40 protein-coding genes and 2 pseudogenes are annotated in these 51,615 nt (G+C 63.2%); 27 read left to right on the forward strand and 15 right to left on the reverse strand.

All coding sequences use genetic code 11. From position 1 onward, the window contains the following. Window positions 1-5: 5 nt before the first annotated feature. Window positions 6-386, forward strand: a pseudogene (locus C6W92_RS18195) (transposase); the annotation flags it as partial. A 248-nt stretch (window positions 387-634) separates the two neighbouring features. On the opposite strand, the gene C6W92_RS14335 reads toward C6W92_RS18195, so the two are convergent. Continuing rightward, entirely contained in the window at window positions 635-1,549 is a 915-nt protein-coding gene (locus C6W92_RS14335; protein ID WP_129434378.1) for a LysR family transcriptional regulator, read from the reverse strand. Window positions 1,550-1,650: 101 nt separating this feature from the next. Here C6W92_RS14335 and speB point away from each other — a divergent pair, with 101 nt between their 5' ends. From speB to C6W92_RS14370, 7 genes and pseudogenes are all read left to right on the forward strand, one after another. Continuing rightward, complete coding sequence (gene speB, locus C6W92_RS14340) at window positions 1,651-2,631, forward strand: agmatinase (RefSeq protein ID WP_206735541.1); 981 nt, start codon at window positions 1,651-1,653, stop codon at window positions 2,629-2,631. A gap of 26 nt (window positions 2,632-2,657) precedes the next feature. Further along, window positions 2,658-3,521 (forward strand): transporter substrate-binding domain-containing protein, encoded by an 864-nt coding sequence (locus C6W92_RS14345; protein WP_129434380.1) that lies wholly within the window; start codon window positions 2,658-2,660, stop codon window positions 3,519-3,521. Window positions 3,522-3,608: 87 nt separating this feature from the next. Further along, a complete protein-coding gene (locus C6W92_RS14350) occupies window positions 3,609-4,271 on the forward strand; it encodes an amino acid ABC transporter permease (protein WP_129434382.1) in 663 nt (220 codons plus the stop codon). A gap of 9 nt (window positions 4,272-4,280) precedes the next feature. Beyond that, the gene (locus C6W92_RS14355; RefSeq protein WP_129434383.1) at window positions 4,281-4,961 is read left to right on the forward strand and encodes an amino acid ABC transporter permease; all 681 of its coding nucleotides are present in this window, start codon (window positions 4,281-4,283) and stop codon (window positions 4,959-4,961) included. A gap of 79 nt (window positions 4,962-5,040) precedes the next feature. Beyond that, window positions 5,041-5,769 carry an amino acid ABC transporter ATP-binding protein gene (locus C6W92_RS14360; RefSeq protein ID WP_129434424.1) on the forward strand — a complete coding sequence of 243 codons (729 nt, stop codon included), beginning with the start codon at window positions 5,041-5,043 and terminating at the stop codon, window positions 5,767-5,769. A gap of 209 nt (window positions 5,770-5,978) precedes the next feature. After that, entirely contained in the window at window positions 5,979-6,821 is an 843-nt protein-coding gene (locus C6W92_RS14365) for an IS256 family transposase (RefSeq protein WP_241691173.1), read from the forward strand. Beyond that, window positions 6,724-8,004, forward strand: a pseudogene (locus C6W92_RS14370) (IS1182 family transposase); the annotation flags it as partial. The gene C6W92_RS14365 and the pseudogene C6W92_RS14370, both read left to right, overlap by 98 nt. A gap of 288 nt (window positions 8,005-8,292) precedes the next feature. Here the strand turns inward: C6W92_RS14370 and C6W92_RS14380 are convergent. From C6W92_RS14380 to C6W92_RS14395, 4 genes are all read right to left on the reverse strand, one after another. Next, the gene (locus C6W92_RS14380) at window positions 8,293-9,057 is read right to left on the reverse strand and encodes a GntR family transcriptional regulator (protein ID WP_129434385.1); all 765 of its coding nucleotides are present in this window, start codon (window positions 9,055-9,057) and stop codon (window positions 8,293-8,295) included. Window positions 9,058-9,061: 4 nt separating this feature from the next. Beyond that, complete coding sequence (locus C6W92_RS14385; protein ID WP_129434386.1) at window positions 9,062-10,291, reverse strand: CoA transferase; 1,230 nt, start codon at window positions 10,289-10,291, stop codon at window positions 9,062-9,064. Beyond that, window positions 10,288-11,475: an acyl-CoA dehydrogenase family protein gene (locus C6W92_RS14390; protein WP_129434387.1), complete on the reverse strand. Its 1,188-nt coding sequence runs from the start codon at window positions 11,473-11,475 to the stop codon at window positions 10,288-10,290. The genes C6W92_RS14385 and C6W92_RS14390 overlap by 4 nt, the downstream gene beginning before the upstream one ends. 98 nt (window positions 11,476-11,573) lie before the next feature. Beyond that, window positions 11,574-12,077 carry a MaoC family dehydratase gene (locus C6W92_RS14395; RefSeq protein WP_129434388.1) on the reverse strand — a complete coding sequence of 168 codons (504 nt, stop codon included), beginning with the start codon at window positions 12,075-12,077 and terminating at the stop codon, window positions 11,574-11,576. Window positions 12,078-12,412: 335 nt separating this feature from the next. On the opposite strand from C6W92_RS14395, the gene C6W92_RS14400 reads away from it, so the two are divergent. The 5 genes from C6W92_RS14400 to C6W92_RS14425 all read left to right on the forward strand — a co-directional run bounded on the left by C6W92_RS14400 (window position 12,413) and on the right by C6W92_RS14425 (window position 18,978). Then, window positions 12,413-14,389, forward strand: coding sequence for an FAD-dependent oxidoreductase (locus C6W92_RS14400; protein WP_129434389.1), 1,977 nt, complete (start codon window positions 12,413-12,415; stop codon window positions 14,387-14,389). 42 nt (window positions 14,390-14,431) lie between these two features. Continuing rightward, window positions 14,432-15,415: a tripartite tricarboxylate transporter substrate binding protein gene (locus C6W92_RS14405; protein WP_129434390.1), complete on the forward strand. Its 984-nt coding sequence runs from the start codon at window positions 14,432-14,434 to the stop codon at window positions 15,413-15,415. Between the two features lie 79 nt (window positions 15,416-15,494). Further along, window positions 15,495-15,977 carry a hypothetical protein gene (locus C6W92_RS14410; protein ID WP_129434391.1) on the forward strand — a complete coding sequence of 161 codons (483 nt, stop codon included), beginning with the start codon at window positions 15,495-15,497 and terminating at the stop codon, window positions 15,975-15,977. Window positions 15,978-15,979: 2 nt separating this feature from the next. Beyond that, a complete protein-coding gene (locus C6W92_RS14415; protein WP_129434392.1) occupies window positions 15,980-17,464 on the forward strand; it encodes a tripartite tricarboxylate transporter permease in 1,485 nt (494 codons plus the stop codon). Between the two features lie 623 nt (window positions 17,465-18,087). Continuing rightward, a complete protein-coding gene (locus C6W92_RS14425; RefSeq protein ID WP_129434394.1) occupies window positions 18,088-18,978 on the forward strand; it encodes a polysaccharide deacetylase family protein in 891 nt (296 codons plus the stop codon). Window positions 18,979-18,987: 9 nt separating this feature from the next. Here the strand turns inward: C6W92_RS14425 and C6W92_RS14430 are convergent, their stop codons facing one another. Genes C6W92_RS14430 through C6W92_RS14440 form a run of 3 tightly spaced genes read right to left on the reverse strand, consistent with a single transcriptional unit; the run spans window position 18,988 to window position 22,628 of the window. Beyond that, a complete protein-coding gene (locus tag C6W92_RS14430; RefSeq protein ID WP_129434395.1) occupies window positions 18,988-19,476 on the reverse strand; it encodes a (2Fe-2S)-binding protein in 489 nt (162 codons plus the stop codon). A gap of 10 nt (window positions 19,477-19,486) precedes the next feature. Next, complete coding sequence (locus C6W92_RS14435) at window positions 19,487-21,769, reverse strand: xanthine dehydrogenase family protein molybdopterin-binding subunit (protein WP_129434396.1); 2,283 nt, start codon at window positions 21,767-21,769, stop codon at window positions 19,487-19,489. A gap of 4 nt (window positions 21,770-21,773) precedes the next feature. After that, window positions 21,774-22,628, reverse strand: a complete 855-nt coding sequence (locus C6W92_RS14440; RefSeq protein WP_129434397.1) for a xanthine dehydrogenase family protein subunit M — start codon at window positions 22,626-22,628, stop codon at window positions 21,774-21,776. Window positions 22,629-23,142: 514 nt separating this feature from the next. On the opposite strand from C6W92_RS14440, the gene C6W92_RS14445 reads away from it, so the two are divergent. Next, entirely contained in the window at window positions 23,143-24,513 is a 1,371-nt protein-coding gene (locus C6W92_RS14445; RefSeq protein ID WP_129434398.1) for an aminotransferase, read from the forward strand. A gap of 21 nt (window positions 24,514-24,534) precedes the next feature. Here the strand turns inward: C6W92_RS14445 and C6W92_RS14450 are convergent, their stop codons facing one another. From C6W92_RS14450 to C6W92_RS14460, 3 genes are read right to left on the reverse strand one after another with little or no spacing between them, the layout of a single operon-like run. Then, a complete protein-coding gene (locus C6W92_RS14450) occupies window positions 24,535-25,962 on the reverse strand; it encodes an NAD-dependent succinate-semialdehyde dehydrogenase (protein WP_129434399.1) in 1,428 nt (475 codons plus the stop codon). 28 nt (window positions 25,963-25,990) lie between these two features. Then, complete coding sequence (locus tag C6W92_RS14455) at window positions 25,991-27,721, reverse strand: hydantoinase B/oxoprolinase family protein (RefSeq protein WP_129434400.1); 1,731 nt, start codon at window positions 27,719-27,721, stop codon at window positions 25,991-25,993. Continuing rightward, the gene (locus C6W92_RS14460) at window positions 27,718-29,793 is read right to left on the reverse strand and encodes a hydantoinase/oxoprolinase family protein (RefSeq protein WP_164989246.1); all 2,076 of its coding nucleotides are present in this window, start codon (window positions 29,791-29,793) and stop codon (window positions 27,718-27,720) included. Before C6W92_RS14460 ends, C6W92_RS14455 begins: the two co-directional genes overlap by 4 nt. Window positions 29,794-29,930: 137 nt before the next feature. Between C6W92_RS14460 and C6W92_RS14465 the strand changes: the two genes are divergently transcribed. The 6 genes from C6W92_RS14465 (at window position 29,931) to C6W92_RS14490 (ending at window position 36,494) form a co-directional block, all read left to right on the forward strand. Next, entirely contained in the window at window positions 29,931-30,617 is a 687-nt protein-coding gene (locus C6W92_RS14465) for a TetR/AcrR family transcriptional regulator (RefSeq protein ID WP_164989247.1), read from the forward strand. A gap of 162 nt (window positions 30,618-30,779) precedes the next feature. Next, the gene (gene tcuA / locus C6W92_RS14470) at window positions 30,780-32,267 is read left to right on the forward strand and encodes an FAD-dependent tricarballylate dehydrogenase TcuA (RefSeq protein WP_241691172.1); all 1,488 of its coding nucleotides are present in this window, start codon (window positions 30,780-30,782) and stop codon (window positions 32,265-32,267) included. Window positions 32,268-32,460: 193 nt separating this feature from the next. Then, on the forward strand, window positions 32,461-33,543 hold the full coding sequence (gene dctP, locus C6W92_RS14475; RefSeq protein WP_129434404.1) for a TRAP transporter substrate-binding protein DctP: 1,083 nt from the start codon (window positions 32,461-32,463) through the stop codon (window positions 33,541-33,543). 244 nt (window positions 33,544-33,787) lie between these two features. After that, on the forward strand, window positions 33,788-34,222 hold the full coding sequence (locus tag C6W92_RS14480; RefSeq protein ID WP_129434405.1) for a TRAP transporter small permease: 435 nt from the start codon (window positions 33,788-33,790) through the stop codon (window positions 34,220-34,222). Between the two features lie 71 nt (window positions 34,223-34,293). After that, entirely contained in the window at window positions 34,294-35,595 is a 1,302-nt protein-coding gene (locus C6W92_RS14485; protein WP_129434406.1) for a TRAP transporter large permease, read from the forward strand. A gap of 215 nt (window positions 35,596-35,810) precedes the next feature. Then, window positions 35,811-36,494 (forward strand): GntR family transcriptional regulator, encoded by a 684-nt coding sequence (locus tag C6W92_RS14490; RefSeq protein WP_104018530.1) that lies wholly within the window; start codon window positions 35,811-35,813, stop codon window positions 36,492-36,494. A gap of 17 nt (window positions 36,495-36,511) precedes the next feature. Here C6W92_RS14490 and C6W92_RS14495 read toward each other — a convergent pair whose 3' ends face one another. The 3 genes from C6W92_RS14495 to C6W92_RS14505 are packed head-to-tail and all read right to left on the reverse strand — an operon-like array spanning window position 36,512 to window position 41,954. Then, on the reverse strand, window positions 36,512-38,173 hold the full coding sequence (locus tag C6W92_RS14495) for a class I adenylate-forming enzyme family protein (RefSeq protein WP_129434407.1): 1,662 nt from the start codon (window positions 38,171-38,173) through the stop codon (window positions 36,512-36,514). Then, entirely contained in the window at window positions 38,173-39,849 is a 1,677-nt protein-coding gene (locus C6W92_RS14500; RefSeq protein WP_164989248.1) for a hydantoinase B/oxoprolinase family protein, read from the reverse strand. Before C6W92_RS14500 ends, C6W92_RS14495 begins: the two co-directional genes overlap by 1 nt. Before the next feature lie 2 nt (window positions 39,850-39,851). Then, on the reverse strand, window positions 39,852-41,954 hold the full coding sequence (locus tag C6W92_RS14505; RefSeq protein ID WP_129434409.1) for a hydantoinase/oxoprolinase family protein: 2,103 nt from the start codon (window positions 41,952-41,954) through the stop codon (window positions 39,852-39,854). 247 nt (window positions 41,955-42,201) lie between these two features. Here C6W92_RS14505 and C6W92_RS14510 point away from each other — a divergent pair, with 247 nt between their 5' ends. From C6W92_RS14510 to C6W92_RS14520, 3 genes are read left to right on the forward strand one after another with little or no spacing between them, the layout of a single operon-like run. Next, window positions 42,202-43,434: an NADH:flavin oxidoreductase/NADH oxidase gene (locus C6W92_RS14510; protein WP_206735543.1), complete on the forward strand. Its 1,233-nt coding sequence runs from the start codon at window positions 42,202-42,204 to the stop codon at window positions 43,432-43,434. A 28-nt stretch (window positions 43,435-43,462) separates the two neighbouring features. Continuing rightward, the gene (locus tag C6W92_RS14515; RefSeq protein ID WP_129434410.1) at window positions 43,463-44,887 is read left to right on the forward strand and encodes an aldehyde dehydrogenase family protein; all 1,425 of its coding nucleotides are present in this window, start codon (window positions 43,463-43,465) and stop codon (window positions 44,885-44,887) included. 10 nt (window positions 44,888-44,897) lie between these two features. Further along, complete coding sequence (locus C6W92_RS14520) at window positions 44,898-45,836, forward strand: LysR family transcriptional regulator (protein ID WP_129434412.1); 939 nt, start codon at window positions 44,898-44,900, stop codon at window positions 45,834-45,836. Here the strand turns inward: C6W92_RS14520 and C6W92_RS14525 are convergent. After that, window positions 45,833-46,750 carry a helix-turn-helix transcriptional regulator gene (locus C6W92_RS14525; protein WP_129434414.1) on the reverse strand — a complete coding sequence of 306 codons (918 nt, stop codon included), beginning with the start codon at window positions 46,748-46,750 and terminating at the stop codon, window positions 45,833-45,835. The two genes, C6W92_RS14520 and C6W92_RS14525, sit on opposite strands and share 4 nt — an antisense overlap. A 176-nt stretch (window positions 46,751-46,926) precedes the next feature. On the opposite strand from C6W92_RS14525, the gene C6W92_RS14530 reads away from it, so the two are divergent. The 4 genes from C6W92_RS14530 to C6W92_RS14545 all read left to right on the forward strand — a co-directional run bounded on the left by C6W92_RS14530 (window position 46,927) and on the right by C6W92_RS14545 (window position 51,410). Further along, complete coding sequence (locus tag C6W92_RS14530; RefSeq protein WP_129434416.1) at window positions 46,927-48,213, forward strand: amidase; 1,287 nt, start codon at window positions 46,927-46,929, stop codon at window positions 48,211-48,213. Between the two features lie 96 nt (window positions 48,214-48,309). Further along, window positions 48,310-49,977, forward strand: a complete 1,668-nt coding sequence (locus tag C6W92_RS14535) for a class I adenylate-forming enzyme family protein (RefSeq protein WP_206735544.1) — start codon at window positions 48,310-48,312, stop codon at window positions 49,975-49,977. A gap of 12 nt (window positions 49,978-49,989) precedes the next feature. Then, window positions 49,990-50,427: a PaaI family thioesterase gene (locus tag C6W92_RS14540; protein WP_129434418.1), complete on the forward strand. Its 438-nt coding sequence runs from the start codon at window positions 49,990-49,992 to the stop codon at window positions 50,425-50,427. Continuing rightward, the gene (locus C6W92_RS14545) at window positions 50,424-51,410 is read left to right on the forward strand and encodes an NADPH:quinone oxidoreductase family protein (protein WP_129434420.1); all 987 of its coding nucleotides are present in this window, start codon (window positions 50,424-50,426) and stop codon (window positions 51,408-51,410) included. Before C6W92_RS14540 ends, C6W92_RS14545 begins: the two co-directional genes overlap by 4 nt. The last annotated feature ends 205 nt before the right edge of the window (window positions 51,411-51,615 follow it).

Below are 51,615 nucleotides of genomic sequence, written 5' to 3' on the forward strand. Positions count from 1 at the left end.
CTTGAATGCCGGGCTGTGATTCCGGCGCGGTCGTCTTGTCATGGTCATCTCCTCGCTTGCAGCATCATGCTGCTGTTGCGCGGAAAATCCACTTATCCCAGCTGTTCAGATTTGCGCAGCCACATCTCAACATGACCCGAACAGCCCTGGAGGGGTTTGGCAAACAACTTCTCAAATCAGACGAGGTGGTGATCGAGGCGACCGGCAATTGTATGGCCGTGTCGCGCGTGTTGACGTCATATGTGAAGCGGGTTGTGATCGCCAACCCACTTCAGGTGAAGGCCATCGCCCACGCGCATGTGAAGACCGACAAGGTCGATGCCGCGACGCTGGCGAGCCTGCATGCCGCCGGTTACCTGCCTGCGATCTTGTCGGCATCGCTCCGGTGACGACGACGCGACGCGTCCGTGGCAGAGAGGACTTCAATCTCGGGTCTGAACTTATGGTCGGCCATAAGGTCGGACTTAGCACCGCCACCGAAAGTGCGTCAGACGGCCTCCGCCGGAGGGATACCACCCGCCGCGATACGCCGCCTTTTCAAACTCCGTCACCCATTTCCCGGCATAGCTCTCGGTCGACTCCTCTCAGTACTACCCGATCAGGTCAAATCCGAACGTACTTCAGACTTTCCTTGTCACTCGGAGACTTTGTGTACACTGAGAATAGTGTCATAAACATGCGCAGCGGCGAGCGTGTGTCGTAAGCCTTCATGGCGTGATACACATATTGTGACATCAAAACTGAAGAGATCAGCCCGAATAATGCGCATTTCCTGACGCTCAACCCAGTAACGTGCGTAAACTTCAGGCAAGAAGCCGACGTAATTGCCGCTCAGTATGAAATGCGCAATCCCCTCCATCTGATGCGAGACAGCGAGGGCGGGGCGATTGAAAGAAGAAGAATATGGCGTAAGGGGTGACACAAATCCGCGCCGCACGGAGCCTTGCTCTGCGATCAGTTCCGGCGTCATTTCATCCTCATCCAGATCGAACAGGGGATGACCTCTGCCGCAGATTAGTCGTTGTTTCTCGACGAAGAGCGGCACTTGCGATACGCCTTTGCGAGCTTGGAACTGAGGCGTGATCGCCAAGTGGACTTGCCCGCGCACGAGTTGCTCCTCGATATGGTCGGGTGGGCCGATCCGAAGCACGATTTTCAGGTCTTCTGCTGCCGCGATTGCGATGCGGATCGCATCCCGCAGACGACAGTCGGTGTTGGTGATAAGGTTGTCGACCACCCCGATCGCCACCTCTCCAACGATCCGCTCCTTGAGCTGCCCTATCTGTGCATGACACTCATCGATTGATGAGAGCATGGTTCGCGCCGCATCATATACGGCTAGGCCACGCGCAGTCAGCGCGAACCCGGCACGTCCGCGACTGCACAGTTTGAATCCGAGCCGCGTTTCCAAATTGGACATATGCGTGCTGATGGTGGAGCGCGACAGGTTCAACTCAGCCTGCGCCAAAGCGAAACCGCCACATTCCACGATCGTGCAAAAAACGCGCAAAAGTTTGATGTCAACGTCTGCGATTGGCGAGCTTGGCATTTATGTATGAACATCTCGAACTGAATTTCTATAAGTTGACGTTTATTGAACAATCATCATGTGTCAACCTTCCTGTCATACAGCAAATAGGGAGTAGGCTGATGAAGCCAAAAGACACGGAATTTCAGCCCATTCCAGGTATGAAGACTGCGCGTTTTGCCGGAATGCCGACCTTTATGCGCCTTCCCCATCTGGAACTGGACAGCCCTCGGGCGTCCAAGACAGACATTGGCATTGTCGGCGTTCCCTTTGATGGCGGTACCTCGAATCGGCCGGGACCGCGCCACGGGCCGCGGCAGTTGCGCGATCTGTCCACGATGATCCGAACCACCCATCCGCGCAGCGGAGTAAACCCTTTCGCACTCGTCAATTGCGCCGATCTGGGGGATGCGCCAGTCAACCCGATCGACGTCATGCAAAGCCTCGATCTGATCAGCGGTTTCTACAACGAGATGTCGGACAAGGGCATTGTGCCGTTGTCGGCGGGGGGGGATCATCTGATTTCCTACCCGATCCTGCGTGCGCTGGGCCGCGAGGGGGCCGTGGGGATGATTCATTTCGATGCGCATACCGATATGAACGATGCCTATTTCGGGGACAGCAAGTATACGCATGGCACCCCGTTCCGGCGCGCGATCGAGCAGGGGTTCCTGGACCCCGAGCGGACGATCCAGATTGGCATTCGCGGAGTGAAATATGAAGCTTCTGATTTTGACTGGGCGCTGGACCAGGGAGTCAGGATCGTTGAAATCGAGGAACTGTTCGAGCGTGGCGTGCCGTCGGTCATGGAAGAAGCGCGAAAGATCGTGGGCGATGGGGAAACCTATGTCAGCTTTGACATCGACGGGATCGATCCGTCCTTTGCGCCCGGAACGGGCACGCCGGAAATCGGTGGCTTTACAAGCTTTCAGGCCCAGCAAATGGTTCGGGCGCTTGACGGGCTCAACCTAATCGGTGCTGATCTGGTCGAAGTCTCTCCGCCATTCGATCCGTCCGGTGGAACGGCCTGGGTGGGGGTATCCATCATGTTCGAACTGCTGTGCGTCCTCGCAACGGCACAGAACGCAAGAGCCTGTTCCTGATCCAGAACATACCAAAATCAACCAACATGGAGACCGAAATGAAACCGACGAATTTTCGCATGACAGCATTGGCCAGGGGAGTGTTCGCTTGTGTCACCGCCCTGGCGCTGAGCACGCCAGCCATTGCCCAGGGAAGCCTGGAAAGCGTGACCGCCAGTGGCAAGCTCACGGTCGCGACCGAGGTTGCCTATCCGCCGATGGAGTATCTCGAAGACGGTAAGGTGGTCGGATACGGTAAGGATATCCTCGACTTGGTTGTAGCTGATATGGGGGTCGAACTGGAACAGCTTCAGCTACCGTGGGACGGTATATTGGCCGGCGTTTTGGCCAAGAAGTACGACCTTGTTGCGACCTCGGTTGCGATCAAGCCTGATCGTGTGAAAAAGTATGCCTTTACCCGCCCGCTGGCCGTCGCCCAAACAATGCTGGTTAAACGACATGGCGACGAAAGCATGTCTGACCTCGGCGATGTGAATGGCAAGCTGGTCGGCGTGGAACTGGGATCATCCCAGGCGAAGGAAGTCGAAGCCTTGGACGCCGAGCTGAAGGCAAATGGGGGATCGGGATTTGCCGGTATTCGCGGCTTCAAGTCTACCGATGATATGCGGCTGGCGCTGGCCAGCGGCCAGATTGACATCGGCACGATACCGTCATTCTCGCTGGCCCCCATGCAAAAGCAGCGCCCGGACACCTACGCCAAGCTCGGCATGATCGGCGACGGGACGGTGTTTGCCTGGGTGGCGCATCCTGACGGTGCCGACCTGCGGGACCGTGTCAACGAGGCGATTACCAAGCTCGATCAAGCGGGAATCCTGAAAGAGTTGCAGATGAAGTGGTTCGGCTTCGAGATGGAAATTCCCGAGGATTACCTGCCCGAAGGCGCTCTCTGAAATGTGCACATCGGCCCGGAAGCGCCCCTCCTCTCTTCGAGGGGGCGGGTTTCTGGGCCTTGACCAATCCAGCCGAAAGCATCGAGCATGGACCTGCAATTCATAGAGATCATCCCGAAAACGGGGCCATTGTTCTGGGGCGCGCTCTATACGATTTTTGTCGGGCTCCTCGCTTGTGGCCTCGGGATTGCCGTAGGCACGGCCTTGTTGCTGATGCGAAACAGCCGGTTCTGGCTTGTTCGAAAGTTTGTCGGCATCTACGGCAGCTTTATCCGCGGAACGCCTGCGCTGGTCCAGATCCTAGTATTCTACTATGCGCTTGCGCCGCTATCGGGGATCAATGTCGGGCCGCTAACGGCCGGGGTGATGGCCGTTGGGTTCAACAGCGGTGCCTATGTCGCCGAGATCCTGCGCGGCGGATTGACCCGCATCCCGAAGGGGCAATGGGAAGCCGCCGAGGCGCTGGGGCTGCCCAGGCACAAGATCTGGTTCAAGATCATCCTGCCGCAGGTTTTCAATTCCGTGATCCCGCTCCTGGTGAACGAGTTCACCATGGTGATCAAGATCACGCCGCTCTTGTCCACGATCACGGTGGTCGAGCTGACCCGCGCCTCGCAGATGCTGTACAATGAAACCTTTCGTCCTGTCGAAGTATTGCTGCTGGCCGCGCTGATATATTTCGTCATCTGCTTTTCGGTCAGCCAGTACGGAGAATACCTTCAGCGTCGTTCAATGAAATATCGTCTTTAGGAGCGAGCAATGACGTTCGACTTCATGGCAGTCTGGAACAATCGGGATATCCTGATTGAAGGCATTCTCAACACGCTTCTGATCTCGGTGATCGCGATACCGGTCGGGATATGCATCGGGGTGTTCGTGTGCCTGCTCCGGATTTCGAAAGCCCGGCTGCTGCGCTGGCCCGCGATTGCTTATATCGAGATCATGCGCAATATCCCCTTGCTCATCCTGATCTTCATGGTGTTCTACGCGCTTCCGTTCTACGGCGTCAGGTTGTCGGGTCTAACCACTGGATTCATATGCCTGTCGATCTATGGCGGCGCCTATTTCGCCGAGGTTTTTCGCGGTGGGGTGGAGGCTGTTTCCCAAGGGCAGTTCGACGCGGCCAAGGCACTGGGCTTGAAATACGGGTTTTACATGCGGCGGGTCATTTTTCCGCAGCTTTACAGCTATGTATTTCCGCCTGCCACCAATATTGCCCTGACGATGATCAAGGAATCCTCGTTATTGTCGATGATCACCGTCGCCGAGTTGACCTACGCCGCTCATGAGATCAACGGGCGCACATTTACCCCTGTCGAAACCTTTACGACGATTGCCTTGATCTACTGGGGTATATCAATCGTCTTTCTGAAACTGACGGCTATTTTGCAGTCTCGGATCGAGGTGGAGCACATCAGAATCCCCATCGCCATACGCTAGGCCCATGAAAAGGATGCCGAACTCAATGGAAACAGGTCAGGACATCGCCGTCGAACCCGCCCGCGCCGAGGATAAGACCATGGTCGATATCCGGGGAATGAACAAATGGTATGGCACCTTTCAGGTTTTGACCGATATCAACCTGAGCGTTCGGTCCGGCGAGAAGATCGTCATATGTGGTCCTTCGGGGTCGGGAAAATCCACGTTGATCCGGTGCATTAACCGGCTAGAGGAGCACCAGGAGGGCGATATCATCGTCGATGGCATCCCGCTGACCGAAGATGTCAAGAACATCGACCAGATCCGGTCGGAGGTCGGCATGTGTTTTCAGCAATTCAACCTGTTCCCGCATCTGACCGTGATGGAGAATTGCTTGCTCGCGCCGATGTCGGTCCGGAGAACGTCGCGCGCCGAGGCCAAGCGGCTGGCGCAGCATTATCTGGAAAAGGTGCAGATACCTGATCAGGCCGACAAATACCCCAGCCAGCTGTCAGGAGGGCAGCAGCAGCGCGTGGCGATCGCGCGCGCCCTGTGCATGCAGCCTCGCATCATGCTGTTCGACGAACCCACCTCTGCGCTCGATCCGGAAATGATCGGCGAAGTGCTCGACACGATGGCGGAACTGGCACGGGAAGGCATGACCATGATCTGCGTGACCCACGAGATGGGCTTTGCCCGAAAGGTCGCCGACCGGATCGTGTTCATGGATCAGGGCCGGATCGTCGAAGAGGGTGATCCCGTCTCATTTTTCAACCACCCACAGAATGAAAGAACACAAAAGTTCTTGAAGCAAATCCTGCAACATTGATTAGAGTGCGGATGCGTCGTAACCTCGCAACACTCGCCGACTGAACTGATGCGGTGGATACCCCCTGATTGCTGTGAAGGGTACGTTTCATGGATCATCCAGAATGTGTGGGCTCGCAGCGGGCAGATCGGGTGGATTTCGACCCTCGCGTGCGGCTAGAATTTTGCGGCACGCAGTTCAGTTCGGACGGCGGACAAACGCAATGCTGGATGCTGAAGCGGACCGGGTTATGCGGGGCTGGCCGGTATGAGCGCAACGAGGGCCGCAAGGACACGCGGGCGGGCAGTTACGAGCGTTCGCTGGAGACGAAGGCCGGATCGGTGAAGCTGAAGGTTCCAAAGCTCCGGCGTCAGACCTTCGAGACGGCGATCATCGAGCGGTACCAGCGCCGGGAAAGAAGCGTCGAGGAGGCGCTGATCGAGATGTATCTGGCCGGCGTTTCAGTGCGTCGGGTCGAGGACATCACCGAGGCGCTCTTGGGCACGCGAGTCAGCCCCGGCACGGTGTCGAACCTCAACAAGAAGATCTATGCCAAGATCGACGACTGGCGGCACCGCAAGATCGAGGGTGATCATCCGTATATCTTTCTCGACGGGATCGTGATGAAGCGGTCGTGGGCGGGCGAGGTGCGCAACGTGTCGCTGCTGGTGGCCATCGGCGTCACCACAGATGGCTACAGGGAAATCTCCGGCATCGTGGAAGGCCCCAAGGAGGACAAGTCCGGCTGGTCGGCCTTCCTGCGTCACCTGGTGGATCGTGGGTTGTCCGGTGTGCAGCTGATCGTGTCAGACGCCTGCCGGGGGCTGGTGGAAAGCGCAGCGGAGTTCCTGCCGAACGCTCAGTGGCAGCGCTGTGTCGTGGGGCTGTTGAAAAAGGCCAGGGCCTCTGATTCACTTCGATTATGGAAGGATCGATCTGAGGTCAGGAATGCTGGAGCGGCGGTCTTGCGAACAATTGGAGTTTTTCCTTTGCGGCTCATTACGGGACCTCGTTCCCGACGATCACGTGCTGGCCCGGATCGATCGGGTTCTCGACCTGTCATGGCTGCATGACGATGTCGCCGATCTCTATGCATCCGGTGTTGGTCGTCCGGCCATCGCCCCCGAGGCAGCCCTACGCCTGATGCTCGCAGGCTTCTTGCTCGGCATCGTCCACGACCGCCGCCTGATGCGCGAGGCACAGGTCAACCTGGCGATCCGTTGGTTCGCGGGCTTCGGTCTTCGTGAGCGTCTCCCGGATCATTCCTCGCTGACGCGCATTCGCCAACGCTGGGGTGCCGAACGGTTCCGGCGCATCTTTGAGCGGACGGTGCAGGCTTGCATCGCCGCGGGGATCGCCAAGGGCGAGGTCGTCCACGTCGATGCCTCGCTGATCCGGGCGGACGTCTCCTGGGACAGCCTCGTGGTCAGCCATGTCGATGCAGTTGCAGTTGCGAACGGCGATCCAGCTCCAGATGAAGATAAGACGCGGCAGGCCCGTAACGCGAAGAAGACCGGCAAGTTCAAGAAGGTCTGCCCGACCGATCCCGATGCCAGCATGGCCACCAATGGCCGCAACCGTCGCCTGGAGCCGAGCTACAAGCAGCACGGCACCATCGACGATCAAGCCGGCGTCGTGCTCGATGTCGAGGTCACAACCGGCGAAGTGAATGAGGGCGCGCCGTTCCTCGATCGGTTGGACGCCGTAGCAGACCTGGCTGGCACAGCCATCAAGACGGTCACGGCAGATGCCGGATACGCCTATGCCAGGATCTATGCCGGGCTCGAGGAGCGCCAGATCACGGCGGTTATCCCGGCCAAGGCGGAACCGATCCGCAGCCCGGTGCCGATGCGCCGGTTCCGTTACGATGCCCTGAATGACATCCTCAAGTGCCCGCGCGGCAAGAAACTCAAGGCCGGACGGGCCGTCAAGCACGGGCGCTTCTTCACGTCCCGTGCGCGCGACTGCCGCGGCTGCGATCTCGCCCATCTCTGCCTGTCGAAAGGCCGCAAGAACAAGGCCGTCGTGCTGGGCAATGATTATCCGGCCCTGCTGCGCGCCCGGCGCCGGCGCGAACGCTGGAGCACCGAAGACGACCGCCTCTACCAGCGTCACCGCTGGCGGTCCGAGGGCTATCACGGCGAGGCCAAGAGCTGGCATGGCCTCGCCCGCGCTGTTCGGCGCGGGCTCCAGAACATGCGTATCCAGGCATTCCTCACGGCGGCCGCGGTCAACCTCAAGCGGCTCGCGGCCGCCTTCTGGAGCGCCTTGGCAGGCATATTGCCGCTGTTGTGCGGGCAAATGGCCCCACCGACGAGCTCGGCCCCGCGTGATGCAATCGCGCATGTTGCTCAAACGATGAGGCCAACATTGACGGCGTGAGCTCCCTGAGCGCACCAAAAATGCCATTCTTCAACAGCCCCCGGGTGCATTTCTACCGTAATGTTTTCAGCCTGGTACCCTCGGGCAAGGTTCGCGACGTCAGCAAAATGCTGAAGGCGATCCACGCCCAGGAGGACCACCTGGAAGATTCCTGCCCGCCCCTCAGCGCTCCGTGGCCAGGCCGCGCTGCTCGAACAGCGTGTTGTACTGGAAACGGTTGGCCGGGTGACAGTTGATTGCGACTTCCACCAATTCGCCATCGCTGGAGGTATAGCGACGCGTGATCCGCAGGATGGGTGACGCAAGGTCGGTCGTCAGTCGCAAGGCGAGATTGCGGTCGGCCGTCGCCGCTTCGATCGTCTGATCGACCCGCGCAATGCTGAGGCCATACGCCTCCTCTATGCTCCGGTAGACTGGAACGGAATACGCCCCGACATCGGCGGCAACGCCGCCATAGGACTCGGCGATGTAGATTTCCGTGTAGGCGAAGGGCAGCGCCTCGTCGCCGGAGCGTCTCAGTGCAGAGATGCGCAGCCAGACGCTGTCGTCCGGGCAGCCGAGCATACGAGCGAACTCATGATCCACCACGATCTTCTCCGTAGTAAGGATCTCGAGACGAGTCTCGGCGACATACTGCATGAGGCTGTCTACCGAATGAACGGAACTGACAAAGCGCTTCGGCGCGAGACGGGAGGCGACGATCGAGCCGGAGCCGCGCCGGCGGCGAATGATGCCTTCATCCTGAAGCTGGCGCAGCGCGTCGCGGATCGTGTAGCGGCTGGCCGAGAAGCGCTGACACAGTTCCTGTTCCGATGGTAGCTTCTGACCGACGGGATAGGCTCCCTCGGCGATTTCCTTAGCAAGTTGGGCATAGATCGCGCGATAGAGCGGCATGTCCGGCACCGTCGCGCGAAGCTTCTTCTTCATAGCGTCATATTATCCCACGGCTACGCAATGATACCACCTCTTTCTCATCATAGCCGAGCTCTTCGAGCAATAGATCGGTGTGCGCACCTAGGCTGGGCGCAGCTTTTCGGGGCAGAGGCCGGCCGTCGACCTTGAGCGGCGAGGCCAGCATTTCGAACGGCGCCTCTCCGTTTTCGCGCTCGAAGGAACCAATCAAGTCGCTCTGGCGAACGTAAGGATTTTCCAGCGCTGACTCGATGTCGTTGACGGGCGCGACCGGGACCTCTCCGCTCAGCAGCTCCAGCCATTGGGCCGTCGTCTTTGTCAGAAAGACCTCGTCGAACAGGTCTGTCAGAAGCGCGCGATTTTCGAGGCGCGCTTCGAAATCGCAGAAGCGGGGGTCGTCCCCCCATTCGGGCTTGCCGATCTTGCTGACCAGTGGGCGCCAGAACTTCTCCTTGTTGCACATGATGAATATCCATCCGTCGGCCGTGCGGTAGAGCTGGCTTGGCGTCAGCGAGGGATGCGCTGATCGCGGATCGCGGGACTGGTTGTGGCCCGCGTTCAGATACCAGACAGCCAGATAGTTGAGGTTGTGCAGCGCGGTGTCAAAGAGGCTGGTGTCAATGTCGCACCCGATCCCGGTGCGCCGTGCGCCGTTGAGCGCGGAGGACAGCGCAAATGCCGACATCAATCCGGTCATCATGTCGACGATCGACAGACCGAACCGGGCCGGCGGGCCCCCCGGTTCGCCGGTCACGGCTAGATAACCTGCCTCTGCCTGCATCAGGTAGTCGTAACCGGGCCACGACTTGCGCGGCCCGGTCCGACCGTAGGCTGACAGGTGCGCACATACGATCTTCGGGTTCACGTCCTTGAGCGATGCGTAGTCGACGCCAAGCCGCTCGGGCTGGTCGCCGCGCATGTTGTCCATGACGGCGTCGGCGCTAGCGACCAGCCGGTGGAAGAGCTTCTTGCCTTCTGCATCCTTCAGGTTGATCGTGATCGACTGCTTGTTCCGATTGAAAGCCTGGAAAAAGTGGCTGTCACCGTCCGAAAAGAAGTGCGGTCCGATCACCCGCCCGACGTCGCCCCCGTCGGCCGGATTCTCCACCTTGATGACTTCCGCGCCGAGATCGGCAAGCAGCATGCTGCCAAATGGCCCGGCACCGTATTGTTCGACGGCGATGATGCGCGTTCCGGCGAGCGGCAGTGCTTTCTCCGTCATGGTTGCAGCCTCATTCGATTCGGTCATCCTAGGCTGTCTCCGGCTGCGGCCATTTTGACCAGACGCTTGGCGATGATAACGCGCTGGATCTCGTTCGTGCCTTCGCCGATCACCAGAAGCGGGGCATCGCGATAGAGCCGTTCGACATTGAATTCCTTGCTATACCCATATCCGCCATGGATACGCAGCGCTTCCTGAGAGTTTTCCATCGCCGCCTCGGTGGCGAAGAGTTTCGCCATTCCGGCCTCCAGATCGGATCGCTCGCCGCGGTCGACCTTGCGCGCGGCCTTCTCGGTCAGCAGGCGAGCCGCCTCGACCCGCGTCGCCATGTCGGCCAACTTGAGCTGAATCGCCTGATGCTCGCAGATCGGTTTGCCAAAGGTCTTTCGAACCTGCGCATATTCGAGCGCCTCTTCGAGCGCCGCCCGCGCCACGCCAACCCCGCGCGCCGCGACATTGACGCGACCGAGTTCGAGCCCCGCCCCCGCGCACTGCATACCCTGGCCCTCGCCGGCAATCAGGTTGAAGGCAGGAACGCGATAGTTGTTGAAGACTAGCTCTGCACTGTCGATGCCCTTGTAACCCAACTTTTCTAGCCGCTTGCTGGCCTGAAACCCGTCGCCTTTCTCGGCGATGAACATGCTCATCCCCTTGTGACGGGGATCGGCCTTCGGGTCTGTCTTCACGAGCAGGGCGAAGCACTGGCCGTAAATGCCGTTCGAAATCCAAGTTTTGGTGCCGTTTACCACATAGTGGTCGCCATGGCGCACGGCTTGGGTCCGGATCGCCTGCAAGTCGGTGCCGCAATCGGGTTCCGTCAGCGCCAAGCCGCCCCGCAACTCGCCGGTGGCAAAGCGGGAAAGAAAGTGCTGCTTCTGCTCCTCGGTGCCGCGACGGGCGACGATATGCGCCATGATGAGGTGGCTGTTGATGATGCCGCTGACCGACATCCAAACCGCCGCGATGCGTTCGATCACCTTCGTATAGAGGCTGGCCGAAAGGCCGAGACCGCCATACTCCTCCGGGATTATCACGCCGAAGAGGCCCAGCTCCTTCATCCGCTCGACGATCTCCTCGGGATAGATGTCGTCCTTCTCCAGCGCATGCACATAGGGTTTTACGTCGCGCTGCAGGAACCTGTCGACGGAATCGAGAATGAGCCGTTCCTGCTCATCCAATTCCGTGTCGCCGGCGGCTGTGGTGTCGTTCATTGTTAACATCTCCAGATTGTCATCGGGGCGTCACCGTTCGGGCTGAGCCTTGCTGAACGCACCAGGTGAAGGGAAAGGCGATCGCGTCTTATGTTTCGCTAATCGCCGACGCCATGGCCGCGTCTCGGCACGAGGCTAGACCGTTCGAAAGACATGAAGACCGTTCCATCGGCCTTGTAGCCTTCGGTCAGGGTTGTCACGATCCCCTGCGTGGGGCGCTTGCGCGACTCGCGTACGTCGAGGACTTCGCTGCGGGCGTAGATCGTGTCGCCGGGAAAGACCGGGTTGATGAGACGGATCTCTTTCCATCCGAGGTTGGCGATCGCTTTCGCGCTGACGTCGTTAACCGTCATGCCAAGCACGATTGCGAGGGTGAGGCCGCTGTTGACTAGCGGTCGGCCGAATTCTGACTTCTCGGCGAAGGCATGATCGCAATGCAGCGGATGGGAGTTCATCGTCACAAGGCTGAACTGGATATTGTCGACTTCAGTCACCGTGCGACCGGGTCGGTGTTCGTAGATGTCGCCGACTTCGAAATCCTCGAGGTATCGACCATAGCTCGCCACGATCACGCGCGATCGCTCCTGTTCCTCGCGTTCCACTCTCTCGTCCTCCCTAGGGCTCAGACTCTCAAGTTGTCCGGATAAATTTCTATGGATGAATCAGATTTGTCAACACATCGGGTTCAGGAAGCGACCCAAACGGGCGACCAGATCTCGCAAGTCAAGCCGTCGCGCCATGGCTCAAAATGACCAAAAATTCTTGTAATAATATGATAATAAGTATTTTTATTCCGAACTTAAAACTTCTGATAGCCATGCCCGGACGTGACGCGCGTGGCGTGGCGAGAAATTTTTCCAGCGGGCGGACTTGACAGCGCCGGACATCTCCGAAAAGTTATCCGGACAACAATTGCAGGCGCTGAGGGAGGAGCCTTATGTCATCTGGTGACGCCACGGCCTTTTCGAACCTATTCTCTTCCATCTTGGTCGGGGAGAAGACGCTATCGAACCGTGCGGTACTCGTCGCCACCGTGACCAACTATGCACGCGCGAACCGCATCACAGAGCGATGGATCGACTTCTTGGTCGAACGCGCGCGCGGTGGCACTGGCATGGTCATCACTGAGGTGATTGCCGTCGACCCCGACGCGCGTGCGCAGGGCTCGACCGTCACAGGCTACGATGACGACAATATCGAAGGCTTTCAGCGGGCCGCACGTGAAACGCAAGAGGCCGGAGCACGATTACTCGGGCAACTCTGGCACCCCGGCCGTCAACAGCTCTGGCTTCCAGGGGCGTCACCCAAAGGCGTCTCCGATCAGCCTGACGCCTATAGCTGGACCGTTCCCCACGTGATGACCGAGCCTGAGCTCGAACGTGTCGTGGAGGCCTACGTCAAGGTGGCCGAGCGCCTTCATCAATGCGGATTCGACGGCGTCGAGCTTCACGGGGCGCATGGCTACTTGATTACCCAGGTCCTGTCCCCCTGGTCAAATACGCGGAACGACCGCTATGGTGGCTCGACTGAGCGTCGCGCGAAATTCGTCCTGGACATCGCGGAGGGCATTCGCAAACGCTGCGGAAAGAACTTCATCTTGGGCATCAAGCTGCCGGGCGACGAGGGAGTGGTCGGTGGCATCGATGTGGAAGAGGCCTCTCACATCACGAGCCATCTCGCCGAGACGGGGAATTTTGACTACTTCGCCTACAATCAGGGCAATTTCAGTCTCAGCCTCGAGCAGCATGTACCCGACGTCTACTTCAGGCCAGGTCATTTTATCGACCTTCACAAGCAGATCAGACCCTACGCCAAGGGGGTGCCGGTCATGGCGGTCGGGCGCATCAACACTCCCGAACTCGCCGAACGCATCCTGGCCGAGGGATACGCTGACTTTGTAGGTATGTCGCGGGCCCTGATCGCCGATGCCGCCTTTATGGCCAAGGCAGGGTCGGGACGTTCTAGTGAAATCCGCCCCTCGGTGTTTGACAATCAGTCCTGGGGTGAAATTCATGTCGGCAAACCGCTGGAAGAGCCGCAGAACCCACGCCTAGGACTGAAGGGCGACGCCGACTGGACACCCGAGCCCGCCGCAAAGCCACTAAAAGTCGTCGTGGTGGGAAGCGGGCCCAGCGGACTTGAAGCTGCCTGGGTTGCCGCCGCGCGTGGTCACAGTGTGACCCTGCTGAGCGCCGGGAGCGCGATTGGCGGCCATTTCCGGGACGAGGCCGGCCTGCCTGACAGGCGCGAGTTCAGTCTCTTGCTCGACCATTATCGCATGCTTCTGGAGCGTCACGGCGTCGACCTACGTCTATCGACCCGCGTCAGCGCCGTGGATGTACAGGCGCTGGAACCGGATCACGTCGTGTTGGCGACCGGAGCGAAACAGCGAAGGCCGGAAGGTGTCGAAGACAGCGGCGCGGCAATCTCGGGGCAGCACGCCATGGCAATGCTTTCCGAAGGCACGGGTCCTGCGGGCCGCGAGGGCGTCGTGGCGGTCTACGATCACGACCACAGCGCGGCCACCTACGCGCTCGTCGACGAGCTCGCCAAGACAGCCAGCCGCATCATGCTTCTGACGCCGCGCACGTACCTGGCGAGAACCGTGAACTACTGCAGCGCCATCGGCGTACATCGTCGGCTTTACGCGGCCGGCATAGAAATCATCCACGCGGCCACGGTCGAACGTTTCGAAGCCAGAAGCTTAGTGTGGATCAATCCCTACACCGGTGTACAGAGCAGCGCGGAGGGCGTTGACCTGTTCGTCTATTCGACGCTCCGTCGCGCCGACGACACGCTCGCGGCGCCCCTTCGCAATGCCGGCATCGAGGTTTCTCTCATCGGAGACTGCATGTCGCCGCGAAACCAGATCGGCGCCATTCACGAAGGTCATGCCGTCGGCAACGCACTCTGAGAGACAATCAGTCGCCTGAGACTTCACAAGGAGGAGAAAGTCATGTTCAGTATAAAATCTTTGGCAGCGGGCCTATGGGTGGCCGCAGCAGTCACCGCGCCGCTCGCCAAGGCACAGGAAAAACCCGACAACTATCCGACCCGTCCCATCAGCTTCGTCGTCGCTTATCCGGCAGGTGGTGGCATGGACGTCGCCGCCCGCACCATGGCCGGCGTCGCAGAACAACAGCTCAGTCACGAGTTCCGCGTCGAAAACCGGACCGGTGGCGGCGGCATCGTCGGCCACAGCTATCTGGCGAACGAAGCCCGGCCCGATGGGTACGCGGTGGGTGTGGTCGCCAATCCGTTCCTCTTCTCCGACTTCCTCGTCCGCGAGGGCGCGTTCGATCAGACTAGTTTTGAGCCAATCGCGGGCATCAACTTCGACCCGGTCGTTTGGGTCGTCCGCTCCGATTCCGAACTGGCCTCGATGGATTTCGACGGCATCATCAAGACGGCAACCGACGCGCCCGGAGAGTTGCGGGTCGGCGTGATGGCCGGCAACGTCTTTCAGTTCGTAACCGAGATCGTGGAAGATGCGAAGGACGTCGAATTCGAGCATGTTCCCTTTCAGGGTGGCCAACCGGGCGTGACCGCCCTCCTCCGCGGTGACATCGAGATCACCAACGGCTTTTATGCCGAAGTCGAGCAGTACATAAAGAATGGCGATCTGAAGGCTGTGATGGTCTCCGATACCGAACGGCTGCCCTTTCTGCCCGACACGCCAGCCATGAGCGAACTCGGCATCGACATTCCGGCTCGCACTTGGGGCGCCAGCCGTTTCGTGACGGTGAACCCCGAAACGCCCGAGGACATCAAAGCCTATCTCGCCTCGTCGATCTATAGCGTCCTCAGTTCGGACGAAGCCAAAGCCGCGTTCGAAGAGGTCGGCATGACTCTGTCGCCGACGGATCGAAACGTGACGGCAAAGAACTATGCTGCTAGCTACGACGCGCTGTCTCAGTTCCTCAGCGGTCCGACCGAATAACTCCAAACGAACGGAGGAGGCAGGGCGTCGTCTCAAAAGGATACGCTGCCCTGTCTCACGCATACCCGGAGGCCCCATCATGCTCGGTGCTAGATCATTAAGCCTGGTCGTCGTTGCCGGTTGCATCGCTTTTTTTGCAGCGGGTGTGGCCATGGGCGATGCGCGCATCACAAGCTACCCCGGGTTTTTACTTGCCGCCGCGATCGTCATCCTTCCGGTCCACGTCGTCGGTCAGTTTCGCCAAGAAACCGACCGAGCCTGGCTACCCAAGCTCCCCGGAGGCCGCGCGAACCACCTGAAACTCGTGGCGTTCGGCGCCGTGTGGCTGATCGCGATCTGGATCATGCCGTTCACCGGCTTCATCGTCGCGATGACGCTTGGCGTCTGTGCCAGTCTGACCGCGCTAGGCATTCATCGTCTCTACCTCACGGTGCCGGTCGTCAGCGTCGTCGTGGTTGCAATATTTGCACTGATTGAGCGCGTCCTTTACGTGCCGATGCCGCGCGGACCGTTGGAGGACGCCATCGGCGGACTTTTCTATCGCATGGCACAGGGAAGCTGATCATGATCGAAGGCGTTATCGTGGGGCTCGAGCCGCTGGCGCTTTTGGCGGCTGTCGTCGGCGTCCTTCTAGGGATCGTCTTCGGCGCGATCCCGGGGTTAACGGCGACACTCGGCATCGCGTTGCTGGTGCCAGTCACCTTCCTGATGGAAACCGCTCATGGCATGATCATGCTGGGCGGCGTATATGCCGGTGCGATCTACGGCGGAAGTATCACCGCGATCCTGCTCAACATCCCAGGCACGCCCGCATCTGTCGTCACGGCATGGGAAGGTCATGCCATGGCCAAAGAAGGCGATGCCCCGCTTGCACTTGGTCTGTCGGCGGCAAGCGTGGGTGTGGGCGGCCTCATCTCCGGCTTTGTCCTGCTCTGGTTGACACCGTTGCTGGCATCCGTGGCACTGAGTTTCGGTCCTCCTGAGTACTTGGCGCTGATCGTCTTCAGCCTTGTCATCGTGTGCGTGATGCTGTCCACCCCGCTTCTGGGCAACGCGCTTGCCGCGTTGCTCGGGCTTCTAATTGCAACGGTCGGAACGAACCCCGTCACTGGGTCGTCACGCTTTACCTTCGGGTTCTACGAGCTAACCGGCGGCGTCGGCATCGTCGCGATCCTGATCGGCTTTTTCTGCATGTCCCAGGCGATCCTGATCGGCTGGGCCGCATTGACGCAGCATCAGAAGACCGACATCGTCTTCGGTCGCGGCGGCACTGGTGGCGCGCTGGTGAAGGCACTCTGGGCCCGCGCCGGAACGCTAGGTCGTGGCACGGGCATTGGCCTGTTTCTGGGCATCCTGCCGGCAATCGGGCCGGAAACCACTCCCCTAACGACTCACGCCCTCGAGCGGCGGTTCAGCCGCGAAGCCGATCGCTTCGGCAAGGGGTCGAAGACGGGTCTCGTTGTGGCGGAATCCTCGATGGCGGCCAATGTCGGCGGTTCGCTGATCCCGTTACTAGCGCTTGGAATTCCGGGCAGCGGGGCGGCGGCCGTCTTTGTCGGCGCCCTGACCCTGCATGGCCTCAAACCTGGTCCACTGCTTTTCGTCGAGCATCCGCAATCGGTTTACGCGTTCTTTGTCGGTTTCATTATCGTTTACTTGACGATCCTGATGATCGGCCTTTTTGCCGCCCGCTTCTTCGCCGTATTGCTGAAGATTCCGAACGCGGTCGTAGCGACATTCGTGGCCGCCTTCTCCGTACTCGGTGCTTATGCCATCAACAACACCATGTTCGACGTATGGGTGATGCTGGGCGCGACGCTGCTTTCCTTTTGTCTCGCGGCACTCAGGATACCGATCCTGCCGCTTGTCCTGGGTCTGATCCTCGGCTTGCTCTTCGAAGAAAATCTGGTTGTCGCACAGTCGGTCGTTCGTGGACCCGAGGATTTGATAGATAGACCGATCGCTATTGGCCTCGCCCTTCTGTCCGTGGCTCTTCTGGCGATCTCGATTGTGCGTCGAAAGCGCGGCTTCAAGCCTAGATCACGTTGAAAAACGGGATTCACATGCCTGCACCGCCATATGAATCCCGTTTGTCAACACGACCTAGGTGTTCAATCCCACGGTTTGATGGTGTGATCCTTTCGCAGGAATGGAAGGAAGCACTATGGGAAAGTCTGAACAACGCCTTCTGCTGCGCCGACGCGCCGATGTGAGGGCCATGCCGGGCATCAGGCAGCTTGTTTCCAGCGGCTTTCGGGCTGCTTCGGCCGCTCGGTTGGTGGACAGGCCAATTNGCGATCGCTGTATTGCAGCTCTGACGGCGTGCGTGGTCGTGGCGCTGCCGTGACGAACTTGTCCCATAGTGCTTCCTTCCATTCCTGCGAAAGGATCACACCATCAAACCGTGGGATTGAACACCTAACCAGTCCGTTCCACCGATGAAATCGGTCTGATTTCCCACCATTCTGTCAACGGAACTGAACCCTCAGGGTGCAATGCCATTGTTTTACTGGCGCGCGGTGGTGCCTACCGTTGCGCCCGCGCGTATACCCTGCCAAACGCTCCCTTGAAATGCGTTGAAAAGGGGACGAGGGTTTGGTTTCCTCGGGCCTGACCGCGTGAGCGGGACGGCCTGTTTCCGCGACGACGGGAGCGCAACCGGAAAGCTTAGCATGGATTTATTAACCCTCGAACATCATGACCGCTACCCCTATGTCCCGATCTGCGACCGGCCCGATTTCACCTGGCCGGGAGGCAGGCGGCTGGCCTTTTGCATCTGCAACAATATCGAGGTGTTCAGCTTTCTGTCGGGCCTCGGCAGCGACAGCGCGATGCCGGGGGCGGGGCAGACCACGCGCAACTATGCCTGGCGCGATTACGGCAACCGGGTGGGCATCTGGTACCTGTTCGACCTGCTGGACGAGATGGCGATGCCCGCCTCGCACAATTTCAACTCGCTGCTGTTCGACACCTGCCCGCAGATCGCGGCGCGCATCCTCGCGCGCGGAGACGAGTTCGTGGGCCACGGGCGCACCAATGGCGAGCGGCAGGACGTGCTGCCCGAGGCCGAGGAGCGGCGGCTCATCGCCGAGGCGACCGAGGCGATCACGCGCCATGCGGGGCGCGCACCCGAGGGTTGGCTCGGGCCCTACCTGGCGCAGAGTGCGGTGACGCTCGACCTGCTGCGCGAGGCGGGCTATGGCTATGTGCTCGATTGGCCGGCGGACGATCAGCCGTTCTGGATGCGCACGCGCGCCGGGCCGATCCTGTCCGTGCCCTATTCGATTGAGGTGAACGATTCGCCGGTGATGGTGTTCCGGCAGGAGGGGAGCGCGGATTTTGAGCGGATGATGATCGACCAGTTTGACGAGATGCTGCTTCAGTCGGCGAAATATCCGCTGGTCTGCACGGTGGTGCTGCATCCCTTTGTGATCGGGCAGCCCTATCGGCTGCGGGCGTTGCGGCGGGCGCTGGCGCATATCGCGGCAGTGCGAGAGGAGGTGTGGATCACGACGCCAGGGGAGGTGGCGCGGCATTACGCGGGGTTGTTTCCGCCTGCCTGATGCGTGCATTCAGGGGCGGCCCTCTGCGGCGATGCGGCGGGCGGCCAGTTTCGTGGCGGCGACGATCTCGGGATAGGCGGAGCAGCGGCAGAGGTTGCCGCTGAGGTAATGGCGGATGGTGTCGTCGGAGGGGTCGGGGTCGTCTGCCAGGAGCGTTTTCACCATCATGACAAAACCGGGCGTGCAGAAGCCGCATTGAAACGCGCCTGCGTCGATGAAGGCCTGTTGGACGGGGTCGAGCGTGCCGTCGGCTCCACCCAGCCTCTCTATCGTGTCGATGCGCGTGCCCTCGGCCATGTCGGCGAGGAAGAGGCAGCCCGAGACCGCCTGACCATCGACATGGACCGTGCAGCAGCCGCACAGCCCTTGGCCGCAGCTTTCGCGTGCGCCGCGGAGGCCGAAGGCGGTGGTCAGCATGTCGATCAGGTTTTCATGCGGCTGCACCGAGGCGGTGACGGCTCTGCCGTTGAGGGTAAAACTTATATAGCGCGTGGTCATCGGGTCACCTTTAGGAGCGGTCGGCGCGGCTGGCGGATTGCATAACGCGGAAGACGGTTTCGGGCGTGAGCGGCGTTTCCGTCACCTCGGCACCGATGGCGTCGGAGACGGCGTTGCCGATGGCCGGGGAGAGCGCGATGCTGCTGGTCTCGCCGGCACCCTTGGCACCGAACGGGCCGGTGCCCTGGGTGTTTTCCACGTATTCGTTGATGAAGCTGGCCGGTATGTCGAGCAGGCCGGGAATCTTGTAATCTGCAAGCGATCCGTTGGTGAGCTGGCCGTCGGAGAAATCCATCTTTTCGGTCATGGTGAAGCCAAGCTGCATGATCGCCGCGCCGGACAGTTGCGCGGTGGCGAGCCGCGGGTTGATCGGGGTGCCTATATCGCCAACACTGACCAGTTTCGTGACGGTGACATGGCCGGTGTCGCTGTCGACCTCAACCTCGGCCCCGCAGGCCCCGACGCCCCAGAACGGCGTCGCCTTCGGCGACTGGCCGGTCGCAGGGGCGGGCTTCTGGTAATCGGGGATAAAGCTGCCGACCCCGACGATATTGCCCGCCTGCATCCCGTATTTCCTGCGCAACAATTCCGAGGGTGGCACGTTATGCCCCTCGGGCAGGCCGAACGCGGTGGCGAGGGCGGCGATCTTGTTGCGCATGTCGGCCGCGGCCTCGCGCACCGCGTTGCCCATGTGGAAGGTGGAGCGCGATCCCAGCGTGCCCATATCATAGGGTGTCACGTCGGTATCGGGGTTGATGACCCGGATGGAGGCGGGGTTGAGGCCCAGTTCCTCGGCGACGATCTGAGCCATGGCGGTATCGGAACCCTGGCCCATGTCAACGGTGCTGATATAGAGCCCGCAACTGCCGTCGGCGTAAAGATTGACGATCGCGACCGATGTCGTCGGCGCGGTGATCCCCTTGAATCCGAGGGCCAATCCGCGCCCGCGGAAGATATGCCCGTCGCGACGGACGAGGGGCGTTTTCCAGTCGAGGATTTGCGCGACGCGGTCGAGGACCGGTTGAAGCGCGGCATTGGTCATCGGCGTCCCTGTGGCCTGCGGACGGTCCTCGCGCAGCAGGTTCCTGCGACGGAATTCGAGCGGGTCGATCCCCAGCTCCCGCGCGATGATGTCGGTGTGGCGCTCGTAGGCCCAGGCCGTCTGCGGGGCACCGAAGCCACGCAGCGCGCCCGCCGGGGGCCGGTTGGTGTAGACCGCCGAGGAGCGGATGGTGACATTGTCGATGTCGTAGGGGCCGGCAGCGGTGAACCCGGCCTTTTGCGTAACACGGGGGCCGATATCGGCATAGGCACCGCCGTTCCACACGATGTCGCAGCGCCGGGCCACGAGCCGCCCATCCTTGTCCACGCCACTCTTGATCCGGAAGGTGCAGCCGTGGCGGGTGACCATGAAGAACTGTTCTTCCATGGTGAGCGAAATCTTGACCGGAAGCCGAGCCAGCATGGAGAGGGCGGTCACGAGCGCCTCGAGCTTGATGTAGAGCTTGCCGCCGAAGCCGCCGCCGAGATGGGGCACCTTGACCCGCACGCGGTTTTCGGGCCAACCGAGAAGGCGGGCGATCTCGATGCGCACGAAGGAAGGGCTTTGCGTCGAGGTGTGGAGCGTCAGCCGGTCGTCGCGCATATCCGCCACCGCGACGAAGGGCTCCATCGGCGTGTGCATGACCGGCTGTGCCTTGAAACTGTGCTCGAAGACGTGATCGGCGCTAGCAAAGGCGGCCTCGGTGTCGCCGCGATCCAGCCTGTACTGGAGCGCGACATTGGTGTCGCGGACGCCCTTGAGGTGTTTGAGGTCCGGAAAGGTGGCCGCGGGCTTGAGCGTGTCATGCACGCGAACGTCGCTGTGGAGCGCTTCGATCTCGTCCTCGACGAACGGTAGTTCCACGTAATCGACGTCAATAAGCTCCAGTGCCTGTTGGGCGATATGCCTGTCCGCCGCCAGCACCACGGCGACGGGCTCGCCCGCGAAACGCACCTTGCCATCGGCGAGGATGGGCTGATCGTGGAAGGCGGGGCCGTAATAGGGGTGCGGGATGACCGTGCGGATATCGTCGATTGTCACAACACGGAACACGCCGGGCAGGGCGGCGGCGGCGGCGGTATCGATGGCGCGGATGCGGGCATGGGGGCGGTCGCTGCGGAGGATCTTGCCGTGCAGCATCCCCGGCAGCACGAGGTGATGGACGTATTCGGTGCGCCCGGTGACCTTGTCGCGGGATTCGAGCCGCGGGATCGACTGGCCGATGGCGTGGCTCGCTTTTGTCGCCGACATGTGCTCAGCCCTTTCCGATTTCGTTCATGCCGCGCAGGATGTGGACCTTAAGGAGGTGGGCCTTGTAATCGACCGATCCGCGGCTGTCGTGCTCCATCGGCGCTTCCGCTGCGGCGGCGTCGCCCGCGCGGGCAAGCAGTGCCGCGTCGGGGCGCTGCCCGCGCAGCACCTCCTCGGCCCCTGTGAGGCGCTGGGGGATGTCGACGGCGGCGCTCAGCACGATGCGGATATCGGCGATCCGGTCGTCGTCGAAGCGTGCGGCGAGGGTGACGCCGAGCGCAGGCCAGTCATGGATCGCGCGCGTCGTCACCTTGCGGTAGGTGGCGCGCCAACCGGGCCGGCGCGGAACGCGGATTTCGGTGATGAGTTCGCCATCCGCGACGTCGGTCTCGTAGTATCCGTGGAAGAGGTCGGCGACCTTCACGTGGCGGGGGCCGGAGGGGCCGTCGATGATCGCCTCGGCACCGAGCGCCGCCCAGATCGGTGGCAGGTCGAGATGAGGATCGCCATGCGCGAGATTGCCGCCGACCGTCGCGACGTTGCGGACACGGACATTGGCGAGAGTGGCCATGGCGGCGCAGACCACCGGGAATTCGGCGGCGATGAGCGGCGAATGTTCAAGCTGCGAAAGCGTGGCCATGGCACCGATGCGGATATGGTCGCCGTCGTCGCGGCATCCCGTCATCGGGTCCTTCAGCCGTGACAGGCTGACCAGCCTCTTGGGGTGAAAAAGCTGCGATTTCATCATCAGCATCAGCGCGGTGCCGCCGCCGACGGGGCGCACCGAGGGATCGTCGGGATCGAGCAGTGACAGCGCCTCGGCCAGCGTTCCGGGGTATTCGATGGTGAAGCCTGCCATGGCCGAGATGTCGCCTCCGGTCGGTGTCGGGGGCCGGTGATCGCGCTCCGATCACCGGATGTCCTTGTGTAGTTGATGCACGGATTCCGCGGTATGTCAAATTTTTGGAACTGGGTATGTCTGCGCCCTTCGCGGCGTGCAGGGAGTGGTGTCTATGGTGCTGGGCGTGGGATGGGTGAGGCACATTGGCCTTTTGCCACGATAGGAATGGCGCGGTTCGCGCTGGGCGCGGGTCGGGGAGCGCGTGGGGGTGGGCATGATCGTGATGGTCGGGGCGGGGCTCGATTGATCGGGATTTGTTTCCATTAATGAGACAAGTTCCAATTATTGCCTGAGTGCGGGGTGGGCACCCGGCGTGGGCAGCGCCTGGCTGAGCGTTTTCGCGAAATGCGCTTCGTGAGAGAAGACTTCTGGACCGGGCAAATCCGGGTAAGCTGTGGCGGTGCAGCGGTCCGTATCCGAGCAGGTCGGCCCGCGTGCGCGAATGCTGGATCGAACTTTGCAGGATTTGAACATGAACGACCGCTTCAAGCCGAATTCGCTGGCCGCGCGCGACGTGGCTTATGCCGTGCATCCGCAGACCAACCTTGCGAAGCATATGACATCGGGCCCCGTCATCATGGAGGGTGGCGACGGCGTTTTCGTGCGCGACGATGACGGGCGCGCCTATCTCGACGTCTCGTCGGGGCTGTGGTGCTCGTCGCTAGGCTATGCCAACGAGCGGCTGGCGCAGGTGGCATATGATCAGATGTGCAAGCTGGGGGCCTATCACACGTTTCGGCACCACTCGAACGAACCGAGCATTCTGCTTGCGGAAAAGCTCATCGAGATGGCGCCCGAGGGCATGTCGAAAGTGCTGTTCCAGTGCTCGGGCTCGGAGGCGAACGACACGGCGATCAAGCTGGCCTGGTATTATTTCGCCGCCAAGGGCCAGCCGGAGAAATGCAAAATCATCGGCCGCGAGCGTGCCTATCACGGCACGACCATCGCGTCGAACAGCGTGTCGGGCAAGCGCGACATGCATGTGGATTTCAACCTGCCGCTGTCGATGTTCCGTCATACCGAGTTTCCCAACTATTTCCGCTTTCACGAGGAGGGCGAAAGCGAGGAGGCGTTCGCCACGCGCATGGCCGAGTCGCTGGAGCGGCTGATCCTCGATGAGGGGCCTGAGACCGTTGCCGCGTTCTTTGCCGAGCCGGTGATGGGGGCCGGGGGCGCGGTGGTGCCGCCGCGCAGCTATTTCGAAAAGATACAGGCGGTGCTGAAGCGGTATGACGTGCTGCTCGTGGCCGACGAGGTGATCTGCGGGTTCGGGCGCACGGGCAACATGTGGGGGACCGAGACGTTTGATCTCGAACCCGACATCATGACCTGCGCCAAGGCGCTCTCGGCGGGTATGATGCCGATTTCGGCGCTGCTGATCGGCGAGCGGGTGCACGAGGCGATGCTGTCGCAGAGTGAAAAGCTGGGTAATTTCGCCCACGGCTTCACCTATTCGGGGCATCCGGTGAGTTCCGCCGTTGCGCTGGAGACCCTGCGCATCTACGAGGAAATGGACGTCGCACGGCGCACGCGGGAGATTGGCGGCTACATGATCGAGCAACTGCGCACGCTCTATGATTACGATTTCATCGGTGACGTGAACGGCGTGGGGCTCATGGCAGGGATCGAGCTTGTGACGGATCGTGAGAGTCGTGCGCCGTTGGACCAATCCTCCGGGGTCATGGCGCGGCTTGACCGCGAAGCGCGATCGCGCGGGCTGATCTTGAGGCTGATCGGCGAGAGGCTCGCCTTTGCACCGCCATTCATCATCACCGAGCCGGAAATCGATGAGATGATGCGCCGGTTGCGGCCATCGCTCGAGGCCGCCTTTGCCAACGTGTGAGGCCCTCGGGCTGACGTGCGCTCAGCGGGTATCGACGGACACGAGCCGGGTCACGGTGTAGCCGTCGAGCCCCTCGGTGCCGCCTTCGCGGCCGTGACCTGACTGTGCCTCGCCACCGAACGGTGTTTCGGGAAAGGAGGCTGTCATGTGATTGACGGCGAGATTGCCGCATTCAAGCTCGCGACCGAGCCGGTCGATGATCCGGGCCGACCCGGTGAAGGCATAGGCCGCTAGGGCGTAGTCGGTCGCGTTGGCGATCTTGATCGCCTCGTCGATATCCGCGACTGGGCGGATCGCCATGATTGGACCGAAAATCTCTTCGTGCATGGCGCGGGCATTGAGCGGCACGCGGTCGAGAACCGTCAGTGGAAAGAACAGGCCCGGCCCGCCGATCCGGGCACCCCCCGCCCGCAGCTCAGCGCCGCGTTCCGTGGCGTCGGAAACGAATTCCTCCATCGCCGTGATGCGGCGGGCATTGGCGAGGGGGCCAATATCCGTGGCCTCGTCCATACCGTTGCCAGTCACGAGCGGGGCCAAGTGCCGCAAGACCGCATCGACGAAGGTGGCATGCACCGGGGCCTCGACAAGGAACCGGGTGGGCGCGACGCAGACTTGGCCCGCGTTGCGTGCCTTTGCCGTGACGCAGAGCCGGGCGGCGCGCTCGATATCGGCATCCTTGCAGATGATGACCGGGCCGTGGCCGCCAAGCTCCATGATCGTCGGTTTCATCTGCGCGCTGGCAAGCGCCGCGAGATGCTTGCCGACAGGGATCGAGCCGGTGAAGGTCACCAGCCGGACTTCTGGCCGGGCGATCAGGGTCTCTGAGATATGCGCGGGATCGCCGAACACGAGGTTAAGCACGCCGGGCGGGAGCCCGGCCTCTTGGAAGGCGTGGGCCATCAGGACCGCCGTGCCCGGCGTTTCCTCGGACGGCTTGAGGATGATCGAGCAGCCCGCCGCGAGCGCGCCGCCGATCTTGCGCGCCGGTGAACTGGCGGGAAAATTCCACGGAGAGAAGGCCGCGACGGGGCCGATGGGCCGCCGCAGCACACTGTGGCTGAGCCCCGGGGCCGCCGGGATGATGCGACCGTAGACGCGCAGCCCCTCGTTGGCATCCCAGGCCAGGATATCGGCGGCGCGATCCACCTCGGCGCGGGCCTGAACGATGGGCTTGCCCTGTTCGAGGGTCATGGTTGCGGCGATCTCTTCGCGGCGGGCGCGGATCAGGTCGGTGGCTCGGAGCATGATCCGGCACCGCTCGGCCGGGGGCGTGTCGCGCCAGACCGAGAAGCCGCGTGCGGCCGCTGCCACCGCGCCCGCGAGCGTCGGCGCGTCGATGGCCGGGGCGTGGCCGATGATGGACTCGGTCGCCGGATCAAATACGGGGATCGCCGCCGCGCCGCCGATCCAGCGGCCATCAATCAGCATGTCGATGTTCGGATAAGTCATGGCGCGGCCTTTTCTGTCCGGAGCGCTGTCAGAGCGTGTCCGGCGTGATGCCGTAGGTCTCACGGGCGCTGTTGTGCGATACGTAGTCTTCGCGCAGGTCGCGGCGGATCGCGGCGGGGTCGCGCTCGGCTACAGGCCCGTAGCCGCCGCCGCCGGGGGCGATCACGTCCACGATCCAGCCCGGTTCGAGCGTCACCGATTGCTTGCTGTTGAGTGGGGTCTCGCGGCCCTCGGGGTCGATCACGCGGACCTGTGCCGGGGCCGCGTCTTCGCCGCCGCAGACGCCGAAGGGCGGTGATATCGTGCGCTCGAAACAGACGGTCGCTTCGGCCCGTCCGTCGAGCACCCGCCAGCTTCGCCGCACTCCGAGGCCGCCGCGGAACCGGCCCGGGCCGCCACTGTCGTCAACGATCTCGTAGCGCTCGACCCGGAGCGGAAAGCTAAGCTCGACGATCTCGACCGGCGTGTTCATGGTGTTGGCGATGCCCGCGCAGATCGCGGTGATGCCGTCCTTGCCGGGGCGCGCGCCCATACCGCCCTTGACCACCTCGTAGCTGACATAGCCGCGCGCGTTTCTCGGGTCGGTGCCGCCGAAGGTGACGACGCCGGAGGTGCCTTGCGAGCAGGCCATGACGTTTCCGGGCCAGAAGGCGGCTGCGGCGCCAAAGACCATGTCGCAGACGCGGTGCGACATCTCGGTATTGGCATAGACCACCGGCGAGGGGTAGCGCGCGTTGACGACGCTGTCCTCGGGGGCGTCGATGCTGATCGCGCGCCATGCCCCGGAATTGGGGGGGATGAGATCGTCGGGGTCGATGATCATCTTGAGCGCGCAATAAACCCCGGACGCTGTGACGGCGAGGGGCGCGTTGATCGGGCCCGCGACCGCGGGCGACGAGCCGTCGAAATCCACCCTGATATCCTGCCCGGATTTTTGCAGCCGCATGCGGATGGGGATGGTCGCGTCGGTGGTCTCGCCGTTCTCGAGGATGCCGTCACCATCGAGCCAGTCCTCGAACACGGCGTCGCCATCGGGCAGGTCGGCGAGGCGCATCCGCATGAGCTGTTCCGAGTAGTCGAGGACATCCTCCATCACGGCGATCAGCAGGTCGGTGCCGTAGCGCCCAGCGAGCGCCGAAAGGCGGGTGCAGGCGCGGGCGTTGGCGGCCACCTGGGCGTTGAGATCGCCCATGCGCTCGTCGGGCGTGCGCACGTTCGCGGTGATGATGGAGTGGATGTCGCGCTGTGGCTGGCCCTTGGAATAGAGCCGCACCGGCGGCAGCCGCAGCCCCTCGCCGAAGATGCTGGTCACGGTGCCGTAGCTTCCCGGCGTGTCGCCGCCGATATCGGGCCAATGCGCCCGCAGGCAGGCAAAGCCCAGCAACCGCCCGTCATGGAAGGCGGGGGTGACGACGTTGACGTCGGGCAGGTGGGTGCCGCCCTGGTAGGGGTCGTTGTGGATGAATATGTCGCCGTCGTGGATATCGCCGTCGAAGGCGCGGGCGACGGCCATGACGGCGACCGGCATGGAGCCGAGATGGACCGGCAGATCCGGGCCTTGTGCCACCATGCGCCCGGCGGCGTCGAAAATGCCGCAGGAATAATCGCCCGCCACCTTGAGCACCGGGGAAAAGGCGGTCTTGGCGAGGACGATCTTCATTTCCTCGGTCGCCTTGAGCAGGCTGTTGCGGATGATCGTGAAGGTCGCGGGATCGGCGCCCGATGTCATGGCGGGCCCCTGGGGGGATTGGTCGGTCATGTTCTGCGCTCCATGCAAATGCAGCCACGATCATCGTTGCGGGCGATCCAGCCCGGCGGAACGACGATGGTGCTGTCGTAGGATTCGATCACAGCCGGGCCGGTGAGCGTCTCGTCCGGTTGCATCCGGGCGCGGTCGTGGATGGCGCAATCGACCTCGCCGGTCCGCTCGAACCAGACCGTGCGGCGGCCCTTGAGGCTGTTGCCTCCGGTGGTGCCGTCCTGGCGAAGCTCCAGCGGCGGAAGCGCGCCGGTCACGGTGAGCCGGAGGGTCATCAGGTGAACCGGCTCGTCGGGGTTGTGATGTCCGTAGGTCTGGCGGTGGACATCGTGAAACGCTCGGGCGAGCGCATCGAGCCCGTCGCGCGTGGCCTCGGTGCCGTCGTAGGGCACGGTCAGTTCGTAGGCCTGCCGGGAATAGCGCAGCCCGGCGCTGCGCGCGACCGACCAGCGGCTTGTGTCGATGCCGGTCTGTTCCAGCATGGCGCGGCCGTCGGTCTCCATCTCCTGCCAGATCGCCTCGGCCTCTGACGGGTCGAGGGTGGCGAGATCGGCATAGAGCGTCTGGGCGTAGTCGCGCCGGATATCGCTGCCGACGAGGCCGAGCGCCGAGAACCCGCCCGGGACCGGCGGGATGATCACCTCGGGCATGTCGAGTTCCTCGGCGAGGGCGGCGGCGTGCAGCGGGCCCGCGCCGCCAAAGGCGATGAGGCCGAACTGTCGCGGATCGTGGCCGCGCTCGACCGACACGATGCGCAGCGCCTCGGCCATCGAGTGGTTGACGATGCGCAGGATGGCCGCCGCCGCCTCGCGCGGGGTCTGGCCGAGAGGGGTGGCGATCCGATCGGTCAGCGCGCGGATGCTGGCCTCTTTGTCGATATCCATCTGCCCGCCCAGTAGCGACGCCGCGTCGAGATAGCCCAGCACCAGGTTGGCATCCGTGACCGTGGGTTGATCGCCGCCGCGCCCGTAGCAGGCGGGGCCGGGGGTGGCGCCCGCGCTGTGCGGGCCGACCTGCAAGGCCCCCGCGCGGTCGAGCCAGGCGATGCTGCCGCCCCCGGCGCTGACCTCGGCGAGGTCGACCACCGGCACGCGGATCGCGTGGCCGGTGCCGTGCAGCCAGCGGTTCTGGTTGCCGCTGCCGCCGACCTCGTATTCGGCGGTCGTCTCGACCTTGCCGTCGAGGATCAGGCAGGCCTTGGCGGTGGTGCCGCCCATGTCGAAGGAGAGCAGCGTGTCGCGTCCGGTCTGACGCCCCATGAGGCGGGCCGCCATGACACCGGCGGCGGGCCCCGATTCGACGATGGCGGCGGGCATGCGCAGCGCCTCGGGCACGTCGACCACGCCGCCCGCCGAGCCCATGACGCGCAGTTTCGGCAGGCCGAGCGCTTGCGTTGCCTCCTGCAGGCCGTGGAGGTAGGAGTGCAGCAGCGGGCCGACATAGGCGCAGACCGCCGTGGTGCTGGTACGTTCAAACTCCTGCACCTCGGGGAGGATATCGCAGGAGAGATACACCTTGAGATGGGGCAGGGCGGCGCGGATCATGGCCCCCAGCGCGCGCTCGTGCGAATCGTTGAGGAACGAGAAGAGCAGCGTGATGGCGACCGCCTCGACATCCATCGCGCGCAACTGCTCGATGATGCGTTCGGCGTCGGCACTGTCCAGCGCGGTGACTACCTCGCCCCGGGCCGATATCCGTTCGTTCACCTCGAGCCTGCGGTGGCGCGGGATAAGGACCGAGGGAGGATCCTGGAAAAGATCGTAGAGGTCGGCCCGGGCCGAGCGGCGCAGTTCCAGCACATCCCGGAAGCCCCGCGTTGTGACGAGCGCGGCGCGCGCGCCCTTTTCCTCGAGCAGGGCGTTGGTGACAACGGTGGTGGCGTGCGACAGTAGGCTGACCTCGGAGGGCACGACCTGCTGGTCGCGCAACGCGTCGCGCAGCCCCTCCATGACGCCGCGGCTGAAATCGTCCTGGGTGGTCGCGGTCTTTGCGAGCCCGATGGCCGATCCGCCTTCGTCGATCACGGCGACGTCGGTGAATGTTCCTCCGATGTCCACGCCAATCCGCCACATATGTCCGCCTCCCCACTGGATTCCCGCTATGAGTATCGGCATAATTCGAACGTTCGTTCAAGAGCTAAGTTTGCGACCTTGCTGATGCGGGACCGGGGCCGCATAGTCGCCTGGAGGAAAACGGAATGACGGCTGACATGACCCGGAAATTGCCAGGAAACGATCGCCCTGCGTCCGCCGAGGACGAGGCGCCCGCCTATACGGAAAGTGCGCGGGCCATCCTCGACGCCGCGGAGCGGCTTTTTTCGACCAAGGGATTTTCGGCGGTCTCGATGCGCGAGATTGCCGCCGCATCGGGGCGGCATCTTGCCTCGGCGAACTATTATTTCGGATCTAAGGTCGGGCTGTTCGAAGCTGCCTTCCTGCGAAGGATCGTGCCGGTGAACGCCCGGCGGCTCGACCTCCTGGAGCGCTACCGGGCTGCCGGGCGGGCCGATCTCGAAGATGTCATGGACGCCTATCTGCAACCGCTCTTCGATCCCGACGAGCCCGACCCGGCGCAGGCGGCGCGGATGATCATGCTGTTTTCCAAGCAGCTTTTGTCCAATCCCGGAGAGCATGAGTATCTTCAGGAATATTACGACGAGGTGGCGCGGGCGTTTATTGCGGCGATTCAGGCGGCGCGTCCGGGGCTGACGCCCACTGCCGTCGTCTGGGGCTACAACTACATGATCGGCATTCTCGTTTTTACGCTGGCCGGGCAGGAGAATCTCGCGCGCATCCCGGCGGGTACCGCTGAATTGGTGCATGCCGACAGCTGCCCGCAAGAAACCATCGCACGGCTCAAGCGCTTTATCTGCGCGGGTATCGATTCTCTCGGCTGAGCGACCAATCACACGGGATTCTCAGGATTGCATCGCCCGTTGGTGCCGCCGCGCCGGGGCGTTTCGCCTGTCCTTAGCGATGGCGGCCGATTGCGTGCTTGATTCATGAATGCGCTTGTGTACACTTGTATCCAATAATTGATGGTGCGGAGGAGAAGCGCTTTGGTCGAGTGGGATGTCATCGTTGTAGGCGCGGGAAATGCGGCCTTTTGTGCGGCGCTTGCCGCGTCGGAATCCGGTGCGCGGGTTTTGATGCTGGAGCGCGCGCCGAAAGAGGAGAATGGCGGAAATTCCCGCTTCACGGCCGGGGCCATCCGCTTTGCCTATGATGGGGTGGATGACCTTCGGGCGATCATGCCGGACCTGACCGATGAAGAGGTCGCGATGACCGATTTCGGCACCTATACGGAATCGCAGTTCTTCGATGACATGTTCCGGGTGACCGAGTTTCGCTCGGACCCGGACCTGTGCGAGGCGCTGGTGCGGCAGTCTCAGGGCACGATGTGTTGGATGCACGGGCTGGGGATCCGATTCGTGCCGATCTACGGGCGGCAGGCGTTCAAGATCGACGGCAAGTTCAAGTTCTGGGGTGGGCTGACCGTCGAGACATGGGGTGGCGGGCCCGGGCTGGTGGACCGGCTCACGGAGATCGCCACCAAGCGCGGGATCGAGATCAGGTACAACGCGCGGGTGGTGTCGCTGGTGCATGACGGGCACGCGGTCCAAGGCGTCAAGGTCAAGACCAGGACGGCCATCGAGGAGGTCCACGCCAAGACCGTCATCTTGGCTTGTGGCGGCTTCGAGTCGAATGCCGAGTGGCGTACGCGCTATCTCGGCCCCGGCTGGGAGCTCGCGCGGACGCGGGGCTCGCGATTCAATACCGGTGACGGGTTGCGGATCGCGCTGGATATCGGTGCGTCGCCCGCGGGCAACTGGTCGGGTTGCCATGCCGTTGGCTGGGACCGCAACGCCCCAGAGTTCGGTGATTTGGCGGTGGGGGATGGTTTCCAGAAACACTCCTACCCGTTCGGTATCATGGTCAACGCGACCGGGCGGCGGTTTGTCGACGAGGGGGCGGATTTCCGCAACTACACCTATGCGAAATACGGGCGGGTGATCCTGGAGCAGCCGAACCAGTTCGCCTGGCAGATATTCGATCAGAAAGTCCTTCACACCTTGCGCGACGAATACAGGATCAAGCAGGTGTCAAAGGTGACCGCGCCGACGCTGGAAGAACTGGCGGAGAAGCTGGAAGGGGTGAATGCGGCGAATTTCCTCGACGAGGTCCGCCGCTACAACGAGGCGGTGAACACGGATATCCCGTTCAATGCCAACGTCAAGGACGGGCGGTCGACCGTCGGGCTGGAGATACCCAAATCCAACTGGGCCAACACCATCGACGAGGGTCCTTTCGAAGCCTACCAGGTGGGCTGTGGGATCACGTTCACCTTTGGCGGACTACGGATAGATCCGCAGACGGCGCAAGTGCTTGATGTCGATCTCGAGCCGATTCCGGGGCTTTACACGGCGGGCGAGATGGTCGGGGGGCTGTTCTATTTCAACTATCCTGGAGGGACCGGCCTCATGTCGGGCGCGGTGTTCGGGAAGATGGCTGGGACTGCTGCCGCCGCTGCGGTGAACGAGAAATGACGGGCCGAACGGCATGCCGTTGCCTCGGCTGCCGGGACAGCGCAGGCCGGTGAAGGCGAAGGAGAAAGGAGAGAAGTCGCCAGTGGCCGTGCGTGGAATGCAAAGAACAAAAATGATGAGGTCGAGCCGTGATCTCAAGTGACAGCGCGAATGGCGGTCTACCGCCGCGCATCAGCAATAGGGAGACGATGAAATGAAGGAACTTACAACAACCTGGCTGGCATCCGCCGTTCTGGCGATGGGCGTAGCCACGACCCCTGCCTTGGCGCAGACGGAGCATCTGCGCGGGGCGCATATTTTCCCCGAAGCCTTTGTCCAGAGTGGCCAGAACCTAGAGGAATGGGCCAGCCGTGTCGCCGAGCGCAGCGACGGGCGCGTGACCTACGACATCATCCATGGCGGCGCGCTGCTGAGTCTGGGCGACCATGTCGACGGTATATCGGCCGGTCTGGTGGACTTCACCAGCTTCTACCCGATCTATTTCCCTGGCGAGTTCCAGATCGAGGGGGCTTTGACCAACATCATCGACATCTGGTCAGACGAGGTGCCCGACCTGGAGGGTGTCGCGCTTATCCATGCGCAGCTCCATTCGGAGTTTCCCGAATTCCAGGAGGAATACGCCAACCGCAACATGCGCATGATGCTGCCCTTGCCGGCGGACCCCTACGTCATCATCTGCAACCGGGAGGTTACATCCATTGATGACCTCCAGGGGCTGAAGATGCGGACCTTCGGGCGGTATTTCCCGATCCTGCAAGAGGCGCTCGGGGTGGAGCCCATCGTCGTGCCGGGCTCCGAGGCCTATCAGGCGCTGGCCACCGGACTTGTGGATTGTGTCTATTCGACGCCTGACTGGCTGCACGCAAATTCTCTGCACGAGGTCGCGCCGCACATCCTGATCCCCGGGACGGAAAAGGCGCGGCCGCAGCTCTTCGCCACCTCGGTCGTGGCCATGAACACCAACAGCTTCGCGGCGCTGCCCGAGGATATCCAGCAGATAATGGAGGAAGTCTCGCTCGAGATGACCGGCTTCATCGGGCAGGCCATGGAAGGCGTCTACGAGGCGGGAATCGAGAACCTTCTGCGTGACGGTGAGGGAACGATCAACTACATGAGCGAAGCGGATATGAAGCGCTGGGCTGCGAACACGCCCAATCAGCTTGACCGCGCCGCCGCCGATCTCAACGAGGCGGGCTATCCGGGTGACGCGATCATCAGCCGGTACCGCGAGCTTTCGGCGGCCTACGTCGCTGGTGAGTGGCCAAAAGACGAGTGACGGGGCGGCGTTCGCCAAGGAACGGCAGGGCGCTACGCCCTGTCGTTTTCTTCGCCACCTCTGCTGGCCGGCGCGCATTGGGTGCGAAATTTGCAAGCATTCGCGCCACCGCTGGATACAGAGGAGTTGCGGATCATCCGGTTCCGCAGCAGTCTGATGTCACCGTCGTTTCGTGTCCGTAACAGAGGTCATTGCCGTGCAGAGACTGGACCATTTTGTAAACCGGATATCCCTCGCGCTGGCTGTGCTCGCCGGGACCGCGCTGGTCGCCATCGCAGTCATCATCATGCTCGAGGTCACGATGCGCGCGTTGAGCATCCCGCTAATCGGCGCAAGCGAGGTCGTGCGCGTGACGTTCGTGGCGAGCGTCTACCTCGCTTTCGCGCATCTCATTACGCAGGATCGCGAGATTCGGGTCGATGTGCTGCGGGGATTTTTCCCGGCGCCAGTCGAGCGGTTGATCGAAGTTTTGGCCAGCCTGGTGACGCTCGCCTTCTTTGCGATGATTTTCTGGTTCAGCGTCGAGCGGCTCCAGGACAACTGGGCGCGGGGCGTCTACCTGGAGGGACGTCTGCTGATCCCGATGTGGATCCCGTGGGGGACGATCATGATCGGAACATTGATGTCGGTGGTCGCGGCGGCGCTCGCGATCATACGGAAACTGGCGCACCGGGTTTGAGAACGTGAACTGAATTCCGCCTTTGATCGAGACCGGACGAACGAAGGCAGACGCAGGCAAGGAACGGTAAGATGGATCAGGGGACGGTCGTAGCGTTGGTGATGTGTGTCGGCGGCCTGTTGCTGTTCATTGGCGTGCCGGTGGGGCCGTTGCTCGCGTTTTCCGCTATGGCCGGGCTTTATCTCATCATTGGCAGCCTGCATGCAGCGACGAGCCTGATGCTGGTCGCCGGCTTCGATGTGGCGTCGTCGATCACCTATGTGGTGATCCCGATGTTCATCCTGATGGGCGCGATCGCCTCGCATACGGGCATCGTGGGCGAGCTGTTCGACGCGGCCTACAAGGCGGTGGGGCGGTTCGCCGGGGGTCTTGCCGTCGCCGCCTGTCTGGCGTCGGCGGCGTTCGGTGCGGTCACCGGATCAAGCATTTCCTCAGCCTCGGCGATGACCAAGGTGGCCCTGCCCGAAATGCAGCGATACGGGTATTCCATCCGGTTGAGCACCGGCATCATCGCGGTCTCGGGCACGCTGGCGATGATGCTGCCGCCCAGTCTCATCATGGTTTTCTATGGCATCGTCGCGGAGCAATCCATCGGCAAGCTGCTACTCGCGGGCATCCTGCCCGGGCTTTTGTCGGCGCTGGTCTTCTCCGCCGTCATCCTCGTACGGGCGCGGATCAACCCCTCCATCGCGCCGCCGGGCCCGCGCTTTCCCCTGCGGGAGGTGGCGTCCTCCTCGGTCCGGGCGAGCCCGTTCATCCTGGTGTTGGTGGTGTTGGTGGGGGGTATCCTGCTCGGCATCTGGACCCCGACCGAAGCCTCGGCGGCGGGTGTCGTCGTGGTGACGATCATCGGCTTTGCCAAGCGCAAGCTGACGATGAGTCGCTTCTTCGGGGCGAGCATTGACGCCGTCGTGACCTCAGCGGCAGTGCTTTTGCTGGTGATTGGCAGCATCCTTTTCGGAAAGTTCCTCGCGCTCAGCGGCGTCACCACAAATTTGACGCAGATGATAAAGGCGGCGGAGCTGACATCGTTCCAGCTCTTTATCACCTTGCTGCTGTTCTATATCGCGCTCGGGACCTTTCTGGAGGGGATCAGCATTCTGGCGCTGACCGTTCCGATCGTCCTGCCCATCGTGTTGACCACCGGGTGGGACCCGATCTGGTTCGGCGTGATCCTCGTCAAGCTTATCGAGATCGGAGCCGTAACGCCACCTGTGGGCCTCAACCTCTATGCCGTCAAGAGCGTCGCGCCGGAGGTAAAAACGAGCGATATCTTCAAGGGCTCCGTCCAATTCTGGATCGCCGATATCGGAGTGCTGTTCGTGCTGTTTTTCATTCCCGAAATCGCGTTGCTGCTGCCGTCCTTCCTGTAGCGCGGGCTGGGAGTGCTGGGGACGCCGGGCATGTGTGACATGCTACGGTTGTGGTCCCGCGCGACGGTGGTGTATTGTTGTAAGGGAGGGATCGTTTTGTATTAGGGATGGTTTTTCGGCCGATAACTCATGATAATGCGTCGGCAAACGGTTCCGGTGACACAGGAGGGGTCATGCATTGTGGGATTTAGAAATGGTCAAACTAGGTTTAACACATGCGTGACGGTGAGGACATCGCGCGAGCATCTCCCATCCAACCGGATGCGTCCACGTCGCTGGGCACGTCGGTCTACAACGAATTGCGCCAGCGGCTTGTGGATGGACGCCTGAAGCCGGGTCAGCGACTTCGGGAAATCGAGTTGTCGGACATGCTGGGAGTTAGCCGCACGCCGGTGCGCGAGGCGATCAAGCGGCTGGAGAGCGAGGGGTTTGCGGTCTATGCCTCGCGGCGCGGGTCGATCATATCGGAACTGACGCCCGAGCAGGCGGCCGAGCTTTATGCCGTGCGCGAGATATTGGAGGGATCGGCCGCCAAATTCGCCGCCCGCTATGCCAGCGAGTCGGAGATACAGGTGCTGGAGCATCTGCTGGAAAAGCACCGTGATGCAGGCGAGGACCCCGAAACCCTGTCGCAGATCAACCGGCAGTTTCATCACATGATGTACCGGACCGCACACAACCGGTACCTGCTGGGGCTGCTGAGCACGGCGCAGGATTACATGCTCCTGCTGCACAAGACGACCTATCACGCGCCGGGCCGCGCCGAGACCGCGCTGGAGGAACACCGCCGGATCGTCAAGGCGATCAAGGCGCGCGACCACGACGCCGCCGAGGCCGCCGCCCGCGAGCATATTCGCGTGGCGCAGCGCATTCGTATGCAGTTGCAATTCGGGATGTAGCCGCCGGGCAGCTGGTCTCAGTCCCCGGACCATTTCACCGGGGTAGGCACGAGACGGCCTGCGGTCACCTCTGACGTCAGGCTGCGCTTCAGGATCTTGCCGCTCGCCGTCATTGGAAACCGGCTCATGTCGAGATGGTATTCGGGCATCTGCGATTTGGGTAGGCCGTGTTCGGCGAGATGCGCGAGCAGGTCCTGCGGTGAGGGAGGCGTGGTCCCGGGGCGTGGGATCACGGCGAGGCACATGCGCTCGCCCAGGCGGTCGTCGGGTACCGGGAAGGCCGCCGCCTTCCACACTGCGCGGTGCCGCATTGCAAGCTCTTCGGCGCGGGCGGGGTGGATGTTCTTGCCGCCGCGGATGACCATGTCCTTCTTGCGCCCGGTGACGTGCACGTTGCCGCTGGCGTCTATCATACCGAGATCGCCGGTCATGAACCAGCCTGCCGCGTTGAGCGCCTGTTCGGTCATCGCCTGGTCGTCGAAGTAGCCCAGCATCTGGCTCGCGCCGCGCACGCCAAGCTCGCCCGCGCTGCCCTCGGGGAGGGGGCAGTCGGGGTCTTCGCTGTCGAACACGGCCAGTTCCATGCCCGCGCAACAGTGCCCGCAGGTGGTGGTGACCACGTCGATCGGGTCATCGGCGCGGGTGTAGAGAAACGAGCAGTTCTCGGTCATGCCATAGCAGTTCTGAACGCGGATGCCGCGGTCGAGTAGCGCCTCGGCGAGGCGCATCGGCACTGGTGCGCCGGCAAGCTGGAACACGCGGGCCTTGCCCAGCGGCTCGCCGGGGGCGAGCTGTTCCACGAGGTCGAGCCCATGGGTGGGCACGCCCACGAGATAGGTCGCGCCGGTCGCGGTCACGCGGTCGAGTGCGCGCCTGGCATCGAGCGGGCCGTGAAGCACCAGCCGCCCGCCACAGCTCAGTGTTACAGCGAGGCTGACGGTGCCCATGTTGTGGCTCATCGGGCTGAACGTGTAGACCACCGTCCGGGTATCAAAGCCGAAATCCGCGACGATGGCGCGGCCGTTGGAAAGCAGCGTGTTATCGCTGTGCAGGACACCCTTGGGGCGCGAGGTGGTGCCAGAGGTGAACGCCAGGTAACTGATGCGATCGGGATCGCCCGCAGGTGTCGTAGCGCAGGAGCGGGGCGAGACCGCGCCGCCGAAACGCAGCATGTCTGGCCCCGCGTCCAAGACCAGTTGATCGAGCGACAGGACTAGGCGCATGGAGGGCAGGCGCTTGGCCTCGGCTATGAAATCCCGGCCCTCGGGAACCTGCCCGTATCCTCGCTCCACCACAAGGGCGCGGGCACTTGTGCGGTCGAGAATGTCGAGGATATCGTCCGCGTTGTGATCTCGGTGCAGCGAAGGAACGCAGACGCAGCCCATACGCGAGGTGGCCAGGAGGGTGACCACCGATTCCATCCGGCTCGGTGCCCAGACCGCTACGCGGTCGCCGGGCCGAAGCTCGGCCTCGCCAAGCGTCGCGGTCAGCCCATCGACCCACGCGATCAGGTCGCCATAGCTGAACGTCCCGGCGCTGTCCTCGAGTGCCAAGGCATTCGGTTGCGCCCGAGCCCAGTGGCAGAGGCGGTCGTACATCGTCCAGTGCTGCCAGTGTCCGTCTGTGTGGAATTTCCGTGCGGCGGAGACATCCTGCAAGGACAGCAGCCGCGCGGACATCACTCGTCGGTCTCCGGCATATGGCCATAGGCCGCGTGCGCGCCCTCCGGGGTGATATACCCCTCGCGCAGGTCCTTCTCGATACTCTCGCGGGCGCGTCTTTCGGGCGGGCCGTATCCGCCGGCACCGGCCAGCCGGAAGCTGAGCACATCGCCCGGTTCCAGTTCGCGCACCTCCTTGGAGCCGAGATCCTGCTCTTGTCCGTCGCGCATGAGCACCGTGCGCGATAGCGCGCCGGGTTGGCCGCCGAGGAGACCGTAGGGCGGGAACTTGTGCCTGTCGGCCAGAAGCGTAACAACAGCCGCATCGCGGATTTCTACGTCCTTTCGCAGACCGCAGCCGCCGCGGAACTGGCCCGCGCCACCGGTATCAGGCAGGTATTCCAGCCTGCGTATCAGGATGGGGTTGTTGGTCTCGTGAACCTCCACCGGGATGTTGGCGCAGTTCATCACCGGGGCCATACCCTCTTCGCCGTCATGGCCTGCGCGCCCACCATAGCCGCCGAACATGAGGTCATACATCACCCACCGGCTCTTCGACTTGTGGTTACTGCCGATATTGGGGTTGCACCAATGGGTGAACGCGCCGCGCGTCTTGTCTGGGACGGCCTTGGACATGGCGCCGTTGACAGCGTCGAAGATACGCACTTGTACGGAGGCCCGGCCTCCACTGGCGGCCGGGAATGTCGCGTTGAAGAAACTGCCCTCGCGAGCGATCACCTTGACCACCCGCTCGACCCCGGCATTCTGCGGCACGTCGAATTCGGAGATGATGCGGATCGCGAACATGCCATAGGCGCGAGTGTAGTTGATGTAGCAATTCAGCGCGGCGGGAACCTGATCGCTGCTGCGCGAGAAATCTATCGTGACGGTGTCGCCCGAGATCGTGATGTCGACGCACACCTCCACCGGCGGGCTGCCCGGTCCGTAATCGTCTAGCTTGTCGTCGAAGCTGTAGACACCATCAGGCAGTGCGCCGATCAGTTCGCGCGCGCGCGCCTCGGAACGGTCGAGGATGGTCTCGACGATGTTGTCCATCATCTCGACGCCGACATCTGCGAACAGTTCCTCCGCGCGCTTGCAACCAACATAGTTCGCGTTCTGCTGCGCCTTGAGATCACCCAGCACCTTGTCGGGCAGGCGGACGTTGCCGAGGATGATCCGGACGATGTCATCATCGAGTTGCCAGTTGCGACCGATCCTGACCGGCAGGACGCGGATGCCTTCCTGATAGGCCTCGCTCACGCCCTGCACGGCCTGCGAGCCGGGGAACGCGCCGCCGACATCGACGTGATGCGCGGTATTGACCACGTAGCCGATCAACCGCCCCTCAAGGAAGATCGGAGTCATCATGAAGAAATCCGGGAAGTGGCTGCCGCCGAGAAACGAGTCGTTGGTGCAGATCGTATCGCCTTCGCGCAGCGTTTCGGGCGGGAACTGCTTGACCAAGTGCCCCACCACGTAGGGCATCGCCCCGAGATGGCCGGGGGTAAAATTGCCTTGGGCCATCAGCCGACCATGGCGGTCGAAAAGCCCGGTCGAGAAATCCTCGCCCTCGCGGACCGCCTCGGAAAAGGCCGTGCGGCGCAGCGCCCCGCCCATCTCGTCGGTGATGGAGATCAACTTGTTCCAGACGACAGTAAGGGTGACGGGATCGACGTCTTTCGTGGCCTGCATGGTCATCGCGTTCCCTCCAGATTGATTTCAATCATCAGGTGCCCGGTCTCGGTGAGGTGGGCGGTGTCGCCGGGGAGTACGACGGTGGTCGATTCGCGCTCCTCGATCAGGGCGGGGCCGGAGAATGTCTCGCCGGGGCGCATAAGGTAGCGGTCGATGACCTGCGCCTCGACATAGTTGCCGGGCGGGCCTCCGGCCTCGGGGAAACAGGCCTTGCGCGTGCCCTTGAGCGCCGGTTCAGACACGTTCACGTTGCTGGCCATGCGTCCAAGGGAGGCCGGTGTCGCCTGCGGGATCACCGCCATCAGGTGCCAGTCGATCCCGTCGATCGGGGCTGTGGAGTCGACATAGCCGTAATTCGCGCGATAGGCGTCCTCGAACGCGGCCTTGGCCGCCGCGACGAAGCCCTCGTCGATCTCGCCATCCGGCAGATCGACGCGCAGTTCGTAGCCCTGCCCGCGATACCGCATAGAGCAGCCGCGCCGCCAGACGATGCCGCTGCCGTCGCCGGTGACATGGCGCAGTTCGTCGTCGAGCCGCTGGCGCAGGTGGTCGAACACCTCGCGGATCGGGCTGATCTGTGACGCGTCCAGCGGCAGGACCCGGGTCAGGCTGTTGTCGAGTTTCTTGTCCGCCGTCAGCAGGCCGAGCGCGGAGCCGACACCGGCGCCGTAGGGGATCATCACTCGCGGCACGCCGAGGGCGCGCGCCAGCCGTGTGGCGTGCAGCGGACCGGCCCCGCCGAAGGCGATCAGCACATGCTTGCGCGGGTCGCGGCCGCGCTCGACCGAGACAACGCGCATCGCGCGTTCCATATTGCTGTTGGCCACGGAATGCACGCCCCAGGCGGCTTCGGGCGTGCTGAGGCCGAGGGGGGCGGCGATCTGCTCGGAGATGCCGCTTTCGGCCGCCGTGAGATCGAGCGACATGAGTCCGCCGTTGAAATAGTTCGGGTCGAGATAGCCGAGTGCGAGATTGGCATCGGTGATCGTTGCCCGGGTGCCTCCGCCGCCGTAGCAAATCGGCCCCGGCACCGCCCCGGCGCTGGCCGGGCCGACGCGGATCAGCCCCATGCCGGTCTCGGCGATGCTGCCCCCGCCGGCACCGATTTCCAGAAGCTCGATGGCGGTGATGTTGAGGGGCAGACCGCTGCCCTTGCGGAACTTGATCGTGTCGACCTCGAAGGTCGGCACGATGGAGGGTTCGCCGAAATCAATCGCCCCCAGCTTGGCCGTGGTGCCGCCCATGTCGAAGGTCAACAGGTGATCCAGCCCTTCCTCGCGCCCGAGTTGCGCGCACATGAGCACCCCCGCGGCGGGCCCGGATTCGACTATGCGGATCGGGAAGGCGCGGGCGATGGAGGGTGACACGAGGCCACCGTTCGACTGCATGATCTGAAATTCGGCGGAGAGCCCCTCGGAATGCACAGCCCCCTCCAGTCGTTCAAGGTAGCGGTGGACGATGGGCTGCACATAGGCGTTGGCCGAGGTCGTCGTGACGCGCTCGTATTCGCGATACTTCGGCGAGACATCGCAAGACAGCGAAACCTGCGCGTCGGGGCAGAGCTGGGCGAGCCGGGCACCGGCATCGCGTTCGTGGGCGGCGTTGGCGTAGGAATGCAGGAACATGACCGCGATGGCCTTGTATCCGGCGTCCCGGATTTGCTCTGCGATACGGTTCATCTCTTCGGTGTCGAGTGCGGTGTTGACGCTGCCATCTGCCTCGATGCGCTCAGTTACCTCGAAGATGTCGGAGCGCGACAGCAACGGTTTCTGCTTGCCCAGGTTCATGTCGTTGGTGTCGGGACGTTTCTGGCGCCCAAGCAGCGCGATGTCGCGGAAGCCGCGCGTCGTGACCAGCGCCGTTCGCGCGCCCTTGCGTTCGAGGATCGCATTGGTCGCCACGGTGGTGGCGTGCAGGATCGCGGAGATGTCGCCAGGCACGATTCCGCCATCAGCCAGCATGTCGCGCAAGGCGGTGACCACCGCATCGGCGGGCGCGCCGGTGGAGGAGGGGACCTTCCACAGCCGCAAGGAATGATCGCGCGTATCCTCGAGGACGAAATCGGTGAATGTCCCGCCGATGTCGAAAGCCAGTCTGTACATACGTTACACCCTTTGCCCAATTTGCGTCATGTAGATGCGGCACGCCCGATCGCGCGCGATCGCGCCGGGCGGTCGCCAGGGAAATGCACCCGGTTGGGTTATCGTGATATAATCAGGCGAAGGCGCTTGTGTATACAAAAAAATGCAATAGAATGCATCGAGCCGCGCAGGGCCGAGGTTTTCGTTCTAGTGCGCTGAAAAAAAACAAAGTTACGTACGCTTCCCGATGGTGACGCCGCGGGCAGCCATGATGGATGTGAGAGAATTGACCGGAACGGATCGCATCGAGGAGACCCCGGGCTGCCTGCTGTTCGCGCCGCTGCGGCTGCGGTCCGTGACGCTGCGCAATCGCATCATGGCGTCGCCGATGTGCCAGTACGCGTCCGATGATGGGATGCCGCAGGACTGGCATCTCGCGCATCTGGGGCGGTTGGCGATCGGGGGATCGGCTCTGGTCTTTCACGAGGAGACCGCGGTCGAGGCGCGCGGGCGCAAGACCCATCACTGCGCGGGACTTTGGCGAGATGACCAGATCCCGGCCTTTGCCCGCATCGCCGACCTGATCCGTCAGTGCGGTGCCGTTCCCGCGATCCAGCTTGGCCATGCCGGGGCGAAGGCCTCGGCGCATGGCGCGATGCGCGACTGGGCCAAGCTGCGGCCCGAGGATGCCGCCGACGGGCTGCCGCCCTGGCCCGCCATTTCGCCCAGCGGGATCGCAACGAGCCGGGACGGCCCGGACCCCGACGCCCTTGATGCAACCGGGATCGAAAGCGTGATTTGCGCTTGGGGCGCGGCGGCTGCGCGCGCGGCGCGGGCGGGGTTCGAAGTGCTCGAAATCCACAGCGCGCATGGCTACCTGATCCAGCAGTTTCTGAGCGAGGTGACCAACCGGCGCACGGATGACTGGGGCGGGACGCGCGAGAACCGGATGCGGTTCGCGCTCGCCGTGACGCACGAGGTGCGGCGCAACTGGCCCGCGCACCTGCCGCTTTTCTTCCGGGTGTCGGCGGTGGACGGCAAGGGCGGGCTGTGGGATCTCGACGACACCGTCGCGCTCGCGGCAGAGCTTCGCACGCTTGGCGTCGATATGGTGGATTGCTCGTCGGGCGGGCTGTCGGGCACATCGGCGATGCCGATCGTGCCGCGCGTGCCCGGCTATCATCTTCCGTTCGCGCGAGCGGTGCGCGAAAGGGCGGGTATCGCTACGGTGGGCGTCGGCCTGATCCGCGAGCCCGCACAGGCCGAGGCCGCGCTGCGCGACGGCAGCGCCGATATCGTCGCCCTTGCGCGTGAACTGATGTATCATGCAGATTGGCCGGTTCATGCGGCGCAGGCGCTGGGAGAGCCCGATCCATTCGCACTGTTTCCAGAACCGTTCGCCTTTCGTCTGCGGCGGCGCGAGGAGGTGGCGGACTATGCCTGCAACAAGCCCGCGGACGCGCTGCCCTCCGATGTTGTTTCCAAGATCGAGTCAACCTGAATGGACCAGAGCCCCGAGGAGTGATCCAATGCAAGACGGCAGCCTTTTCATCGCGGGAGAATGGACAGCCTGCGCGACCACCCAACCGGTGCTGGACAAGTATACGGGGAGCGAGATCGGTCTTGTCGGTATCGCCGAGCCGGTGCAGGTCGATGCGGCGGTCGCGGCGGCGCGGGAGGCATTCGTCCACAGGCCGTTGTCGCCCTATCGCCGCTACGAGGTGCTGATGCGGGCCGCCGCCGGTCTGGAGCGGCGGCGCGACGAGGTGCTGCGCGCGCTGAGTGGCGAGACCGGCTTTACCATGACCGACGCACGCAACGATTTCGGCCGGTCGATGCAGACGCTCTACCAATCCGCCGAGGAGGCCAAGCGCATCGTCGGCGAGATGATCCCGATCCAGGGAGCGCCCGGGCAGTCGGACGAGCGGCTCGCCTTTACCTTGCGGCTGCCGATAGGGGTGGTGTGCGCGATCACGCCGTTCAATTCACCGCTCAATACCGTGTTGCACAAGATCGCGCCGGCCATCGCCGCGGGCAATGCCGTGGTGCTTAAGCCCGCGACCTACACGCCGCTCTGCGCCGTCATCCTGTGCGAGATATTCGAGGAGGCGGGCCTGCCGGCGGGCCTGCTCAACATGGTCATCGGCGGCGGTGGCACCGTCGGGCAGCAGTTGCTGGAGCATGAGGGCATCGACTATTACACCTTTACCGGCAGCACCGAGGTAGGCCGGGTGATCCAGCAGGCGGCCGGTTTGCGGCGCACGCAGCTGGAGTTGGGCAATATCTCGTCGACGATCATCTGCGAGGATGCCGCGCTCGACGTCGCGGCCGGCAAATGCGCCAACGCGGCGTTTCGCAAGGCGGGGCAGGTCTGCACCTCCGTGCAGCGCATCTTGGTGGATGAACGGGTGGTGGACAGGTTCGCCGACCTGCTGGTCGAGGCCACCGCCGCCCTTCCGGTGGGCGACCCACGGGCCGACGATACCGTCGTCGGCCCTATGATCGACGAACGCGAGGCGGTGCGCGCCGAGGCTTGGGTCAACGAGGCCATCGCGGGCGGCGCGCGCGCGCTGACCGGGGTGCGGCGCGAGGGGCCAGTGCTCTGGCCGGTGATCCTTCGAGACGTGGGTCCGGAGATGAGCGTGGTCTGCGCCGAGGTCTTTGCGCCCATAGTATCGATGGTGCCGGTTCCGGGACTCGATGCGGCCATCGACATGGCCAATGATACGCCCTTCGGCCTCGCGGGCGGCATTTTCACCAGCGATATCACGCGCGCGCTGTCGGTCATTCGCCGACTGCGCATGGGCAATGTTCATGTCAACGACACCTCCAGCAGCCGGGTCGATCTGATGCCTTATGGCGGGTTGAAGGACAGCGGGTTCGGGCGCGAGGGGCCGCGTTTCGCGATTCACGATATGACCGAGGAACGCCTGATCACGCTGAACCCGATCTGATCGCGCGGATATGGTGCTCCCCGTCGGCCGTCTCGACCTGCTCAGCATCCGGCTCTTTGTCGCGGTGGTGGAAGAGCGCAGCATCGTCAAGGCCGCAAGCCGCGAGAACATCACCACATCGGCGGTGTCCAAGCGGATTTCGGATCTCGAAGCGAACTTGCGCACTGATCTGTTGCTGCGCCACCGTCAGGGTGTGGAAGTAACGCCCGCAGGCCACGCGCTTTTGCTGCATTGCCGCGCGATCCTGGCGCGGATCGACCAGATTTTCGCCGACATGTCCGAATTCGGAGAAGGCATGCGGGGGCTAATCCGGTTGGCCGCCAACGAAAGCGCGGCCATCGGCTATTTGCCAGGCGATATCAATCGGTTTCTGGCGCTCGCGCCCTTCGTCAAGGTCGACATGCAGGTTGCGACCAGCCCGACCGTCATCCGCATGGTTCTGGATAATGCGAGCGATATCGGAATTTTCACAGGGCAGGAGCCGACTGGCGATCTGCGCGTCGTGCATTATCGCAGCGATCGGCTTGTGGCGGTCTGTCCGGCTTCGCTGACGTTTGACTGTGAGGACGGGGCGGTGGGGTTCGAGCGTATTCTCGACCACCCCAATATCGGGTCGGAGGCCTCGGGGGCGATCGAGACGTTGATGCAGCGGGCGGCAGGGCGGCTGGGGCGCAAACTGGACACGCGGGTCCGCGTTTCAAGCTTTGACGCAGCCGCAAGACTGGTGGAGGCGGGGGTCGGCATATCCATCATGACCGAAGCGGTCGCGCGCCCGCTTGCGCGTGCGCTCGATATCGGGATCGTCCGGCTAGCCGAGCCCTGGGCGCAGCGCGAGTTGCGGATATGCCTTCGCAAGGGGGGCGAGCAGACACCGTTGCTGCAAAGGTTTCTTGAGGTGTTGCAAGACGCTCCGCCGCCGCTGGATGGAGCGCCAGTCCCGCGTGTCTAGCTTGCGTCGCGTGCCTCCACCGCCGCGATCAGGTCTCGGAGGTATCGTGCCGCCACGTCTCCCTTCAAGGCACCATCCCACATCTCGTCAATAATGGTTTCGTGCAGCCGAAGCGCCTCCTGAGTTTCGGTGATCATCGCGACGCCCAGCCGGATATTCGGTTGTTCGCCGAGGCGGAAGGGGCTGATCGACAATGTCTTTCGGTCACCGGACCGAAAGACCTGAAGTCCAGTGCGGGGCAGAGTGCCCGTCACCAACCCAATCTGCACGCCGATCGGTTCGGCCTCCATCAGGCTTGCGAAATGCTCCACTTCCTGGACCGCGAGCTCGCGCCGCTTGTCGAGTTCCGCCTCGGCAACGAGGGTGCGACCGACAAGGCCCGAGCGCAGCAGGCGTTCCATGTCGATAGCTGAAATCAGGTTGATGATCGACGGGCGGCGTTCCAGATACGCGTTCTTCCTTTCTTCGAGGATCTCCATGATCCGGTCCACGTCGCGATAGAGCCGGTCCCGGTCGTGTGTCTCTCCGGCGACGCTTTCCCGGAGCAATTCCTGCAGGAAACCGCAGAACCTGTCGGACGCGAGCAGGTAGGATATCGGCCCCGCAAGCACGATAATCCGGTCCGCCGTTTCCTCGAGTTGCCGCAGCCGCTCGAAATAGGTGACGGCGGAGGAGATGTACTCGATCTCGACCCCCAGAAGCGAGGGCAGCGACACGCCGAGAAGCTCCGCGAGGCTTAGCAGCGTCTCGATCTTGACGACCTCGCCTTTCTCGAAACGGTAGACGGCGGTGCGGGAGATTCCAATGCGCTGGCCGATCTCGTCGGCGCTGAGGCCTGAGCCGAGGCGAAACGCGCGCAGGCGCTGGCCGATCTCGTCATAGCGCAGTGTGGTGACAGGGGAAGTGTTGCTCATGGTCTTTCTATGGCCGGACGTGCTTGACGGGTGGCCTTTTCCTTCCGCGGGTGGGAACGTATCATTTATGTTCAACGTCTCGATAATGACATTTCTCACCAGTCTTTGAACATGGCGGCGGGAAGGTCAACAACCGGGCGGCATCTCGCGTGGGCCGATGCAAGGGGAGCGGAGCGATGAAACCGACACGTTACAACAACGGGCCGTTGAACGAACTGGGCGTCGTCGATATCGCTGAGGGCGTGGCCCGCAAGGTGTTTTCCGCGCAGGAGGTAGTGCAGGCCTGCTTGGAGCGTATACGGCTGCGCGAGCCCCATCTGGGCGCGTGGGTGTATCACGACGGAGCGGAGGCGCTGCGGCAGGCCGCCGGGGTTGCGGCAGGGTCGCGGCTGCCGCTTGCGGGGGTGCCCTTTGGAGCGAAGGACGTGTTTGATAGCGCCGGGATGCCCACGGAGATGGGGTCGCGGCTCTATTCCGGGCACAGGCCGCGATTTGACGCGGCCAGTGTCGCGCGGCTGCGCGGGGCGGGAGCGGTGCTGATCGGCAAGACCGCCACCGCCGAGTTCGCGGGCACCCAGCCGACCGATACGCGCAACCCGCGCGATCCAGATCGCACGCCGGGCGGCTCTTCGAGCGGATCCGCCGCGGCGGTCGCGGATTGCATGGTCCCCTTCGCGCTTGGCACGCAAACCGGTGGGTCTGTCCTCAGACCGGCGGCCTTCTGCGGGATTGTGGGTTTTAAACCCACATTCGGGTTCTATCCGGTCGCGGGGATGAAACCGGCGGCGCGCAGCTTCGACACCGTGGGCGTGCTGGCGCGCAGCATTGCGGATGTGGCGCGTATCCACGCGGCGCTGATGTCTGCGGTCCCGGCCACCGCCCGGGAGGGCGCACCGCGCCTGGGGGTGTTTAGGTCGCATCTGTGGGACACGGTCGAGACCGGGATGCGCGATGCCATGCAGGACGCGTTGGCGCGGCTGGAGCGGTGCGGGGCCGTATTGTCGGAGGTTGCCCCGCCGCCGGGATTCGAGACGATCACCGAGCAGCGGGCCATCGTGAACGCCTATGAGCGCGCGGGCGATCTGACCGCGGAGTGGCTCAAAGACGGCGCTTGCATGTCGCGCCAGAGCCGCGACGTGTGCACGCGCGGGCAGGCGATTTCCGGTGAGGACTACGTCGCGGCGCGCGAGGCCGTCGCCGCCTTTGCCGCCGCGACGGAAGGAATGTTTGCGGATATCGACGTGCTGGTGACGCCGACGGCTCCTGGTCCCGCCCTCGAGGGACATGACCATACCGGGGACCCGAGGTTGCAGGAAATCTGGACGATGCTGCACCTGCCAAGCCTGAGCCTGCCACTGAGCATGAGTGGGGCTGACCTGCCCGTCGGGCTGCAGATGGTCGGTCGCCGGTTCCGAGATCGCGACTTGCTGGGCGCAGCGCTGTGGGCGGTGGAGCGGCTTTGACATATTTTTGGAACAAGTATTGAAATTGAGACGGCGCTGTGATTGAGTTACGCTGGCGCGGGAGGGCCGGCGCAATCTTCAGGATCAGAGAGCCGAATGACCCGCGATAACGGTGCCGCAGACCAAAACATCCTGACACGTCTCGGCCCGGCGATGCTGGCGGAGCAATACGCGGCCGGGTTCTGGAGCGACGATACCCTCTATTCCCTGACCCGCGCCAATGCCGAGGCGGCGCCGGACCGGGTCGCGATCCGCGACTCGCATTGTGCGCTGAGTTATGCGGAAATGATGTATCTGGCGGACCGCATCGGCGCGGAACTGATCGCGGCGGGCCTGCGGCCCGGCGACCGGGTAGCCGCCTGGCTGTCGAACCGGGTGGAACTCGCGCCGCTGCTGCTGGCCTGCTCGGGGCAGGGGCTGGTGTTGTGTCCGTCATTGCACCGCAACCATACGGTTGCAGAGATCGCGACGCTGGCGCAGCGGATGCGGGCGCGGGTGCTCGTGACGGAGGTGGGGCATGGCGCCGATGCGGGGCAGGCAAGCATCGCCGAGGCGGTGGCGGGGCAGGCTCACCTGATCCGCCATGTCGAATTGCCCGCACCCGTCGTGCGCGGCCCCGAGGACATCAGGCGGATGCTTGCGCCGGGGGACGGGGCCCCGCCGGGCGCGGCGGGCCATGCCGACGATATCGTCTACCTTGCCTTCACCTCTGGCACGTCAGGAGAGCCCAAGGGTGTGCTGCACAGCAACAACACGCTGCTGGCCAATGCCCGCGCGCTAGCCCGGGACTGGGAATTCGACGACACATCGGTGATCTATTCGCTGAGCCCGCTGAGTCACAATCTGGGTTTCGGCGCGCTGGTGCTGTCGCTGCTGGCGGGCGGCACGATGGTGCTGCACGACGCCCCGCGCGGGGTCGGGCTGCTGGACCGCATCCGCGAGTGCGCGGTGAGCTTTCTCTTCGGGGTTCCGGCCCACGCGATGGATCTCGTGGCCGAGATCGACCGACGGGGCGCTGGTGACCTCGGGACGCTCAAGGGATTTCGCATCTCCGGTGCCGCAGTGTCGGAGGCGACGGTGGAAAAGTTGATGGCGCACGGTGTCGTGCCGCAGAGCGGCTATGGCATGACAGAGGGGTGTTCGCACCACTACACGCTGCCCGATGATCCGAAAGAGCGCATCCTGGGCAGTTCCGGCACCGCCTGCGCGGGATATGAGGTGCGGATATTCGACATCGACGATCCCGACAGGCCGCTTGCGACCGGCGAGACCGGGCATATCGGCGGGCGTGGTGCGAGCCTCATGCTAGGATATTTCGGCGACCAGGAGGCGACCGAGCGCGCGTTCAACCGGCAGGGCTGGTTCATGACTGGCGATCTTGGCGTGCTGGACGGGGACGGGTATCTGCGCGTGACGGGTCGGATCAAGGAAATCATCATTCGTGGCGGCCACAACATCCAGCCCGCGCTTATCGAGCGGCTCGCCATGCGGCATCCCGCGCTGAGCGGCGTTGCGGTGGTTCCCGTGGCCGATGACAGGCTCGGGGAGCGCGTGTGCATCGTCGTGAGCACCGACGCGGAGACCGGGATCGAGCCGGCCGACCTGCTGGCGCATCTCGCGGCGGAGGGGCTGTCGAGATACGACATGCCGGAATATTTTCTGCGCGTGCCGGAATTGCCAACCAGCGCGAATGGCAAGGTGCTCAAGCGCCACCTGGTGGCCGCCATCGCAGCCGGAGACCTGCAGCCGGTGTCTGTCAGATGAAAGGTGCCGCCCATGCCCCCACCGCCTGAACTGGCCGATCCACTTGACCTGCTGCGGGAGCAGTTGCGCCAACCCCGGCACAATCTCTGGATGGGCGCGACCGCCATTTCAGCCGACAGGGCCACGCAGACGGTCGAGACCGAATTGCGCTTCCGGCCCGAGATGAGCGGTAAGGATGGCGAGATGCTGTTTCACGGCGGCATCATCGCCTCGCTCATCGACATGGCCGGCCATGCGGCGGTCGCGGTCTGGTATGGCGGCGGCACGACGCCGACGGTGGGCTTGCAGATCGAGTATCTCGCCCCAGCCATCGGCGAGTGCCTGACCGCGCGCGGGATGCTTCGCAAGGCGGGGCGCTCGATCGCCTGCGCCGATGTCGAGGTGCGGGCCGGAGATACGCTCGTCGCGCTCGGGCGGGGACGATTCAGCACCAGGGGGCACAGGATATGAAAGCGATCGTGATACGCGAATTCGGACCGGTCGGGTCGGCGCAGGTCGAGGATATCGAGACCCCGCAACCGGGACCCGGCGAGGTTCGCGTCGAGGTAGCGCTAGCCCCGGCCAATTTCGTGGATACGCTGGTGATGCGCGGGGTCTACCAGTTCCTGCCAGAGCGCCCCTTTGTTCCGGGCAAGGGTCCGGTTGGCACCGTGAGCGCTCTTGGTGCGGATGTTGCAGACTTGCGGATCGGCGACAGGGTGCTGGCGATGGTCGAGCAGGGCGGCTATGCCGAGGTGGTCTGCGCGGCGGCAGACCAGTGCTACGCGTTACCCGATGCGATGGGCTTCGAGCAGGCGACGACGATATCGCTGGCCTATGACACGGCATGGATGGCGCTGACGGATCGTGCGGGGCTCAAGGAGGGTGAGACCGTCCTTGTGCTCGGGGCTACAGGGGCGGTCGGTCTCGCCGCGATCCAGCTGGCCAAGGCAAGGGGGGCGCGGGTGATCGCCGGTGTGGCCAGTCCCGAAAAGGCCGCGCTCGTGCAGGACGCCGGGGCCGACGCTACGGTGGACATCGCCCGCGATGACCTGCGCAACTCCCTGAGGGCGCAGGTTCATGACCTGACCGGCAAGGTGGGGGTCGACGTGGTCATCGACCCGCTGGGCGGGGATTTCTTCGACGCCGCGTTGCGCGCGCTGGCGTGGCGCGGACGTCTCGTCGTTGTGGGCTTTGCCGCCGGGCGGATACCGACGCTGCGCGCCAATTACCTCCTGCTCAAGAACATCGCGGTGACGGGCGTGCAGATCAGTGATTACCGCAAGCGCCGCCCCGATCTGATGCGGCAATGCTTTGCCGAGGTGTTCGATCTGTTCGTCGCGGGCGCGATCCGGACAACGCCGGTGCAGGTCTACGCGCTGGAGGATTACGCCCGCGCGCTGAGAGATCTGGTGGATCGCAGGGCGACGGGCCGGGTCGCGCTGCGACCGTGATGGGGCGGAGCGTGGCGTCCGCGCCGATGCCGAAATCCGTAACAGATTTCGGACCGACGTCCTTGCAAGATTAAGTGCTCAATCCCACGGTTTGATGGTGTGATCCTTTCGCAGGAATGGAAGGAAGCACTATGGGACAAGTTCGTCACGGCAGCGCCACGACCACGCACGCCGTCAGAGCTGCAATACAGCGATCGCAGGCTTC

It is taken from the genome of Roseovarius sp. A46 (genome assembly GCF_004126395.1).
In the GTDB taxonomy this organism is placed as follows: domain Bacteria; phylum Pseudomonadota; class Alphaproteobacteria; order Rhodobacterales; family Rhodobacteraceae; genus Roseovarius; species Roseovarius nitratireducens.

Coding starts and splice junctions, on each gene's coding strand:
- C6W92_RS14335 (WP_129434378.1), bottom strand. CDS start 1,549: ATGCCAAGCTCGCCAATCGCAGACGTTGACATCAAACTTTTGCGCGTT.
- speB (WP_206735541.1), top strand. CDS start 1,651: ATGAAGCCAAAAGACACGGAATTTCAGCCCATTCCAGGTATGAAGACT.
- C6W92_RS14345 (WP_129434380.1), top strand. CDS start 2,658: ATGGAGACCGAAATGAAACCGACGAATTTTCGCATGACAGCATTGGCC.
- C6W92_RS14350 (WP_129434382.1), top strand. CDS start 3,609: ATGGACCTGCAATTCATAGAGATCATCCCGAAAACGGGGCCATTGTTC.
- C6W92_RS14355 (WP_129434383.1), top strand. CDS start 4,281: ATGACGTTCGACTTCATGGCAGTCTGGAACAATCGGGATATCCTGATT.
- C6W92_RS14360 (WP_129434424.1), top strand. CDS start 5,041: ATGGTCGATATCCGGGGAATGAACAAATGGTATGGCACCTTTCAGGTT.
- C6W92_RS14365 (WP_241691173.1), top strand. CDS start 5,979: ATGCTGAAGCGGACCGGGTTATGCGGGGCTGGCCGGTATGAGCGCAAC.
- C6W92_RS14380 (WP_129434385.1), bottom strand. CDS start 9,057: ATGAAGAAGAAGCTTCGCGCGACGGTGCCGGACATGCCGCTCTATCGC.
- C6W92_RS14385 (WP_129434386.1), bottom strand. CDS start 10,291: ATGACCGAATCGAATGAGGCTGCAACCATGACGGAGAAAGCACTGCCG.
- C6W92_RS14390 (WP_129434387.1), bottom strand. CDS start 11,475: ATGAACGACACCACAGCCGCCGGCGACACGGAATTGGATGAGCAGGAA.
- C6W92_RS14400 (WP_129434389.1), top strand. CDS start 12,413: ATGTCATCTGGTGACGCCACGGCCTTTTCGAACCTATTCTCTTCCATC.
- C6W92_RS14405 (WP_129434390.1), top strand. CDS start 14,432: ATGTTCAGTATAAAATCTTTGGCAGCGGGCCTATGGGTGGCCGCAGCA.
- C6W92_RS14410 (WP_129434391.1), top strand. CDS start 15,495: ATGCTCGGTGCTAGATCATTAAGCCTGGTCGTCGTTGCCGGTTGCATC.
- C6W92_RS14415 (WP_129434392.1), top strand. CDS start 15,980: ATGATCGAAGGCGTTATCGTGGGGCTCGAGCCGCTGGCGCTTTTGGCG.
- C6W92_RS14425 (WP_129434394.1), top strand. CDS start 18,088: ATGGATTTATTAACCCTCGAACATCATGACCGCTACCCCTATGTCCCG.
- C6W92_RS14430 (WP_129434395.1), bottom strand. CDS start 19,476: ATGACCACGCGCTATATAAGTTTTACCCTCAACGGCAGAGCCGTCACC.
- C6W92_RS14435 (WP_129434396.1), bottom strand. CDS start 21,769: ATGTCGGCGACAAAAGCGAGCCACGCCATCGGCCAGTCGATCCCGCGG.
- C6W92_RS14440 (WP_129434397.1), bottom strand. CDS start 22,628: ATGGCAGGCTTCACCATCGAATACCCCGGAACGCTGGCCGAGGCGCTG.
- C6W92_RS14445 (WP_129434398.1), top strand. CDS start 23,143: ATGAACGACCGCTTCAAGCCGAATTCGCTGGCCGCGCGCGACGTGGCT.
- C6W92_RS14450 (WP_129434399.1), bottom strand. CDS start 25,962: ATGACTTATCCGAACATCGACATGCTGATTGATGGCCGCTGGATCGGC.
- C6W92_RS14455 (WP_129434400.1), bottom strand. CDS start 27,721: ATGACCGACCAATCCCCCCAGGGGCCCGCCATGACATCGGGCGCCGAT.
- C6W92_RS14460 (WP_164989246.1), bottom strand. CDS start 29,793: ATGTGGCGGATTGGCGTGGACATCGGAGGAACATTCACCGACGTCGCC.
- C6W92_RS14465 (WP_164989247.1), top strand. CDS start 29,931: ATGACCCGGAAATTGCCAGGAAACGATCGCCCTGCGTCCGCCGAGGAC.
- dctP (WP_129434404.1), top strand. CDS start 32,461: ATGAAGGAACTTACAACAACCTGGCTGGCATCCGCCGTTCTGGCGATG.
- C6W92_RS14485 (WP_129434406.1), top strand. CDS start 34,294: ATGGATCAGGGGACGGTCGTAGCGTTGGTGATGTGTGTCGGCGGCCTG.
- C6W92_RS14490 (WP_104018530.1), top strand. CDS start 35,811: ATGCGTGACGGTGAGGACATCGCGCGAGCATCTCCCATCCAACCGGAT.
- C6W92_RS14495 (WP_129434407.1), bottom strand. CDS start 38,173: ATGTCCGCGCGGCTGCTGTCCTTGCAGGATGTCTCCGCCGCACGGAAA.
- C6W92_RS14500 (WP_164989248.1), bottom strand. CDS start 39,849: ATGCAGGCCACGAAAGACGTCGATCCCGTCACCCTTACTGTCGTCTGG.
- C6W92_RS14505 (WP_129434409.1), bottom strand. CDS start 41,954: ATGTACAGACTGGCTTTCGACATCGGCGGGACATTCACCGATTTCGTC.
- C6W92_RS14510 (WP_206735543.1), top strand. CDS start 42,202: ATGATGGATGTGAGAGAATTGACCGGAACGGATCGCATCGAGGAGACC.
- C6W92_RS14515 (WP_129434410.1), top strand. CDS start 43,463: ATGCAAGACGGCAGCCTTTTCATCGCGGGAGAATGGACAGCCTGCGCG.
- C6W92_RS14520 (WP_129434412.1), top strand. CDS start 44,898: ATGGTGCTCCCCGTCGGCCGTCTCGACCTGCTCAGCATCCGGCTCTTT.
- C6W92_RS14525 (WP_129434414.1), bottom strand. CDS start 46,750: ATGAGCAACACTTCCCCTGTCACCACACTGCGCTATGACGAGATCGGC.
- C6W92_RS14530 (WP_129434416.1), top strand. CDS start 46,927: ATGAAACCGACACGTTACAACAACGGGCCGTTGAACGAACTGGGCGTC.
- C6W92_RS14535 (WP_206735544.1), top strand. CDS start 48,310: ATGACCCGCGATAACGGTGCCGCAGACCAAAACATCCTGACACGTCTC.
- C6W92_RS14540 (WP_129434418.1), top strand. CDS start 49,990: ATGCCCCCACCGCCTGAACTGGCCGATCCACTTGACCTGCTGCGGGAG.
- C6W92_RS14545 (WP_129434420.1), top strand. CDS start 50,424: ATGAAAGCGATCGTGATACGCGAATTCGGACCGGTCGGGTCGGCGCAG.